Source organism: Pseudonocardia kujensis (assembly GCF_021283305.1).
Taxonomy (GTDB): domain Bacteria; phylum Actinomycetota; class Actinomycetes; order Mycobacteriales; family Pseudonocardiaceae; genus Pseudonocardia; species Pseudonocardia kujensis.
Genome location: NZ_JAJSOK010000061.1, coordinates 1 through 48,368, shown reverse-complemented (window position 1 = coordinate 48,368; position 48,368 = coordinate 1). Strand labels below are relative to the sequence as shown.

Below are 48,368 nucleotides of genomic sequence, written 5' to 3'. Positions count from 1 at the left end.
GAACACGGCCGCGGCCACGACCGAGCCGGTGGCCACGAGCGCACCGGCGGTGACCGCGGCGCGGCGGACGCCGGGGTGGCTGCGCCGGCCGACCTGGGCGGGGCGCGGCTGGATGGGCCGGTCGAGGGCGTGCGGGGCGCGACCCTCGCGGCGCAGGAGCGCGCCGACGGAGATGATCTGGCTCGGCCGCGGATCCTCCGGATCCGGCAGCGCGTGCCCGCCCGTCACCGGGCCGGCGGGGGATTCGTCGAGGTCCTCGACGTCGTCGAGGAGCACGGCTCCCACGGGCTCGGCCGGCTCGGCGGCGGCCGCGACCGGCGCCCCGGTGTCGTCGGCCCTGCCGACCAGGTCCTCCGGTGCGGGCCGCGGAGCGGGGATCCGGGGGAGCGGCCGGCGGTCGCCGTCGGACTCCGCGGGGCCCTGCGCGGCAGGCGCGGCCTCCGGGGTCCCGGCGGCCGTGCGCTGGGCGGGGACGCCGCGACGCAGCAGATCCGCCACCGTGACGGGATTGTCCGGCGGCAGCGGGTTGCCGACACGGTGCTCGAACGTGGCCACGACCGGCCGACCTCCTCAGGGAGCGTTGGGGAGCGACCCGGTCAGGTCTACCGGAGTCACGCACCGTTCACCAAGTGTCATTCGCCCGCTCATCGCGGGTGGTTCGTTCGGGTGAACTCCGCTCACCGGAAGAGGGCGACCGCTGACCGTGCGCCGATCGGGCGCTGATCGCGCCACCGGGCTGGTTCGCGCAGGTCGGAGGGGGTCCTGTCGCCCGCGCTCAGCCCTTCACGGGGCGTGACGGGCGCGCCGATGGTCGTGACGTAGCGTCACGTCACGACTCGGACACATTCCGTGCCCGGACCTCGGTCAGCGCGAGGTCGGGTACTTGGCGCGCTCCTGCTGGAGCCCGCGGTAGCCCACGACGCCGCCGCCGGCCGCGAGCAGCATGCCGATCACGTCGGCCGTGAGGCTCGGCCCGCTGGTGATGAGCAGGCCCAGCAGCGCGACACCGGTGGCCCCGGCCGCGACCGGGAGCCGGGTGCGGGTGTAGGCGGCGATCTCGGCGCCGGCCGCACCCTTCTTCTTGGCGGCGTTGTTCAGCATCGCCACGTAGCCGACGTGGCCGAGGGCGGCCAGCAGCCCGATGAGCGCGATCAGCGAGAAGACGATCCCCATGGACACCACAGTGCCACGGTCGCGCAGGTCCGTGCGGGGGATTCGCCGGGCGGCGGCCCGCCCCTCGGCAGGGCTTCGGCCGCTGCGCCCGCGACGGGGCCGCCGGGCCGGCTCAGCGGGCGCCGAGCCGCCCGCGCCCGAGGCGCAGCAGCAGCATCGCGAGCTCGCGACCCTCGGCGCCGAGCTCACGGAAGCGGGACAGCACCGTGATCTCCCGGCTGTAGACGATCCGGGGCCCGCCGGCCGCCATCCGCGCGGACCCGATCCGCTGCGAGACCTCGGTGCGCCGCTTGACCAGGCGCAGGATCTCGGCGTCGAGGTGGTCGATCTCCTTGCGGAGCTCGGTGATCTCGGCGTCGGTCGGGGTCGGGGCGGGGGCCCCGGCGTCGGTGTGGTCGTCGGTCACGGACATCGGTCTACTCCTCACGGCGGGCGTCCACCGACCCCGGACAGAACGAAGCCCCGGGTCCGTGGACTCCGGGGCGTCGGGTCTGCTGCGTCAGCGGGCCACGGGTGCCGGAATCCGGTACCCGTAGAAGAATCGTCCCGTCGACGAGGTGCGGTGCACGCCGACAGTCTGCCACACGGCCCGCGCCCCGTGCGCCGATTCCGGTTCCGTCGGGGGGCGGAGGTACCGTGTTCGACACGATGAGCGCTCTGTTCGAACTTCCCGCCCAGGCTCAGGTCGAGCCGAAGACGAAGCGTGGCGCGGCACTGCTGGAGGGGCTGAACCCCAAGCAGCGCGAGGCCGTCACGCACGCGGGGAGCCCCCTGCTGATCGTCGCGGGGGCCGGGTCGGGCAAGACCCGGGTGCTCACCCACCGGATCGGCTGGCTGCTCGCCGAACGGAGCGTGCACCCGGGCGAGATCATGGCGATCACCTTCACCAACAAGGCCGCGGCCGAGATGAAGGAGCGGGTCGACGGGCTGGTCGGCCGCCGGTCGCAGGCCATGTGGGTGTCGACCTTCCACTCCATGTGCGTGCGGATCCTGCGCCGCGAGGCCAAGCACCTGGGCGTCCGCAGCGCCTTCTCGGTGTACGACGCGGACGACACGCGTCGGCTGATCGGGATCGTCGCGCGGGACCAGGAGCTGGACCCGAAGAAGTTCGCCGCCCGGTCGCTGGCCGCGCAGATCTCGAACCTCAAGAACGAGCTGATCACGGCGGAGGACTTCGCCCAGCGCGCCGGCAACGAGCACGAGCGTCGGGTCGCGCAGGTCTACGCGACCTACCAGGAGCGGCTCCGCCAGGCCAACGCGTTCGACTTCGACGACCTGATCATGGAGACGGTCTCGCTACTGCAGCGGATGCCGGCCGTGGCCGAGTACTACCGGCGCCGCTTCCGGCACGTCCTGGTCGACGAGTACCAGGACACCAACCACGCGCAGTACGTCCTGGTCCGCGAGCTGGTCGAACCGGCGACGCAGGGCGCCGTACCGGCCGAGCTGTGCGTGGTCGGCGACTCGGACCAGTCGATCTACGCCTTCCGCGGCGCGAACATCCGCAACATCGTGGAGTTCGAGCAGGACTTCCCGAACGCGACCACCGTCCTGCTGGAACAGAACTACCGCTCCACGCAGACCATCCTGTCCGCCGCCAACTCCGTCATCGCGCGCAACCCGAACCGCCGCGACAAGAGGCTGTGGTCGGAGCAGGGCGACGGCGAGAAGATCGTCGGCTACGTCGCCGACAACGAGCACGACGAGGCGAGCTTCGTCGGGCAGGAGATCGACCGCCTGGTCGACTCCGGCGAGTTCCGCAACTCCGACATCGCCGTCTTCTACCGGACCAACGCGCAGTCCCGCGTGTTCGAGGACGTGTTCCTGCGGATCGGGCTGCCGTACAAGGTCGTCGGCGGCGTCCGCTTCTACGAGCGCAAGGAGATCCGGGACGCGCTGGCCTACCTGCGCGTGCTGTCCAACCCCGAGGACACGGTGAGCCTGCGGCGCATCCTCAACGTGCCCAAGCGGGGCATCGGGGACCGGGCCGAGGGCCTGGTCGCGGACTACGCCGAGCGGCACCGCATCTCCTTCAGCCAGGCGCTGCGGGTCGCGGCGGAGGAGCCGGAGAAGCTGCCCGAGCTCGCCACCCGTAGCCAGCGCAACATCGCCGGGTTCCAGCGGATGCTCGACGAGCTGCGCGAGGGTGTCGACCGGGGCGACGAGACGGCCGAGATCCTCGAGAACGTGTACGGCCGCACCGGCTACACCGAGGCCCTCGAGGCCAGCGAGGACCCGCAGGACGGCACCCGGCTGGAGAACCTCGCCGAGCTCGTCACGGTCGCCCGCGAGTTCGCCGGCGACGCGGCGGTCGCGGACCTGGACGACTCGGACGTCGAGGTCGGTGCCCCCGAGCCCGGGTCGCTCGCGGCGTTCCTGGAGCGGGTCGCCCTGGTGGCCGACGCCGACTCCATCCCGGACGACGACCAGGGCATGGTCACGCTGATGACCCTGCACACGGCGAAGGGCCTGGAGTTCCCGGTCGTGTTCCTCACCGGCTGGGAGGACGGGATCTTCCCGCACATGCGGACCCTGGGCGACCCGGACGAGATGGCCGAGGAGCGCCGGCTCGCCTACGTCGGCATCACCCGCGCCCGGCAGCGCCTGTTCCTGTCCCGGGCGATCGTGCGCTCCGCGTTCGGCCAGCCCAGCACCAACCCGGCCTCGCGGTTCCTCGACGAGGTGCCGGCCGAGCTCGTCGACTGGGCGCGGTCCGAGCCCGAGCGACCGTCGGCCCCGGTGGGTCGCTTCGGCTTCGGCCGCCGGTCCACCGCGACCGACCGCGGGGACTGGAAGGTCCCGCAGCGTGCGCTGAACGCCGAGCTGCACCTCGAGGTGGGGGACCGGGTCAACCACGACAAGTACGGGCTGGGCACCGTCGTCGCGTCCGACGGGGTGGGGCCGCGGGCCACCGTGACGATCGACTTCGGCAGCGCCGGCACGGTGCGGCTGATGCTGATCGGCGGCGTCCCCATGCAGAAGCTCTGACGATCTCGACCCGAGGCGTTGTGGACCCACGCCGCGCTCAGACCGGCCCGAAGATCGCGTTATGGAACCATAATGCGCTCAGACCGGCTTCAGGATCGCGTTATGGAACCATAATGCGCTCAGACCGGCTTCAGGATTGCACTATGGAGCCATAATGCGCTCAGACCGGCTTCAGGATTGCACTATGGAGCCATAATGCGCTCAGGCTGGCTTGAAGATCGCGTTATGGAACCATAACGCGCTCAGGCTGGCTTGAAGATCGCGTTATGGAACCATAATGCGTCCGCCGGGGTGGGCGGCTAGTCAGGGGAGTTCGCCCCGTCCCCCACGACCCGCAGCCCCATGGCCTGCAGGATCGGCAGCGGGTTCATCTTGTTCTTGGCCGCGTCCCAGATCTCGAAGTGCAGGTGCGGGCCGGTGGACTGGCCGCGGTTGCCGACCTCGGCGATCTCCTCGCCCGCCGTGACCGTCTGCCCGACCGTCACCAGCGAGCGGTTGATGTGTCCGTAGACGGTGCGGGTGCCGTCGGCGTGCCGCAGCACCACCCACATCCCGAAGCCGCTGGCCGGCCCGGACTCCTCCACGACGCCGTCGGTGAAGGCGAAGATCGGCGTACCGATCGGGGCGGCGAGGTCGATGCCGTAGTGCGTGACGCCCCAGCGCGCACCGAAGCCGGAGGTGAACCGACCGGTTGTCGGCAGGACGTAGGCCTCGCCGTGCTCCAGCACCGCCTGCGGCGCCCCGGCGGACAGCGCGGCGTTGATCTGCTTCGCGGTCGCCGCGATCTTCTTGCCGATGTCGACGGCCTTGGTGAGGCTCGCGACGTCGAGCTCGGACTTCTCGTCGAGCACCGGGAGCGCCTGCGGCGACGAGCCGGTCAGCTGGTCGGCGCCGATGGCCTGCGCGGAGGCGGTGGTCGGGGCGGTCGGGACCGGGGCCGCAGCGGCGACGTCGTCCGCGACCGGGAGCATCGCGTTGGCGGCGAGCCTCTCGTACGGGTCCGCGGCCACGGCGGGGCCGGCGAGCGCCGTGAGCAGCGTCTGCCCGGCCGCGACCAGCGCACCACCGGCACAGGCGGCGACGGTCGCGCGCACGCGCAGCGACACGGCGGGCGGTGCCGGAAGCCGGTGTCCCGCGCGCACCGCCGCGCGGGGGGTCGCGACGTGCTCGGGGACCGGTCGGGCGCCGCTGGGGGAGCGGTGGCGCAAGACCTGCCCTTCTCTTCGCGCCGTGCCTCCGGGACGCGCCGGCGTGGGTTCGGGGAAACCCTTCGGCGCCGTTCGGGGTCGGCGCCGCCGCCGTGATCGCTCCGTGACACGAACGGCTCGAACCTAGCGGGCCGGCCCCGCCGCGTCCAACCCGACCCCCGGGTGCGCGCACCGGTACGGCCGATCGGACGACGGCAGGTCAGGACGCGGGCGAAGAACGTTCACCCTGCGTGGCGGCGAGCCGTTCCCTGCGTCGCCGACGCTGGCGGAAAGGGTGGAGCGGTAGCTCTCCGTGATGGGCCAGGCCGGTCACGACGGCGTGCACGGTGCGCGGGTCGACGGGCAGGGCGAGGTGGCCGACGTCGTCGAGCTCCAGCTCCGTGACGTCGAGATCGGGGTGGCGCAGCCGGGCGTTGCGCTGCGGCACGACCATCTGGTCCATCCGGCTCCACACGACGAGGAACCGGGTCGTGCAGTCGGGGGCGGGCTCGGCGAGCTCGGCCATCACGTCCGACCCGGGCCGCAGCTGCCGGGCGAGCGGGGTGGGCAGCAGGTATGCGGTGTTGGAGCCGGTGTGCGGGCTGCCGAGGGTCACGAGCGAGTCGACGAACTCGGAGCCGCCCAGGCGCTGCACGTAGTACCGGGCGATCACCCCGCCCAGCGAGTGCCCCACGATGTGCACCTTCTCGGCACCCGTGACCTCCCGCAGGCGCTCGACGTGCTCGCCGACCGCGCGGGCGGCGCTGCGCAGGTCGTCCGTCAGCAGGCTGTAGTTGATCGCGAGCACGGCGCCGAAGCCGCGCTTGCGCAGCGCGCGCCGGAACACGGTGAACACCGACCGGTTGTCCATGATCCCGTGGATCAGCAGCACCGGGGTACCGGCGGCCTCCACGTCGCCACAGACGAAGCTGCGCTGGACCGGGTCGAGGTCGTCCGTGCGGTAGAGGTTGCGGGGTCGGATCGTCTCGCCGGCCAGCCCGACGGGGTAGAGCGCGAGGTGCGCGGCGAGCCAGGCGCTCTCCAGCGCCAGTCCGCGCAGTCCGGCGGGCGAGGTGAAGGTCCGCGCGGCGTAGCCGGCGGCCTCGCCGGCGTCGACCAGCGCCCGGCTCATGACGGAGCGTGCACCGTCGGCCGTCCTGGCCAGGCGGTGCAGTCCCGTCCGGACCGACGCCATGAGGTCACGATAAGTGGGATTCGGGGGATCCGCCGGGTAACACCGCGGAAATATCCGAACGGCCGCGTGACGGCCTGCCCCTCCGGCGAGGCGGCCGAACGGAGCAGCCGGGCGCGGCGGGCGGCGCAAGCTTCCCGGACATCGAGATCGCACCGTCGTCGAGCAGGGACGGGTGCTGGTCGGCCCGGGTGAGGTGGTCCTCGAACGCCGGGAGCCGGTCACCCGCCGTCACCGGCCGAGCGGGCAAGAAGCACCCGGGTGCCGCGTCCCCGCGCGGATGAGACGCACGCCGCGATGCGGGCGACTCGTTGGTCACACACGGACCCGCGGCCGGGGCCGGATCCGCCAGGCACGACGGGTGTGCGGAGGTTTACTCCGGGGGTCGGTGAGGCAGCTCACCTGGGCGGATGTCATGAACGGGCAGGGGCGTCGCTAGGGTCCAACGTCGGAGTAGGTCTCTACGTGCGGGCACCTCGCAGGGCGGGCACGGCCATCGCCGCGTCCTGGTCCTCGCGACGCTTGCCGGCACAGCGACGTGAATCGGGAGAGCCGAGTGGACCTGTACGAGTACCAGGCGAAGGACCTCTTCGCCGCCCACGGAGTCCCGGTGCTTCCGGGCAAGACGGTGGACACGGCCGAGGGCGCCGAGGCCGCCGCCGCCGAGCTGGGCACCGCGGTCGTGGTGAAGGCCCAGGTCAAGACGGGTGGCCGCGGCAAGGCCGGCGGCGTGAAGCTCGCCGAGAGCCCGGCCGAGGCCAAGGAGAAGGCCGGCGCCATCCTCGGGATGGACATCAAGGGCCACACCGTCCACCAGGTGCTGGTCACCACCGCGTCGGACATCAGCGAGGAGTACTACTTCTCGTTCCTGCTCGACCGGTCCAACCGCACCTTCCTGGCCATGTGCTCGGCCGAGGGCGGCATGGAGATCGAGCAGCTCGCCGTCGAGCGCCCGGAGGCGCTGGCGCGCATCCCGATCGACGCGATCGCGGGCGTGGACAAGGCCAAGGCGGACGAGATCGTCGCCGCCGGCAAGATCCCGGCCGAGGTGGCCGACCAGGCGTCCGACGTGATCGTGAAGCTCTGGGAGACCTTCGTCGCCGAGGACGCGACCCTGGTCGAGGTCAACCCGCTGGTGCGCGACCCGGAGAACAAGGTCATCGCCCTCGACGGCAAGGTGACCCTCGACGGGAACGCCGACTTCCGGCACCCGCAGCACGCGGAGCTGGTCGACGAGCGCACCGAGAACGCGCTCGAGGCGAAGGCCAAGGCCAAGAACCTCAACTACGTCAAGCTCGAGGGCGGCTCCGTCGGCATCATCGGCAACGGCGCGGGCCTCGTGATGAGCACCCTCGACGTCGTCGCCTACGCCGGCGAGAAGCACGGCGGCCAGAAGCCCGCCAACTTCCTCGACATCGGCGGCGGCGCGTCGGCGCAGGTCATGGCGAACGGCCTGGACGTCATCCTGAACGACCCGGACGTCAAGAGCGTCTTCGTCAACGTCTTCGGCGGCATCACGGCCTGCGACGCCGTGGCCAACGGCATCGTCGAGGCGCTGAAGATCCTCGGCGACGAGGCCAGCAAGCCGCTGGTCGTGCGGCTGGACGGCAACAACGTCGTCGAGGGTCGGAAGATCCTCGAGGACGCCAACCACCCCCTGGTCACGCAGGTGGCCACCATGGACGACGCGGCCGACAAGGCCGCCGAGCTGGCCGCGGGAGCCTGAGCACATGTCGATCTTCCTGAACGAGAACAGCAAGGTCATCGTCCAGGGCCTCACCGGCTCCGAGGGGACCAAGCACGCCACCAAGATGCTGGCGGCGGGCACGAACATCGTCGGCGGCGTGAACGCGCGCAAGGCCGGCACCGCCGTCTCCATCGGCGGCAAGGAGCTGACGGTGTTCGGCACCGTCGAGGAGGCCATGAAGGAGACCGGGGCGGACGTCTCGGTCATCTTCGTGCCGCCGAAGTTCGCCAAGGACGCCGTGATCGAGGCCATCGACGCCGCGATCCCGCTGGCCGTGGTCATCACCGAGGGCATCCCGGTGCACGACTCGGCCTACTTCTGGGCACATGCCGTCGCCAAGGGCAACAAGACGCGGATCATCGGCCCGAACTGCCCCGGCATCATCAGCCCCGGCAAGTCCAACGCCGGCATCATCCCGGCCGACATCGCCGGCCCGGGCAAGATCGGCCTCGTGTCGAAGTCCGGCACGCTGACCTACCAGATGATGTTCGAGCTCAAGGAGTTCGGCTTCTCGACGGCCATCGGCATCGGCGGCGACCCGATCATCGGGACCACGCACATCGACGCCCTCGAGGCGTTCGAGGCCGACCCCGACACCGCCGCGATCGTCATGATCGGCGAGATCGGCGGCGACGCCGAGGAGCGGGCCGCGGCCTACATCAAGGAGAACGTGACCAAGCCGGTCGTCGGCTACGTCGCGGGCTTCACCGCCCCGGAGGGCAAGACGATGGGCCACGCGGGCGCGATCGTGTCCGGCTCCGCCGGCACCGCGGCCGCCAAGAAGGAGGCCCTCGAGGCCGCCGGCGTCAAGGTCGGCAAGACGCCGTCCGAGACCGCCGCCCTGATGAAGGAGATCATGGCGTCCCTGTGACGTTCTGACCTCGCTCTTCGCCACGCGCGGGCCCCGGGAACCCTCCCGGGGCCCGCGCGTTGTCGTGACGGGGTACCGGACGGGTGACGGCGGTGGGCTAGCGTCGCCCCGTTCCACGAGAAGGGGCAAGGGAGTGGTCATGAGCCAGACCGGAGCGAGTCCGGAGCCGGTGACCGGAGAGGCACCGGCGCCGCAGGGTCCCGCGCGCACCCTCGTCATGGCGGGGGCCGGGCTGGCGATCGTCGTCTACCTGCTCGGGTTCTTCTCGCCGCTGAGCAGCCTGCTGTACGGGCCGACGCTGGTGCTGGCGGGCGGGCTGCTCGCCGCCGCCGCGCTGCTGCCCCGGGCGGCGGGCAAGGTGCTCGTGCCGGGGGCGGTGCTCGCGGTCGTCGGGTTCCTGTCGCTGGTGCAGGTCGCCGTGGCGGCGGCGCAGTTCGCGGTCGGCGGCATCGAGATCGTGGCGCTCGTGGTCGCGTTCCTGGCCGCCGCGGCGCTGGCCGGTGCGGTGCTGATGGAGGCGGGGCTGCTGAGCATGCCCGCGCGCAGGGCGCAGGTTCCGCAGGGCTACAACCAGCAGTACGGGGCCTACGGTCAGCAGTACGGCGGGTACCCGCCGCCCGGGCAAGGCGGGGGCTACGTCCAGCAGCCCGCGCCGGGCGGTCAGTACGGCTACGGCTGGTCGCCGCAGGGCCCGCAGGGTGCTCAGGGGCCGCAGGCTCCGCAGCCGCCGGGGCCGTACGGCCAGCCGCAGGGTTACGAGGGCGGGCCGTGGGGCCAGCCGCAGGGGCCACAGGGCCAGCCCGGCCCGCAGGGTCTCGGCGGTCAGCAGGTTCCGGCCGGTCAGCAGGCCGCCGGTCAGCAGGGCGGGGGTCAGGCCGCCGGTCAGCAGGGCGGGGGTCAGCAGGGCGGGGGTCAGCAGGGCGCGGTGGGCCTGCAGGGGTCTCAGGTGCCGCAGCCCGGCCAGGGCCAGCCGCCGCAGTCCGGGTGGCCGGGCCCGGCCGAGGCGGGCGCGACGTCGTCGACCCCGCCCGGCGGACAGCCCACCGAGATGGAGCAGACGCGTATCGAGTCCCCGCGTGGCGGCGAGGAGCAGGGCAGCGGCCGGCACGGCCGGCCCGAGGCCGACCGCACCACCCGTATCCCCACCGAGGGCGAGCGCCGCAGCGAAGGCTGATCTCCCGACCCTGCGCCCGCGAGTCGGTGATTCCGGTAGCGCGAGTCGGGAGTTTCGGTGGCGCGAGTCGGGAGTTCTAGTGGCGCGAGTCGGGAGTTCCGGTAGCGCGAGTCGGGGCGCCCCGGGCGGTGGCGTCCGTCGGGACCTGCGGGGCCCCGGCGTGGCGGCCTGACTCCCGGCGCCGGCGCTGCGACGCTGGCGGGGTGACCCGTTCGCTGCGTGCCCCGGACCATGCGGAGGAGGAGCCGGACGTCGCGTCCGACGCGGCCGGAACGTCCGGTTCGGAGGTTCCCGAGGGACTCGACCGGCTCCGCGTCGTCCTCGCCGCGGCGATGGGCACGGTACTGGTCACCTACGCCATGCTCGTGCCCGCGGCCCTGCTCGTGGTGCTCGCCGGCGGGGGCGCGGACAGCTCCGTCGACGGAGCGTTCGCCGCTGCGATCCCCCTGTGGCTGGCGGCCCACCTCATCCCGCTGGCGCTCGAGGGGCAGCCGCTGAGCCTGCTGCCGCTGCTCCCGACCGTGGCCGTGGTCGTGGTCGTCGCGTGGGGCGCACGATGGGCCGCCCGACGGCTGGGTGGCCGGATTCGGCAGGATGCCGGTGCGGTCGTCGCGGCGTCGGCCGGGGCGCACGCCGCGGTCGCGGTGCTCGGCAGCGCACTGCTGCCCACCTCGGCCGCGGTCGGGGCCGCCCCGTGGGCCGCGATGCTCGGCGCGGGGCTGATCGCCGTGGTCGGTGCCGGGATCGGTGTGCTGCGTGCCTGCGGGCTGCCCGCGGACTGGCGTGAGCGGCTGCAGGGCTGGCCCGCGGCCGGCCTGGCGGGCGCGGCGGTCGGCGGAGCCGCGCTCCTGTTCGCCGGGGCGCTCGCCGTGCTGGTGGGCCTGGTCGTCGGGGCGTCGCGGGTGCACGGTCTGTACGGGGCACTGGCCCCGACGGGCGGCGCCGCCCTCGGGATGACGCTGCTCGCCGTGGCCTACATGCCCAACGCCGCGATCGCCGGCGCGTCCTGGCTGCTCGGCCCGGGCCTCGACGTCGGTCTCGGCGCCTGGACCCCCTTCGGCGGCGCGCCCGGTCCGCTGCCGCCGTTCCCGCTGCTCGGCGCGCTGCCGACGGTGCCCTCGCCGGCCTGGGCGGTCGTCGTGGTGATCGTTCCGGTGGTCATCGGCCTGGGGGTCGGCGGGATCTGTCGGGCCGTGCTGGGACCGCACTGCACGGTGCCCGAGCGGATGCGGGCGGTCGGGGTCGCCACGGGGACCCTCGCCCTGGTCGCGGCGCTCGCCGCCACACTGGCCGGCGGACGGTTGGCCGCGGGGCGGTACGACCCGGTCGCGATGCCCGCCTGGCTCGCCCTGCTCGCGGTCGTGGTGTGGATCGGCGGGCCCGCGGCGGTCCTCGCGCTGGTGCAGCGGGGTGGCCCGGGGCCGGAGGAGGTGCGCGACGACGAGGAGCTCGGCTGGTACCGGGACGGGTACCCGGCCGAGTTCTCCGAGGACGAGGAGCCGGTCTCCGACGGTCCCGACCTCGAACGCGAGGGGGAGGAGCCCGAGGACCGCTCCGATGTGGTCGAGGATGCCGAAGAGGCCGAACGCTCCGACGACTCGCGTGGCGTCGAGGACGGCGTGGGTGAAGGCGACGGCGGTGGCTCGGAACCCGCGGACGCCGACGCCTCCGAAGCGAACGACGCCGACGCGGAGAGCGACGAGGAGCAGCCCCTCGATGCAGCGGCGGGACCCAACGCGGACTCGTCGGACGCGGCCGGCGAGGACTCTGCCGAGCAGACGGCCGCCCCGGATGGCGCGTCGCGCGGTCGTCAGGCACGCGGGCGGGACGGGCGATCCCGCAGCGGCCGTGGTCGTGCGGTCGAGCGGGCCCGTGCCCGGCGGCAGGAGCGCAGCAACGGCGGGCGCAGCCGTCCGATCCGCTTCCGTCCGGTCGCCGCGCCGACCCTCGGGGCCGTCGAGGACCTCCCGCCCGAGGCCGGGGGCGAGCCCGTCGACGACACCCGGGGCCATGCCGAGGATCGGGACGAGGTGCCCGCCGACGCCGATCGCGTCGAGCCTCCGCCCGTCGGGCGCTCCGGGTTCGCCGAGCGGTCCGCGCCTGCGGCGACGCCCGCGTCCGCCGAGCGGTCCGAGCAATCGGGGGGTGAAGCGCGATCCGAGCGGCCGGATCGAGGCGAGCGGCCCGACCGAGCCGGGCGACCAGAACGTTCGGACCCGCCGAGGCCGCGCAGGCAGCGCGCGGACCCGACACGGTCCGAGCCCGTTGCCTCCTCGACCGATCCGGTCGACACCGACGACCTCGAACCCGAGCCACGCCCCCGCACGGTGGGCGAGCTCGTGGCCCAGCGGGCCCGTCAGGCGGAGGAACGTGCGGCCCGTGACGCCGCAGAAGGCGGCCCCGACGCTCCATGATCCGCATCCGCGACCCTGAGCCTCGCTCCCCGAGGCTCCTCCCGCCCGGAACGCGATCGTGGGCCGCCGGGCGCGGGTGTCCCGCCTGGCCATTCATGGCGATCAGCGCCGCTCCCGGGTTCGACGTCGCCACGCCGGCACCTCGTCCTGTCCTCGGGTACCGTCGCGGACGACCTGCCCGCACGTGCCCCGTGCAGCGGAACGCTCGATCCGCGAACTTTCTCCTTCCCGGACATGGATCACCGCCTCCCGGCCGCCCACCCCGGATCGGGGCAGGTCCCCGCGCTGTGACCGTCGTCGCGGCCTAGGCTGGAGGGGTCCGTCAGAGCCGCCCGCCCGAGGAGATCCGTGCCCGCCCCGACGAGCGCACAGCACCCGTCGCGGGACGGCCTACCCGGGCGCACCCGGCTGGTGGTGCTCGCCTCGGGTTCCGGGACCCTGCTGCAGGCGCTGCTCGACGCCGCGCGCGACCCGGCCTACCCGGCGGAGGTCGTGGCCGTCGGGACCGACCGTCCGGGCGTCGCGGCGCTGGACCGGGCCGCCCGCTCGCACGTCCCCTCGTTCACGGTGCGTCCCGGAGAGCATGCGGATCGTCCGGCCTGGGACCGCGCGTTGCTGACCGCCGTGCTGGCGCACCGGCCGGATCTCGTCGTCAGCGCGGGCTTCATGCGCATCCTCGGCGCGCCCTTCCTCGACGGCATCGGCCGACCGATCGTCAACACCCACCCGGCGCTGCTGCCCGCGTTCCCGGGGGCACACGCGGTCCGCGACGCCCTCGCGCACGGCGTCACGGTCACCGGGACCACGGTCCACCTGGTCGACGCCGGTGTGGACACCGGGCCGATCCTGGCCCAGGAGGCCGTCCCCGTGCTGCCCGGCGACACCGAGGCCGAGCTGCACGAACGCATCAAGATCGCGGAGCGCCGGTTGCTGGTGGCCACCGTCGCGACGCTGTGTACCGGAAAGACGCTGTGCAACCGAGAGGCGAGTGTCCAGTGAGCGAACGCAGGCCGGTCAAGCGGGCCCTGATCAGCGTCTACGACAAGGCCGGGCTGCTCGACCTGGCCACCGGCCTGCACGCGGCGGGCGTCGAGATCGTCTCGACCGGGTCCACCGCGCAGCGGATCGCCGACGCCGGCGTTCCCGTCACGCCCGTCGAGGAGCTGACCGGGTTCCCGGAGTGCCTCGACGGCCGGGTCAAGACGCTGCACCCACGGGTGCACGCGGGCCTGCTCGCCGACACCCGCAAGCCGGAGCACCTCGAGCAGCTCGAGCAGCTGGGCATCGCGCCGTTCGATCTGCTCGTCTCGAACCTCTACCCGTTCACCGAGACCGTGGCCTCCGGGGCGACGCCGGACGAGTGCGTCGAGCAGATCGACATCGGTGGGCCCGCGATGGTCCGGGCGTCGGCGAAGAACCACGACAGTCTCGCGGTGATCACCGACCCGGCGAAGTACGCCTGGGCCCTCGAGCAGATCGCGGCGGGCGGGTTCGTGCTGGAGGACCGGCGCCGGCTCGCTGCCGAGGCCTTCCGCCACACCGCGGCCTACGACGTCGCCGTGGCCTCCTGGATGGGATCGGTGCTGGTCGGCGGCGAGTCGGCCTTCCCGGAGTGGGCGGGCGCGACGTGGACCCGCAAGGCCACGCTGCGCTACGGCGAGAACCCGCACCAGGCCGCCGCGATCTACACCACCGAGGCCGGCGGGTCGGGGCTGGCCCGCGCCGAGCAGCTGCACGGCAAGGAGATGTCCTACAACAACTACGTCGACGCCGACGCCGCGTGGCGCGCCGCGCACGACCACGGCGACCGGCCCGCCGTCGCGGTGATCAAGCACGCCAACCCGTGCGGGATCGCGGTGGGCGCCGACGTCGCCGAGGCGCACCGCAAGGCCCACGCCACCGACCCCGTCAGCGCGTACGGCGGCGTGATCGCCACCAACGGCGAGGTCACCGTGGAGATGGCGCAGCAGGTCAAGGAGATCTTCACCGAGGTCGTGGTGGCGCCCGGGTTCGCGCCCGAGGCGCTGGAGATCCTGAAGGCGAAGAAGAACATCCGGCTGCTGCGGATCGACGGCGAGGTCGCCCGGCACGGCGCGGAGATCCGACCGATCAGCGGCGGGCTGCTGATGCAGCAGCGCGACGCCGTCGACGCCGCGGGTGACGACCCCTCCTCCTGGAAGCTGGTCGCCGGCGAGGCCGCGGACGAGCAGACCCTCGCCGACCTGGCCTTCGCCTGGCGTGCCTGTCGCGCGGTGAAGTCCAACGCGATCCTCCTCGCGTCGGACGGTGCGGCCGTCGGTGTCGGGATGGGGCAGGTCAACCGGGTCGACTCCTGCCGGCTCGCGGTCACCCGGGCCGGGGAGCGGGCGCGCGGCGCGGTTGCGGCCTCCGACGCCTTCTTCCCGTTCCCCGACGGCCTCGAGGTGCTGATCGAGGGCGGGGTCAAGGCGGTCGTGCACCCCGGCGGCTCGATCCGGGACGACCAGGTGACGGCCGCGGCCGCGGAGGCGGGCGTGACCCTCTACCTCACCGGCACCCGGCACTTCGCGCACTGACCCGGCTCTTGGCCAGCATGATCTTTGCGAGCGTGACGCTGTTGTTGTGACGGCAGCGGTGCGGTCACGCTCGGAACGGTCTTGGGGGGACGGCCGGGGCGGGCCGGGCCGCTCGATGATCGTTCTGACTGTGACGCGGCGGTCATGGTGGCAGCGGTGCGGTCACGCTCGGGTTGATCTTGCCGGCGGGCGGGCGCCGTTCGGCGGCATGATCGTTCGAGTGTGACGCTGTTGTCGAGACGGGAGCCGTACGGTCACGCTCGGAGCGATCATGACTTCGGTGATCGTCCACCGGCACCCTGCTGTTGCCGGCTCCGCGCTGACGCGCCCCTCGGAACGATCACCGGTCGCTCTTCCCGCGGGTCCACCCGATCGCGGGTTGAGGGGGTCGGTGGGCTGAGTTAGAGTTCGAACAAAGGTTCGAACGTCGTCTTCCCCGCGGCGTGGCCCGTCGTGCGGGGGAGGTGTGTCGTGAGCTGCCGTCAGGCTGCCCGCGCCGTCCGTTTCTCGGCAAGTCGTGCACCGGTGTCGCGCGCGGCACCGGTGCCGTTGCGGTGGCCGCGGAGGCCTTGCCGGCGACCGGTCCACCCCGCCACGTCCGCTCCGCACCCCGCCCACCGTCCGGCCGGGCTCGACGGACGCGCCGCACACCCCTTTCGCCCCGGCACACCCGTTCCGACCGGCTCGCACACCCGAAGCGGCGCCGCACAGGCCGGCGGCGGGGTGTGCGACTGCCTCGGAGGGGGTGCGGAGGTCGTGCCTCCGCCCCCTCGCGGGCCCTTCCGGGTCCGGGCGGCGGTGCGGCGTGGGTGAGGCCGGGGCGCTCGACCCGGATCTCTGGCCGGTCGACTGGCCGGAGCACGGGCCCGGCGAGGACCCGGAGGGCGGCGTGATCGTGGGGAGCGGCCGCCCGCCCGCCGACGCCCGCGCCCGGAACCGCCGGGTCCACGGGGCGGGGCGCCCGGTCCGGCCCGGCCGTGTGCCGGCGTCGGGAACGGCCGGGGAGAGCGCCGCCGAGCGGCTGGCGACGGCCCGCGGGCTGCTACGCCGGATGGAGGACCGGTCGGCCGCGGCAGTCCGTCCCGCCCCGACCCCGAGCGACGACGGGAGGGTCCTGCCGGTCGCGGCCCCGCTCGTCCCGCTGCTGCCCGGGGGTGGGCTGCGGCGGGGTTCCACCGTGTCGGTCTCGACCGGCCCGGGATCGACGTCCCTGCTCTTCGGGCTGCTCGCCGAGGCCTCGGCCGAGGGCGCCTGGGCGGGCGTGGTCGGGGCGCCCGGGCTCGGCGCGGTCGCCGCCGCGGAGGCCGGGATCCGGCTCGAGCGGCTCGCGCTGGTGCCCCGGCCGGGTGCGGACCTCGTCGCCGTCACCGCCGCGCTGCTCGACGGGCTGGACCTCGTCGTGGTCGCGGGCGCCGAACGGGCGGGGGTGCGCGGGGGCGACCGGCAACGGCTGGCGGCGCGGGCCCGGCAACGGGGTGCGGTGCTGCTCGCCCTGGGCGCCTGGCCGGGCGCCGACCTCGCCCTCGACTGCACGCAGGTGGAGTGGCGGGGCGTCGCGCGCGGGGCGGGCCGGTTGCGCTCGCGGTGCGCGGTGGTGCGGTCGAGCGGCCGCGGCACGGGCGCGTCCGGGCGCGAGACGGAGCTCCTGCTCCCGGGGCCCGCCGGTGCGGTCGCGCCGCGCGAGGAGATCCGCCGCGCGGCCACGGTCGACGAACCGGCGGAGGTCCCCGTGTCCCGGGCGGCGGTCTCGTGAACACGCGGGAGAGGGTCGCCGACCATGATCACCGTCCTGGGCCGGAGGACGCCACCTGCGGCCGAAATGCGTCCCGAACGGCGATCACGGACCCAGGCCCCGGCCACCGTCCCGCCCGTGATCGCCGTCTCGGACCGTCGAGCGCCATCCGTGGCCGCGACCGGTCCCGGCCGGCGATCACCCGCCCGGCTCCTCGGACCCGCAGCTTCCGCACCCTCACCCGGAGGACCCCCATGGCAGAGCCCGACGAGCGGGTGCTGGCGCTGTGGTCGCCGGACTGGCCCGTGACCGCGGCGATGCAGGCCGCGCACGTCCCGGCCCACCGCCCCGCGGCGGTCTTCCTGGCCAACCGCGTGGTGGCCTGCTCGGCGGGCGCGCGGGCGGCCGGCGTGCGGCGCGGGCTACGCCGGCGGGACGCCCAGGCGCGGTGCCCCGAGCTCGCCGTCCTGGCCCCGGACGCGGACCGGGACGCGCGGCTGTTCGAGCCGGTGGTCGTCGCCGTCGAGGAGCTGGCCCCGGGAGTGGAGGTGGTCCGGCCCGGCCTGCTGGCGCTCCCGGCGCGAGGACCGGTGGGGTTCTTCGGCGGCGAGCGCGAGGCGGCCGAGCGGCTGATCGACCAGGTCGGCGCGCGCACCGGGGTGGAGTGCCAGACCGGGTTCGCCGACGGCCTGTTCGCCGCCGTGCTCGCCGCCCGCCGCGGGGTGGGGGTCGAGCCCGGGCGCAGCGCGGAGTTCCTCGCCCCGCTCGGGGTGGAGGAGCTCGACCGCGAGCCCGATGTCGACCGCTCCGAGCTGGTGGACCTGCTGCGTCGGCTGGGCCTGCGCAGCCTCGGCGCGTTCGGCGCCCTGGCCCAGGCCGACGTCGCCTCCCGGTTCGGTGCCGACGCCGTCCTCGCCCACCGGCTCGCCCGCGGCCTGGACCCGCGCCCGCCGGTGCGGCGCTGCCCGCCCGAGGAGCTCGCCGTCGCGATCGAGCTGGACCCGCCGGTCACGCGGGTCGACGCCGCCGCGTTCGCCGCCCGCACGCTGGCCGAGCGGCTGCACCGCAGCCTGGCCGGGCACGGCCTGTCCTGCACCCGGCTGGGCGTGTGGGCGCGCACGGAGGGCGGGGAGGAGCTGCTGCGGGTGTGGCGCTGCGCCGAGCCGCTGACCCCGTCCGGGACCGTCGACCGGGTGCGCTGGCAGCTCGACTCGTGGTTGACCCGGGGCGGCTCCGGCGCCGTCGTCGAGCTGCGGCTCACCCCGGAGGAGACGGTCACCGCCGGGGCGCTGCAGCTCGGCCTGTGGGGCGACGTCGGCGAGGCGGACGAGCGGGCCGGGCGCGCGCTGGTCCGGGTCCAGGCGCTGCTCGGCCCGGAGTCCGTGGTCACCGCGGTCCTCGCCGGCGGCCGGGACCCGGACGAGCGGGTCCGGTACGTCCCGTGGGGCGACGACCGCGAGCCCGGTTCCCGCGCCGCCGGTCCCCTCGAAGGTCCGCCCGCCGAGCCGCCGGTCGAGGGGTTCGGCCCGTACCCCGACGGCCCGTCGGCCGGGCTGCGGGTGGTCGGCGGGGAGCCGGTGGCCGTCCTCGACCCGGTCGGCGAGCCGGCCCCGCTCCCGCGCGAGACCCCGCGCGGCTTCGCGCCCGACGCCCCCGAGGCCGCGCTCCGGGGCACCGCCCCGACCACGACGCAGGGGCCGTTCGCCCGCAGACCGGGCCGTTCGCGCCCGATCCGCACCGGCCGGGCGGCGCGGGACCCCGTTCCCGCCTGGCCGGGCCGTCTCCCGGCGCCCTCGCCGGCGACCGTGCCGGAGGAACCCATCCCGGTCGAGCTGCAGACCGCCGAGGGCCGGCCCGTCGGCCTGCACGAGGGCGACCTGCTCGACGCCGAGCCGCACCGCCTCCTGCTCGCCGGGCACCCGCCGCGGGAGATCCGGGACTGGGCGGGGCCGTGGCCGGTGCGGCGGCGCTGGTGGTCGACCGACGGTGTCACGGGGGCACGGCTGCAGGTCGAGCTGGCCGACGGGGTCGCCCTGCTCCTGCTGCACCGGGAGGAGCGCTGGTGGGTCACCGGCATCTACGACTGACACGACCGACACGACCGACACGACCGACGCGACCGACGCGACCGACGCGACCGACCCGACCGACCCGACCGACCCGACCGGCCCCGCCAGCAGGACCGACCCGACCGGCGCCGCCCCGACCCGGGCCCGCGAGCCCGCTACGACTGCCGCTGGGGCACTCCGCTCAGGTCGAGCGCGAACCGCCCGACCGCACCCGCGAGGGCGTCGACGTTGCGGTCCAACGCCGTGCGGTCGACGTTGGCCGTGGTGTCGCAGGCCTGGTGGTAGCAGGCGTCGAACGGGCGGTCCGCCTGGCCGCCCCACTGCTGGGCCTGCCGGGCCGACTTGCGCTCCTCGGCCCCGGTGAACAGGCCGCCCGAGGGGATGCCCGCCGCGATGAACGGGCCGTAGTCGGAGCGGCCGTCGAAGTCGGTGCCCGCCCCTTGCACGCCCTCGGCGGAGAGCTGGTCGAGCAGCACCCGCTCCACGGTCGCGGAGCCCTCGGGGCCCGGACCCGCGCCCTGCTTGTCCGAGTCGTCGCCGTCGTAGACGAGGTAGCCGGCGTTGGGCGAGCCGACCATGTCCAGGTTCACGTACAGGGCGATCTTCTGCGCGTCCGTGGGCGAGAGCCCCTCGACGTACCGGGTGGAACCGACCAGCCCGGACTCCTCGGCGCCCCACCACGCGAACCGGACGGCGTTGGCCACCGGCGGCGTCGGGCCGAGCGCGGTGGCGAGCTCAAGCAGCGAGGCCGTGCCGGTGCCGTTGTCGTTGATCCCCGGCCCCTCCGGCACGGAGTCGAGGTGGGCCCCGGCCATCACGACCCGGTCCGGGTCCCCGGTCGTGGTCTGCGCGATCACGTTGCGGCTCACGGTGTCCTTGGTCGTGGTCGCCAACAGCAGGGTGACCGGGGTGCCGTCCTTCGTCGCCAGGTCGGCGCCCGCCGAGGCGGTCACGCCCGTCGTCGGCACGGTGTCGGGGGAGTCGCCGAGCGTGCCGTCGAGCCGGGCGTCCTCGGTGTTCACCACGACCAGCCCGGCCGCGCCCGCCTTCTTCGCGTTCTGGGACTTGGTGCCGAACGGGCAGGTACCCCGCTTCACCAGCGCGATCGCCCCGGCCGGCATGCCCGCGAAGTCCTCGGGCTCGCAGCCGGAGGTGGCGTCCTGGGCCACGACGTGCAGCGGCGCGGTCACCCCGCCCCCGGGTGTGGCCGGGGAGTAGCTCATGACGGTGGACTCCACGGTGCGGCCGCCGACGGTCAGCCGCTGGTCCTGCACCGAGAAGGCGCGCACGTCGAAGGTCGGGGTGTCCACGGTGAAGCCCGCGTCGCGCAGGGTCTGCGCCACGTAGTCCACGCTGGCGTCGTAGCCGGGGGTGCCGAGGGCGCGGTTGCCGCCGTTCGCGTCGGCGATCTGCTGCAGCCGTTCCAGGCGGGCGAAGGCGCCGTCACCGCTCACGGTGGTGGTCAGCCGGGCGGGGAGGCCCGGATCGGGTGCCACCGCCGTCGGGGAGGGCGGTGCGGGCGCGGTCGGCGCGGAGGAACACCCCGCGAGCGTGAGCGCCGCGACCCCTGCCACCGTTGCCGCCAGTCGTCGTCGCCGCATGGTTCCCCCTCCGCCACGGTCCGGTCGCTCAGTGTCCGGCATGGGCGGGGTTCGTGCCGATCACCCCGATCGGGTGGCTCCCGCGGATCCGCCCGGGTCCACGGCTGCCGCACGGGCGTAGCACAGCTGTTTCTCAGGTGGTCGGAGTGGACTGATCTCAGCATCACGGACGTCGTCGGAGCTGGTGACGGAGCCCCGACGACCGCCGGACGCGCGCGACCGGTCGCTGGGGAGCCCCCGGTGCCGCGCCGCCGGCAGGCCCGGATGACGCCGGTCGGGGGCTGGGGAGCGGCCCGGCCGGCGTCATCCGGTGGTCGGTCCTCAGGCGGGGGAGCCCGCGAGGCTCGCGAGGGTGCCCGCGGTGGCGTCGCCGAAGCGGTCGAGGGCGGTGCGGTCGACGTTGTCGAGGGTGTCGCAGGCCGTGTGGTAGCAGCCGTCGAACACCTGGCCCGCGCTGCCGCCCCACTTCGCCGCCTGCTCGGCGGTCTTGATCTGCTCGTCGCCGGCCAGCAGGCCCGCGCCGGGGATCCCGGCGTCGACGAAGGCCGCGTAGTCCGAGGTGCCATCGAACTTCATGGTGTCGGGCGCGGCACCCAGCGCGGTGAGCCGCGCCGCCAGGTCGCGGCTCGCCGGCTCGTCCCCCTGTACGAAGTAGCCCGCGTTCGGCGACGCCGTCATGTCGAGGTTGAGGTAGAGCGCGATCGTCCGGCGGTCGGCGGCGGAGAGCGAGTCGACATAGCCCTGCGAGCCCTCGAAGTCGCGTTCCTCGGCGCCCCAGAACGCGAAGCGGACGGCGCGGCCGACCGGCGGCGAGCCGCCCATCCTCGTCGCGATCTCCAGCAGGGTCGCCACGCCGGTGCCGTTGTCGTTGATGCCCGGCCCGTCGCGCACCGAGTCGAGGTGGGCCCCCGCGAGGAGGACCTGGCCGGGATCGCCGGTGCGGGTCTGCGCGACCACGTTCCGGTACTGCGTGTCCCGGAAGGTGAAGCTCGGGGTGGTGACGTCGAACCCGGCCGCCCGCAGCACCTCGGCGACGTGGTCCACGCTCGCGTCGTAGCCCGGACGCCCGGTGGCCCGGTTGCCGCCGTTCGCGTCGGCGATCCGCTGCAGCTCGCCGAGCCGGGCGAACGTCCCGTCCCCGCTGACCTGCGCCACCAGCTGGTCGGCGAAGGCGGACGGCACGGGGGTCAGCGACGTGGGCGCCGCGGCGGAGCAGGCCACCGCGAGGCCTGCCAGCAGGGCGGCGACGCCGGTACGCATGATCCCAGCGTGTGGCGGCCGGTGACGGTGGTCGACCATGATCCTCCGATCGAGGCTCCCTCGCCCGGATCATGGGTAATGATCGGCGCCTCCGCCAGTCGAAATTGGCGTTCACGCCGACGGCAAGGTCTAGCGTCGCCGGCGGAAGGGGGACGGGCGATGCGGATCGGCGAGCTGGCGGAACGGGCGGGGGTGAGCCCCCGGGCGTTGCGGCACTACGAGGAGCTCGGGCTGCTGCCCGCGCGGCGCCGGGCGAACGGCTACCGGACCTACGGCGAGGAGGACCTGCGGGCGGTCACCGAGATCCGCACGTTGGTCGGGCTGGGCCTGTCCCTGGAGGAGACGCGGCCCTTCGTCGAGTGCCTGCGCGCGGGCCACCCGAGCGGCGCGAGCTGCGCCGACTCGATCGCGGTGTACCGGCAGAAGCTCGCCGAGGTCGACGCGTCCCTCGCCCGACTCGGCGCGGTGCGCGTCGAGCTCGAGGCGCAGCTGCACGCCGCGCTGCGCGAGCGGGCACCGGTGCCCCGGTGCGAGCTGACCCTGGAGGAACCGTGATCGAGACCGTGACCGACGAGACCTTCGAGGCCCGGGTGCTGCGGGCGCGGGGGCCGGTGCTGGTCGACTTCACCGCGACGTGGTGCCCGCCCTGCCGGATGATCAAGCCGGTGCTGGCCGAGCTCGCGGCCGAGCTGGCGGGGCGGCTGGACATCGTCGCGCTCGACGTCGACGACTCGCCGAGGGTCGCCGCGGCCGCGGGCGTGAGAGGCATGCCGACGCTGAGCCTGTACGTCGACGGGCGGGTGGCCACCCAGGTCGTCGGGGCCCGGCCCAAGGCGGCGGTGCGGGCCGCGGTCGAGCCGTTCCTGCCTGTGGACAACTCCGTCGGCGCCGCCCGTTAGAACAGATGTTCGAGTACGCTCCGGGGCATGGGATGGAGCAACCCGGACGTCACCTGGCGGGAGCTGGAGGCCGCGCTGTCGGGGCGCGTCGGCTCGAGCCTGCGCGGCGGCCCGGAGGCCGACGGCGGCGACTCGCCGGCCTGGTCGCGCAAGCGTGAACCGTACGAGCCGCCGCGCGCGCACGCCGCGCCGGCGGGGCCGACCGTCCCTTACGCGGAGCTGCACTGCCACTCCAACTTCAGCTTCCTCGACGGGGCGAGCCATCCCGAGGAGCTGGTCGAACGGGCCCACGAGCTCGGCCTCGAGGCGATCGCCCTCACCGACCACGACGGGATGTACGGGGTGGTGCGCTTCGCCGAGGCCGCGCGCGAGCTGGGCGTGCGCACGGTCTTCGGCGCGGAGCTGAGCGTCGGGCTGACCGCCCCGCAGAACGGCGTACCAGACCCGGAGGGCAGCCACCTGCTGCTGCTCGCCCGCGGGCCGGAGGGCTACGGGGCGCTGTGCCGCACGATCAGTGCGGCGCAGCTGCGCGGGGCGGAGAAGGGCCGCCCGGTGTACGACCCGGTGGAGGTCGTCGAGGACACTCGCGGCCGCGTCGTCGCGCTCACCGGGTGCCGCAAGGGCACGGTGCAGCAGGCACTGCGGGCAGGCGGGCCCGCGGTGGCCGCGGAGGCGCTGCGGGGGCTGGTCGAGCGGTTCGGCCGGGAGAACGTGGCCGTCGAGCTCACCCACCAGGCCCTGCCCACCGACAGTGAGCGCAACGACCTGCTGGCCGCGCTGGCCGCCGAGGCCGGCGTCCCGACCGTGGCCACCACGGGGGCGCACTACGCCACCGCGGACCGGTTCCCGCTGGCGTCGGCGCTGGCGGCGGTGCGCGCCCGGCGCAGCCTCGACGAGGCGGACCCCTGGCTGCCCGCGGCCGGTGGGGCCCACCTGCGCGGCGGTGCGGCCATGGCGGCGCGGTTCGAGAAGCGGTACCCGGGCGCGGTGGGGCGGGCGGCGGCGCTGGGCCGGGAGCTGGCCTTCGAGCTGCAGCTGGTGGCACCCGACCTACCGCCCTTCGACGTCCCGCCGGGGGAGACGGAGGCGACCTGGCTGCGCGCGCTGACCTGGCAGGGCGTGGCGAAGCGGTACGGCAGCCGCGCGGAGAACCGGTTCGCCGCGGACATGGTGGCGCACGAGCTGGCGATCATCGAGGCCAAGAACTTCCCGGGTTACTTCCTGATCGTGGCCGACATCGTGGCGTTCTGCCGGCGCGCCGGGATCCTCTGCCAGGGCCGGGGCTCGGCCGCGAACTCGGCGGTCTGCTACGCGCTGGGCATCACCAACGTCGACGCGGTGCGCCACGGGCTGCTCTTCGAGCGCTTCCTCTCCCCGGACCGGGACGGCTACCCGGACATCGACCTCGACATCGAGTCCGGCCGCCGCGAGGAGGTGATCCAGTACGTCTACCAGCGGTACGCCCGCACGCACGCGGCCCAGGTGGCCAATGTGATCACCTACCGGCCCCGGTCGGCGGTGCGGGACATGGCGAAGGCGCTGGGCTTCTCGCCCGGCCAGCAGGACGCCTGGAGCAAGCGGATCGAGCGCTGGACCGGGCTGGACACCGAGACCGTCCCGGAGGACCTGCCCGTGCCGGTGCTGGCCCTGGCCGACCAGTTGCTGGGCTTCCCGCGGCACCTCGGGATCCACTCCGGCGGCATGGTGATCTGCGACCGGCCGGTCTCCGAGGTCGTGCCGGTGGAGTGGGCGCGGATGGAGGACCGAACCGTCGTCCAGTGGGACAAGGACGACTGCGCGGCCGCCGGGCTGGTCAAGTTCGACCTGCTCGGGCTGGGGATGCTCACCGCGCTGCACCTGATGATGGACCTGGTCCGCCGGCACGAGGGGCGGACGGTCGAGCTGCACGAGCTCGGGGAGAGCGACCCCGCTGTGTACGCGATGCTGCAGCGGGCCGACTCGGTGGGTGTGTTCCAGGTGGAGTCCCGGGCGCAGATGGCCACGTTGCCCCGGCTCAAGCCACGGGAGTTCTACGACCTGGTCGTCGAGGTCGCGTTGATCCGGCCCGGACCGATCCAGGGCGGGTCGGTGCACCCGTACATCCGGCGGCGCAACGGGCTCGAGGAATGGGAGTACGACCACCCGCTGCTGGCGGGGGCACTGGAGAAGACCCTCGGGGTGCCGCTGTTCCAGGAGCAGCTCATGCAGATCGCGGTCGACGTGGCGGGCTTCTCCGCCGCCGACGCGGACGAGCTGCGCCGCGCCATGGGGTCGAAGCGCTCCACGGAGAAGATGGAGCGGCTGCGGGAGCGGTTCTTCGCGGGGATGGCGGCGCGGGACATCCCGGGCGACATCGCCGAGACGATCTTCCGGAAGATGCTGGCCTTCTCCAACTTCGGCTTCCCGGAGAGCCACTCGATCAGTTTCGCGTCGCTGGTCTACTACAGCTCCTGGTTCAAGCTCTACCACCCGGCGGCCTTCTGCGCGGCGCTGCTGAACTCCCAGCCGATGGGCTTCTACTCGCCGCAGTCCCTGGTCGCCGACGTCCGTCGGCACGGGGTGCGGGTCCGCGGGCCGGACGTCAACGTGGGCGGCGCCGCCGCGATCCTCGAGCCGGACGAGGACAGCGCCGGCGGGTGGGCGATCCGCACCGGGCTGCGCGAGATCCGCACGGTCGGTACCGAGCTCGCCGAGGAGATCGAGGCCGAGCGGGAGCGCGGCGGCCCGTACCGGGACCTGGCCGACCTGGCCCGCCGGGTGCAGCTGACCGGGCCGCAGGCGGAGGCGCTGGCCACCGCGGGGGCGTTCGGCTGCTTCGGGATCGAGCGGCGGGCCGCGCTGTGGGCGGCCGGGGTGGTCGCGGCGGTGCGGCCGGAGCACCTGCCGGGTAGCGCCGTAGGGCTGGCGGCGCCCGCGCTGCCGGGGATGACGGAGGTGGAGGAGACCGTCGCGGACGTCTGGGCCACCGGCGTCTCCCCGGACAGTCATCCGCTGCAGCACCTGCGCGAGGAGCTCGACGGGCTGGGTGCGGTCCGGATCGACCGGCTGGACGGGGTGGCCCGGAGGGCGGGTGCGGGGGAGCGGGGGGCCCTGGGCGATCCGTTCGACCCCGACGACCAGGCGCCGCGGGTGCTGGTCGGCGGCCTGGTCACGCACCGGCAGCGACCCGCGACGGCCCGCGGGGTCACGTTCGTGAACCTCGAGGACGAGAGCGGGATGCTCAACGTGACCTGCTCGGAGGGGCTGTGGGCGCGCTACCGCACGGTCGCGTTGGGCAGTGCGGCGTTGCTGGTGCGCGGCCGGCTCGAGCGCAGCCCCGAGGGAGTGCTCAACCTCGTGGCGGACCGGTTGCAGCGGCTGCCGTTGAAGGTCGCGGTGAAGTCGCGGGACTTCCGGTGAGCCGTGCCCACCGGAAGCCCCGCGACGCAGGGTTCAGCGCACCAGCGGCGACCCCATGGACCGGGCGGGGCCGCCCAGTTCCTGGGTCATGCCGTCGACGAAGATGTAGACGGCATTGAGACAGAACAGTGCCGCGACGATCCCGGCGATGGTGAGCAGGCCGGTCGAGCCGTTCAGCGTGGCCGTGAGCACCAGCGCCACCGTGATCGTGACCAGCGCGAACAGGGCGGTGAAGGCCAGCGGCAGGCGCAGCGTGGCCAGGGTGAGCACCGCGAAGACCGCGAGCCAGGCGATGAGGAAGGTCGCCTGTGCGGCGGCCACGTTCTCCGCCGGGATCTTCAGCCAGTCGTTGACCAGCGAGAGCACGAGGTAGCCGTAGCTCAGCCAGAAGGTCGCGAACACCGCGAAGATCGCGCCGACCGCGCCCTGCCCGATCCGGATCGCCCAGATGCCGGCCACGAGGAGGCCGAGGCCGGAGACCAGGAGGGTCATCGGGACGAGGGTGCCCACCGCGGCCGCGGGCAGGTAGCCGAACAGGTACAGCGTCAGACCGATCCCGCCGACGAGGAAGGCGGGCAGCCCGAGGAGGGCGGGGTTGCCGGTGGGCGGGGCGGCGGGCGCCGCGGGGCCGGCGGCGCCCGCCGGGTCGAGGGCGGGTTCGGACAGTCCGTGCTCAGTGCTCATGTCACGCTCCAGACTGGTGGGGCATCCGGGCGCGGAGCGTCCCTGGCGCGGGCGAGGAGTGTGCTCCGTCACACATATTGACGTCCACATCGGTCCGGCGTGGATTCTCAATCTGACACAGCACGCCTCTGACCTGCGGAGGAGTGAGGGATCTGGCGATGTCGGACACGGCACGGACACGGCCGGGACACGGTCCGGACACGGCGGGGCCCGGCCGTCCCGAACGAGACGGCCGGGCCCACAGGGCGCGGCGTACGGCCGGCGCCTACTTGACCAGCGCGCCGCCCATCGGCATCGGCCGGCCACCCAGGTCCTGGGCGAAGCCGTCGAACAGGATGTAGGCGAAGATCGCGCAGAAGATCAGGGTGGTGATCCCCGCGATCGGGAACAGCCCGGTGTTGCCCGTGCTCACGCCCAGGAACGCGAGCACGAAGGTGACGTCCACGAACACGAACCCGGCGGTGAACGCCAGCGGCAGGCGCAACGTCGCCAGCGTGAGCAGGATGAACACCAGGGTGAAGGAGAGCAGGTAGGTCCGCTGGACGCTCGCCACGGCGGCGGCGTCGGTCACGCCCCACCAGCCCGCGGTGAGCCCGGTGAGCAGCAGTCCGAAGCTGAGCCAGAAGGCGGAGAACACGCCGAAGATCGCCGCCACGGTGTTGGCTGCGACCCGGGCCGCCCACACCGCAGAGATCAGCAGGAAGAGCCCGGCGGAGAGCGAGACGATCGGGACCATGCCGCCCGGCAGGGTGGCGGTGTCCAAGTACCCGAGGAACCACAGGCCCAGGGTGACCCCGGAAGGCAGGAAGGTGATCAGGCCCAGCAGGGCCGGGTTGGGCGCCGGGGCGGCGGTCGCCTGCGGCTCGGCAGCGGCATGCGCCCCCGCCTGCACGTCGCTTTCCACGCTCATGAAGGTGCTCCTCGTCGAGTGGGGGCCGGCAGGGGAGTCCGTCGACGCCGGCGGTGCGATTGTGCGCGGCGTCACAGCGTCGGCGGACCCTACGAACGGACGGATCACGACCTCGACTTTCGCGACGCAACGGCGGACGGGCAGGTCAGCTGACCGTCGGGCCGGGTCACGAAGGGGTGAGGCCGGTTGTGCACCGGCGGCGGCGACCCGTCGAGTGCGGCCTCTGCGAGGATGGCGGGCGTGAGCGGCGGCGAGCATCTGCGGGGTGACCTGTCGGGCGGCGACGAGCCGACCGCCCCGCTCCGCCGGCCCGCACCCGTCCCGCCGCGGCCCGGCCCCGCTCGGGTCGGTCCGCTGCCGCCGCACGGCAGCGCCTCGAGCCCCGGCACACGGCCCGGCCCGCCCCCGGGTCCCGGAGGCTCCCCGGCCCCGCCGCCCGCCGCCCACGGACGGCCCGGCCTTCGCAGCTGGCTCGAGGTCCACGGCGCACTGCTGCTGGTGCTGTTGATCGCGCTGGGCGGCATGGCCCAGGTGCTCACCGAGCACTGGCGTCAGGGCTCCGCGCTGCTCGGCGGGTCCCTGCTGGTCGCGGCGCTGCTGCGCGGCGTGCTCCCGCCCCCGCGCGCCGGGCTGCTGGCGATCCGCGGCCGGGTGGTCGACGTCGTCTGCTACACCGGCTTCGGCATCGCCGTGCTGCTGCTCGCCCTCACGATCACCCGGGGATCGTTGACCGTCGGCTAGGTTCCCGCCACGTCACCTCGGGAGACGGGGCGGAGCGAGCGGAGCGTCGAGACCCTCGTCGACGCGTTCCCCGACTGATGGCCGCCGACCCCGGCGGCCTTCGGCGCGAAGTTCCGCAGGCCCAGCCGACCGGCACCTCGGCTGGGGCGACCGACTTCGCCCAGTGCTCCGCCGCGCAGGTCCGGGAGGATCACGCGCGCTTCGCCGACGCCTTCCGCGACGGGCACATACCCGGCGTCACCAGCACCTGAATGCGCGAACGGCACCGTCGCGCGGGCGTGCCGCGCGACGGTGCCGTCCCGTGCGAGGACCTCAGAAGGAGGCGAGCGCCTCGTTCAGGGTCGTGCTGGGCTTCATGACCGAGTCGGTCTTGGCCTTGTCGACGTAGTAGTAGCCGCCCAGGTCGACCGGCTCGCCCTGCACGCCGTTGAGCTCGCCGACGATGGTCTCCTCGTCCGCGGCCAGCTTCTCGGCCAGCGGCGCGAAGATCGCGGCCAGGTCGGCGTCCTCGGTCTGCCGCGCCAGCTCCTGCGCCCAGTAGAGGGCGATGTAGAAGTGGCTGCCGCGGTTGTCGAGCTCGCCCACCTTGCGGGACGGCGACTTGCCGGTCTCCAGCAGCGTGCCGGTGGCCGCGTCGAGCGTCTTGCCGAGCACACGGGCCCGGGCGTTGTCCGTGGCGTCGGCCAGGAACTCGAGCGAGACGGCCAGGGCCAGGAACTCGCCGAGCGAGTCCCACCGCAGGTGGTTCTCCTTGACCAGCTGCTGCACGTGCTTCGGGGCCGACCCGCCGGCGCCGGTCTCGAACAGCCCGCCGCCGTTCATCAGCGGGACGATCGAGAGCATCTTCGCGCTGGTCCCCAGCTCGAGGATCGGGAACAGGTCGGTGAGGTAGTCGCGCAGCACGTTGCCGGTGACCGAGATCGTGTCCTCGCCGGCCTTGGCCCGCTTGAGGGTGTACCGGGTGGCCTCGGCGACCGGGAGGATCTCGATGGTCAGGCCCTCGGTGTCGAGCTCGGCGAGCTGCGACTTCACCTTCTTGATCAGCTCGGCGTCGTGGGCGCGCGTCTCGTCCAGCCAGAACACCGCCGGCCAGCCGGTGGCCCGGGCGCGCGAGACCGCCAGCTCGACCCAGTTGCGGATCGGCGCGTCCTTGGTCTGGCAGGCGCGCCAGATGTCGCCGGCCTCGACCTCGTGCTCGAGCAGGACCGTCCCGTCGGCGTCGACGACGCGGACGGTGCCGGCGGCCTGGATCTCGAAGGTCTTGTCGTGCGAGCCGTACTCCTCGGCCTTCTGCGCCATCAGGCCCACGTTCGGGGTGGTGCCCATGGTCGTCGGGTCGAAGGCGCCGTTCTCCCGGCAGAAGTCCACGGTCTCCGCGTAGAGCGGGGCGTAGGAGGAGTCCGGGATGACGAACTTGGTGTCCTGCTGGGCGTCGTCGGCGTTCCACATCTGGCCCGACGAGCGGATCGCGGCCGGCATCGAGGCGTCGATGATGACGTCGGACGGCACGTGCAGGTTGGTGATCCCGCGCGACGAGTCGACCATCGCCAACCGCGGCCCGGAGCCGTAGCCCGCGGTGATCGCGTCCTCGATCGCCTTCTTCTTGTCCGCGGGCAGCTTCTCCAGCGCGGTGAGGATCGCGGCGAGGCCGTCGTTGGGGTCCGCGCCGACCGAGGCGAGGTCCTCGCCGTACTGCGCGAAGACGTCCTTGAAGTACGCCCGCACCGCGTGCCCGAAGAGGATCGGGTCGGACACCTTCATCATCGTGGCCTTGAGGTGCACCGAGAACAGCACGCCCTTGTCGGCGGCGTCGGCGACCTGCTCGGCGAGGAAGGCGTTCAGCGCCGACACGCTCATCACCGCGGCGTCGACGACCTCGCCCTCGAGGACCTTCAGACCCTCCTTGAGGACGGTCTTCGTGCCGTCCGCGGCGGTGTGCTCGATCGACAGGGTGGTCCCGGCGGGAATCGTCACCGACTTCTCGGAGTGCCGGAAGTCGCCCGCGGACATGGTCGCGACGTGCGACTTCGAGTCCTGCGACCAGGCGCCCATCGAGTGCGGGTGCTTCTTGGCGAAGCCCTTGACCGACGCCGGGGCGCGCCGGTCGGAGTTGCCCTCGCGCAGCACGGGGTTGACCGCGGAGCCCTTGACGGCGTCGTAGGCGGCGCGGGCCGCCTTCTCCTCGTCCGTCTGCGGGTTCTCCGGGTAGTCCGGCACCGCGTAGCCGGCGGCCTGCAGCTCCTTGATCGCCGCCTTGAGCTGCGGGATCGACGCCGAGATGTTCGGCAGCTTGATGATGTTGGCCTCGGGCGTCTTCGCCAGCTCGCCGAGCTCGGCCAGCGCGTCGGGCACCCGCTGGGCGTCGGTCAGCCGGTCCGGGAACTGCGCGAGGATGCGGCCGGCCAGGGAGATGTCGCGGGTCTCGACGTCGATCCCGGCCTTACCGGCGTAGGCCTCGATGACCGGCAGGAAGGAGTGCGTCGCCAGGGCCGGCGCCTCGTCCGTATAGGTGTAGATGACCTTCATCGCTGCTTCGCGCCTCGCAAACGTGTCGCCTGGTGGGCTCCGTACCGCCCGACACGCTATCCCGTACGCGTGTCCTGGTGCGTGCCGAGGTCGGTGCCGGATGCCCGCGACGGTGCACGTCACACCCTCGCGAGGCGGGTCCGCTCCGCTACGGTGAGCCCCAGGGACGTCACGGGGAGGGATCATGGCGCTGGGGCCGAGGTTCAAGGTGCCCAAGCTGGAGGCGTCGTCGTTCAAGGGCTGGGCGTTCGTACTGGTCGCCGGCACGCTGCTCGCGGTGATCGCCCTCGTCTTCCGCGGCACGGGCACCACCGGCGAGACCGGGTGCGTGATGGAGGTGCAGGGCAGCGCCCCGCTCGACGTCTACCGCAGCGCCAGCACCCAGTTCGAGCCCGTCGACACCCTGCGCGCCGGCCAGCTGGTCGACGCCGAGCGCGGCGTCATCGAGAACGGCTTCCGCAAGCTCGTCGGCGACAACCGCTGGGCGGTCAACGAACGGCTGGCCGCGACCGCGGGGAGCACGTGCTGACACCCGTCACGCATGACCGGGCGCGCTGCGGGAAGCTCTAGGCGTGCCGACCGTCAGCTCCGTGAACGTCAACGGTGTGCGGGCCGCGTCGACCAAGGGGTTCCTCGACTGGCTCGCCGGGACCGAGGCCGACGTCGTGTGCCTGCAGGAGACGCGCGCGCTGCCCGTCGACCTCCCGGCCGGGTTCCTCGCCGCGACCGCCGGATGGCACCTCACGCTCGAGCCCGCCGCCGCCAAGGGGCGCAACGGCGTGGCCGTGCTGAGCCGGGAGGCCCCGGTCGCCGTGCGGACCGGCATCGGGGCGACCGAGTTCGACGGGGCCGGCCGCTACGTCGAGGTCGACCTGCCGGAGCTGACCGTCGCCTCGCTCTACCTGCCCAAGGGCAGCGCCGGCACGTCGAAGCAGGAGGAGAAGGACCGCTTCCTGGCCGCGTTCGCCGCGCACCTCGCCGAGCGGCGGGAGAAGGCGCTGGCCGACGGCCGGGAGATGGTCGTCGCGGGCGACTTCAACATCGCGCCCGCCGAGGCGGACATCCGCAACTGGAAGGGCAACCTCGCGCACTCCGGGTTCCTCCCGCACGAGCGGGAGTGGTTCGCCACGCTGTGCGCGAGCGGCTGGACGGACGTGGTGCGGGCGGTGCAGCCGGGCGTCGACGGTCCCTACACCTGGTGGTCCTACCGGGGTCGGGCCTTCGACAACGACGCAGGCTGGCGCATCGACCACGTCCTCGCCACGGCGGGGCTCGCCGCCCGCGCGGAGCACGCCGCCGTCGAGCGGGCCCCCAGCTACGACACGCGCTGGTCCGACCATGCGCCGGTGACCGTGAGGTTCGGGTCGCCGTGATCCCGAGCCGACTGATCGGGGGACGCTACCTCGTCCTCGACGGGCTGGGCGCAGGGCTGCTCGGCCCGGTCTGGCGTGCCGAGGACCGGCTGACGGGACGCTACCTCGCGGTCCAGGAGCTGCACGTCCCCGACATGAGCCCCGCGGAGCACGCGCAGTTCCGCGAGCGGCTGCTCCGCGAGGCCCGGCGGATCGGCGCGCTCGCCGACCCGGGGCTGCTCGCGGTGCACGACGTCCTGTCCGACTGCGGGATCGACCACGTGGTGACCGAGCTCGCCGTGGGCACACGGCTGTCGGACCACGTCGCCTCGGGTGGCCCGCTCGCCCCGCACGACGCGGTGGACCTGGCCCGGGTGCTCCTGCGCACGCTGCGGGCCGCACACCAGCGGCAGCTCGTGCACGGCGCCGTTCGTCCCGCGGCGGTCGTGCTGGGCGACGACGGGCGCGTCGCGCTCGCCGACGTCGGCCTCGCGCTGCCGGCCGAGGAGGCCGGGGTGCCGGTGTGCGACCAGCTCGGTCCGCACGACGTCGTCGCCCCGGAGCGGGCCGCGGGGCACCCCGCCTCGGCCGCGGCGGACATGTGGGGGCTCGGCGCGACCCTGGCCTTCGCGGGGGCGATCGAGGAGCCGCTGTCCTCGCTGGTCGGGGCGCTGCGTACGGAGGACCCGGCGGCCCGCCCCACCGCCGACGAGGCACTCGCGATGCTCGGCCGCAACGGCTCGTCGCCCGGCACCTCCGGCCGTCCGTGGTGGCGGATCTGGGACCGCCTCCGCCCCTGACCGGAGCTGCGCCTCCGCGAGTCGGGAGTTCCGGCAGCGCGAGTCGGGAGTTCCGACACCGCGAGTCGGGAGTTCCGGCAGCGCGAGTCGGGAGTTCCGGCAGCGCGAGTCGGGAGTTCCGACACCGCGAGTCGTGTTCTGGGCTTGCGCGAGTCGGGCTCCCTGCTTCCGCCGCGAGTCGGGACGGCTGGGGAGGGGGCTCAGACCACGTCGGCGGCGGTGCCGGCGGTGACCGTGACGAGCTCGGCGAAGGTCGAAGGGAAGACGGCGTGGGCGATGCCTCCCGCCGCCCAGACCTCCTCGTACTCCCCGAGCGCGCGATCCACGAGCGTGCGCAGCGGCGCCGGGTGTCCGACGGGCGCGATCCCGCCGATCGCCTGCCCCGTGGCAGCGGCGACGAAGTCCGGCTTGGCACGGCGCACCGCCGTCGCACCGACGAGGCCAGCGACCTTCGCCGTGTCGACGCGATGCGCACCGGACGTGAGGACGAGGAGCGGCTCGCCGTCTGCGTCGAACACCAGCGAGTTCGCGATCGCACCGACCTCGACGCCGAGCGCCTCCGCGGCCGCGGCCGCCGTGGTGACCGCGTCGGGCAGCACGCGCATGCGCTCGACGTGGTCCTCCGCTGCGCCGCCCTCGCGCAGCGCCGCGATCACCTTCTGAACCTTGGGATGGTCCTGCGCAGGCATGGCCGCATTCCAGCACGGCCCTCGCAGCGTCGGCACCCGGATTCGGAGCTCGCGACTCGCGGGGCCGGATCTCCCGACTCGCGGGAGCTCACAGCGCGACTCTCGGGAGCCCCCGATGCGACTCGCGGAAGCCCAGAGGGCGACTCGCCGAGGCTGAGAGCACGACTCGCGTTGCCGGAACTGCCGACTCGCGCTGCTGAAACTGCCGACTCGCGCTGCTGAAACTGCCGACTCGCGCTGTTGAAAGTGCCGACTCGCGCTGCTGGAACTGCCGACTCGCGGGGGTGTCAGGGGGCGGAGAGCTGCGCCCACACCCAACCTGTGGCGTCGCCCGGGTCCGAGGTGGTTCCGGCGCCGGCGGCCGGGGCCGCCCAGGAGTGGTCCCGGCCGGCCAGGACGTTCTGCGCCACGGTTCGCCCGCCCGCGCACGTCCAGCGCGTCACGATCGCCGGGGCGGTCACGGCCGTGGTCGGGGCCGTGCAGGAGGCCGCGGCGAGGAACGGGGCGAGCGTGGCGTCGAGCGAGGCCCGCCCCGGACGCCCGCCGATCGGCACCCGTGGGTCCGCCGTGCCGGCCACCGCCGCGACCCGCACCGGCCCGGGCGCCGGGCAGGGCACCGTCAGGGCACCGGCGACGGGGCCGATCCCGGCCAGGTCCCCCGGCCGTCCGCAGGCCCACGCGTAGCTGAGCATGGCGCCGTTGGAGAACCCGACGGCGTACACCCGCCGCGGGTCGGTGCCCTCCCGCGCGGTGAGCGCGGCGGCGAGGTCGTGCAGGTAGCCGACGTCGTCGATCCCGCGCGCGGCGGAGCTGCCGCAGCAGGTGCCCGCGTTCCACGTCCGGTCGAGCCCCTGCGGGTACGCGACGACGACGCCCTCCCGCTCGGCCAGCTCGTCCCACCCGGTCAGCGCGCGCATCCCGGTGGCGGTGCCGGCGGCGCCGTGCAGGACGAGGACGAGCGGCGCCCCCGGCCCGGCGGTCGCGGGATGGTGCACGAGCGCGGTGCGGTCGCCCTGCGCGGTGCCGAGGGTGAGCGTCCGCTCGGTGGCCGGGGCGTCGGCGCACGCCGCCACCAGCGCCACGAGCAGCACGAGGACGCCGGAACGGAGGCGCACGTGGGCGAGGATAGGGGTGCGCCCCGTTCCCGGCCCGTCCTGTGATGATCGCGCAGGTCGACCGGGACCGCGGGCCGGACATAGTGTGGGCGGATGGCCGAGATGCTCCCCGAGCCCGTGCCCGCCGGTGTGCCGGAGAACTTCGTCGTCCCCGCCGGCGCTCCCGAACCCGCCCCGTCGGACCCGGCGGTGCGCCGTGCGTTGGGCCGGGTGCGCGAGGGCGCCGTGCTCGACGTGCCCGAGGCGGCGGTGCTGCTGGCCGCGCGGGGCGACCACCTCGACGCGCTCCTGGACGCGGCGTCGGCCGTGCGGGACGCCGGCCTGGTCGACGCCGGGCGCCCCGGCGTGGTGACGTACTCGCGGAAGGTGTTCATCCCGCTGACCCGGCTGTGCCGGGACCGCTGCCACTACTGCACCTTCGTCACCGTGCCGCACCGCCTCCCGGCGGCGTACCTGGAGCTCGACGAGGTGCTGGAGATCGCACGGGCCGGTGCGGCGCAGGGCTGCAAGGAGGCCCTGTTCACGTTGGGCGACCGGCCCGAGGCCCGCTGGTCGGCGGCGCGCGAGTGGCTCCACGAGCGCGGCTACGACTCGACCCTGGACTACGTCCGCGCCTGCGCGATCGCGGTGCTGGAGGAGACCGGCCTGCTGCCGCACCTCAACCCGGGGGTGCTGTCGGAGGAAGAGCTCACGCGGCTCAAGCCGGTCGCCCCTTCCATGGGCATGATGCTCGAGACGACGGCCACCCGGCTCTGGTCGGAGAAGGGCGGCCCGCACTTCGGCAGCCCGGACAAGGAGCCGGCGGTCCGGCTGCGGGCGCTGACGGACGCCGGACGTGCGGGCGTGCCCTTCACGACCGGCATCCTGATCGGGATCGGCGAGAACCGGACCGAACGCGCCGAGTCGATCTTCGCGATCCGCTCGGCGGCGCAGGCGCACGGGCACGTGCAGGAAGTGATCGTGCAGAACTTCCGGGCCAAGCCGGACACGGCGATGGCAGGCGACCCGGACGCCGACCTCGAGGAGCTCGCGGCGACCATCGCGGTGACCCGACTGGTCCTGGGGCCGGCGATGCGCGTGCAGGCCCCGCCGAACCTGGTCGGCGAGGAGTTCGCCCTGATGTTGCGAGCCGGGATCGACGACTGGGGCGGCGTCTCGCCCGTCACGCCGGACCACGTCAACCCCGAGCGGCCGTGGCCGGTCATCGACGAGCTCGCGGCGCGCTCGGCCGAGTCGGGTTTCACCCTGCGGGAGCGGCTGACGGCCTACCCGAAGTACGTGCTGGCCGGCTCGCCCTGGATCGACACCCGGCTGCACGCGCACGTCGCGGCGCTCGCCGACCCGGAGACCGGGCTGGCCCAGGAGCAGGCCGTCGTCGAGGGGCGGCCGTGGGCGGAGCACGGCGAGGGCGTCGGGCGCGCCGCGACCGCGAGGCAGGTCGCTGCGCCCGCGCGGTGAGCACGGGCTGTTCGGGCGCGGAGGCCGGCGGCGACGGCGCGTAGCCTGGCGCCCATGGGTGTCCTCGGCGAGCTGTTCCCCGGTCCGAAGATCTCCGACGAGGCGGGCGAGTCCGGCAACGGGGAGGCCTTCCGGCTCGGCCCGATCGACCTCGAGAACGGCGTGGTCCACGTCGTCCGGGCCGGTGGCGCGGAGCAGGTGGGGACGGCGGTCGAGGGCGAGCCCGTGGACGCCCCCGCCGACGGGGACGCCGACTGAGAGCCTGCCGGCCCCACGCCGATCAGCAGGCCTCCGGCATCCCGCCGATCAGGAGGCCTCGGGCGGCCCCGATCAGGAGGCCTCGGGCATCGGCCCCGATCAGGAGGCCTCGGGCTCCGCGCGCGGGGCCTCCGTGGGCTCCGCCGCACGGCCGGTCTGCGGGGCGTCGCCGTGCTGCGAGTGCTCGGCGATCCGGACGGCGTTGCGGCCCGAGTCCTTCGCCCGGTAGAGCGCACGGTCGGCGATGGCCATGGCCTGCTCGACGGTCGTACTGGGTGCCGTGGGCACCACCGTGCCGCCCACCGAGATGCTGAGGTTGCGGATCGAGAGCGGCCCGTCGGGCGTCTCGACCGGCACGACCAGGGTCGTCACCCGGTGCCGGATCCGCTCCGCGACCGCGTGGAGCTCGGCGGTCGCCCGTCCGGCGGGCAGGCCGGGCAGCAGGACCACGAACTCCTCGCCACCGAAACGCCCCACGAGGTCGTCCCCCCGCACCTCGTCCCGCACCGCCTGAGCCACCTCGGCCAGCACGCGGTCGCCCGCGAGGTGGCCGTGGGTGTCGTTGACCCTCTTGAAGTGGTCCAGGTCGAGCACCAGCATGGCGAGGCTGCTGCGCTCGCGGCGGGCCCGCACCAGCGCCTCGCCGGCCCGGGCGTTCCACGCCGTGGCGGTGAGCAGGCCCGTCTTGCCGTCCGTGGTCGCGGCGTCGGCCAGCTCGCGGAACATGACCGCTCGCTGCAGGACCAGGATCGGCACGAACGCGAACAGCACGAACCACCAGGACACGGTGAGCGTGAGCGCGAGCATCGCGCCGAGGCAGAGCGTGGCGACCTCGACCGCGACGTCGTCGAGGTGGCCGAACAGGTCCGCGGGCTTGGCGTCGGGGTTGCTCGTGGCGACGGCGAGCGCGATGAGCAGCGAGTTGACCGCCGCGTAGACGAGCGTGGCACAGGCAAGTGCCGCGAGGCCCGTGACACCGGCCGACCAGGCCTCCGAGCCGCCGGTGCGCTCGACGACCTCGCGCGCGGCGATCGCCGCCAGCAGCACCGTGGACGTGGTGAACGTGTGCCGGAACAGTGGGAACCGCGCCGGTTTCCACACCCGGAACCACAGGTACGTGTAGATCACCGCGATGGTGACGGTGGCCAGCGCGGCCGGGAGGAGCAGGGCCGCGGCGAAGGTCCAGATCGTGGAGAGGTCGGTGTAGGACTTCTCGCCGACACGGCGGCGGGCGCGCTCGACGCCGGTGGCGACCTCGGTGTGCACGATGCCCGACGCAGCCAGCACGAGCGCGAGAACGGCCGAACCGACACTGGGCCGAAGGGCGCTCCAGGACAGGGCGACGAGCACCAGTGCCGACGTCTCCACCACGGCGAGCATCGCGATCACCCGAGTGGGCTGAGCCCACACGGCCCAACGGGTGATCCCGCACCTCCGTCGAGGTGACTGCGCCACGAGAGAGTCTCCTGTCCAGCCAAACTGGTGATGTCGGACCCGAGAGTAGTCAGACGATCACTCGATCCGGATGCCCCGAAACGGTACCGAATCGCGTGTCTCGACTACTTTGGGTGACACACGCTGTGGGCTCGTCGGGTCCGGGCCGGGCGGCGGCACGCCGCGACGGGGCGTACCCGCCTTTGCCGGCGGTCGTTTCCCGCAGTGTCGGAGCGCACCGGCCGCCGCGGTCCGGGACCGCCGGTCACCGGTTGATCGCCGGAGCGGCCGCGGTCGTTACCGCCGGTCGGTGCGCGGGGAGGAGGGCGCCGTGCACGACCGCGCGAGGCCGGACCCGAGGCGTCCCCGCCTGCCGACGTCCCGGTCGTGCCCCGCGGTGAACCGCTCCCGCCTCCGCTCCGTGACGCGGGCAGGGGTCCCCACGCGATCCGGCCTGGTGAGAGCCTCCGACGAGACGTCCCGGCCCGCAACTCGAGGAGGCGTGATGCGCAACCGCGCCTGGTGAGCAAGAGCACGCGAAACGTGAGCAACCCGATCCGACGACGAGCCGAGGGGAGGCCGGACATGCGCAACCGCGCCTGGTGAGACGGCCTCGTCCAGACCCGACGAGCGACGAGGAGGCCGGACGTGCGTAACCGCGCCTGGTGACACAGCCCGACGACCACAGCCCCGACCAGCGAGAAGGAGCCGGAAATGCGCAACCGCGCCTGGTGAGACGGCCCGACGACCACAGTCCGACCAGCGGGGAGGAGACCGGAAATGCGCAACCGCGCCTGGTGAGACGAGCTTCGACGACAGCGGCCCGACCAGCGGGGAGGAGACCGGAAATGCGCAACCGCGCATGGTGAGACGAGCTTCGACGACAGCGGCCCGACCAGCGGAAAGGAGCCCGGACGTGCGTAACCGCGCCTGGTGACACAGCCCGACGACCACAACCCCGACCAGCGAGAAGGAGCCGGAAATGCGCAACCGCGCCTGGTGAGACGGCCCGACGACCACAGCCCCGACCAGCGGGGAGGAGACCGGAAATGCGCAACCGCGCTTGGTGAGACGAGCTTCGACGACAGCGGCCCGACCAGCGGAAAGGAGCCCGGACGTGCGTAACCGCGCCTGGTGACCCAGCCCGACGACCACAGCCCCGACCAGCGGAAAGGAGCCCGGACGTGCGTAACCGCGCCTGGTGACCCAGCCCGACGACCACAACCCCGACCAGCGAGAAGGAGCCGGAAATGCGCAACCGCGCCTGGTGAGACGGCCCGACGACCACAGCCCCGACCGGCGAGAAGGAGCCGCAGATGCGCAACCGCGCCTGGTGACCACAGCCCGACGACCACAGCCCCGACCAGCGGAAAGGAGCCCGGACGTGCGCAACCGCGCCTGGTGACCACAACCCGACGACCGCAGCCCTGACCGGCGAGAAGGAGCCGCAGATGCGCAACCGCGCCTGGTGAGACCCGCGGACGAGCCCGCACCGCCCCACGGAAGGACCAGCCCCATGCGCAACCGCGCCTGGTGACCCGGCAGCCCCGAGACCCTTCACGGCCTGCTCCCGCAGCCCCCGTCGAGACCCCTGATCCCGCCGGCCCGCGCCGCCCGCTCCCACTTCCGGGAGGCGCTCCGAGGCCGGCTCCGCACACCCGTCCGCGTGGTTGGGGGTGCGCGGTCCGACGTTCCTGGAGCAGGCTGGGACGACCGGTCACCGCCGAAGGACGACCGTCCGCCGAGTGGTCCGGCAGGACTCTCCGGCTCCGGTCGCTCACGTTCAGTATCGATCTACGGGTCCGGTGCGCCGGGCAAGTGGACGCTGCCACGTCGGGGGGATCGTGCGTCGGAGAGCCACGCGGCCGAGCGTGTTCCGCACTGCCGAGTTCCGTGCCCTCTGGGCGGCGGAGCTCGTGTCGATCTGCGGCGACCAGCTCGCGCGTGTCGCGTTCTCGGTCCTCGTCTACGGCCGGACCGGTTCCGCGGCCTGGGCCGCGGCCGTCTACGCGCTGACCTTCCTGCCCGCCCTGCTCGGCGGCGTCCTGCTCGGCTGGGTGGCCGACCGGTTCCGCCGGCGCGAGATCATGGTGCTGGCCGACCTCGCCCGCGCGCTGCTCGTCGTCCCCTTGGCGATCCCCGGGATCCCGCTCGCGTTGCTCTGTCCGCTGCTGGTCCTGGTGGTGGTGCTGGCCTCGCCGCACACCGCGGCCCAGGGCGCCCTGCTGCCCGACGTGCTCGACTCCGAGGAGTTGCTCGAACGCGGCTTCGCCGTCCGGCAGATCACGAACCAGACCGCGCAGATCGCCGGGTTCGCCGTCGGCGGCGTGCTGCTGGTGCTGATCAGCCCGAGCGTCGCGATCCTGCTGAACTCCGGGACCTTCCTGCTCTCGGCGCTGTTCGTGCGGTTCGGGGTCCGCAGACGCGCCGCCCCCGCCGTGGTGTCCGACGGCGCCGGGCCCGCCGCCCTGTCCTGGCTCGCCGACATCCGCGACGGTGCGCGCACCGTCTTCTCCCACTCGCGCCTGCGCACGCTCGCCCTCGCCGTGTGGCTGGTGGGTGGCTACGTCGCGCCCGAGGCCCTGGCCGTCCCGCTGGCCGCCGAGCTCGGCGCCGGCCCCTGGGCCGTCGGCCTGCTGATGGCGGCCGACCCGGCGGGCAGCGTGCTGGGCGCGCTCGTGATCAGCCGCTGGGTGCCCGAACGTCTGCGTGAGCGGGCGATCCTGCCCTGCACCGGTCTGGCCGGGGGGCCGCTGGTGGCGTCGATGTTCGTGTCGAACGTGCCCGCGATCGTGGTCCTCTGGGCGGTCACGGGAGCGCTGTGCACCGCGGCGCTCGTGCCGGCCCAGGCCGTGTTCGTCCGCAGTACGCCGGACGAGGTGCGCGGGCGGGCCACCGGACTCGCGGCCTCGGGCCTGATCGCGGCGCAGGGGCTGGCGATCCTGGTCTGCGGGTTCCTCGCCGAGCGCTGGGGTGCGCCCCTGGCCGTGGGGGTCTGCGGCGCGGCGGGCGCGTTGCTGGCGGCCGCGCTGATGCTCACTCGCGGGGCGCGCAGCGAGCGGGCGCCGCACCGCGTCCGCGCAGCGCAGGTGGGGTGACGCCCTGGGGGTGGGGGCGGCCGGAGCCCGCACCCCACTCGGTCGTTCACCAAGAGCGGTTGCGCTTCACGGTGATCTCCCCTGGGCGTGTCGACGAGCGCCCTCGATTGTCGGCCTCGCCGGTTCCACCTGCGGGTGAAAAACGACGGCCGGATCGTCGCTCAGCGTGTGTCCGCGCAGCTCCGCGTTGCTCCGTGAGGGTCGGTTCCACCTGTCACCAGACCGGGCGGCGGGGCGACCGCGCCCCAGCGGCGGTGGGCCCCGCCGCACACGACCGACCGGGGCCGCCGGTGGATGAGGGCGACGGCCGGCCCGCCGCGTACCAGGGCGTCCACCGGGCGAGCGGGTACTCCTTCCGCCCCCGGCCGCGCTGCGCGGAGTGCCGGGAGGAACTGACCTTCGGCACGGTGCTGCCCGCCGACCTCGTGCCCGGTGGCGCGCGAAACGCGGTCGACGGGAGTTGAGAGACTGGCGCCATGACCGGGACCGACACGACCGCGCCACGTCCCCGGGTGCTCTCCGGGATCCAGCCGACCGCCGACTCCTTCCACCTCGGGAACTACCTCGGCGCCGTGCGGCAGTGGGTGGCCCTGCAGGACGACCACGACGCGTTCTACTTCATCCCGGACCTGCACGCGATCACCGTCGACCACGACCCGGCGACGCTGGCCGCGCGCACCCGCAACGCCGCCGCACAGCTGCTCGCCCTGGGCCTGGACCCGGAGCGCTGCACGATCTTCGTGCAGTCCCACCTGCCCCAGCACTCGCAGCTGACGTGGGTCCTCGACTGCTACACCGGGTTCGGCGAGGCCTCCCGGATGACGCAGTTCAAGGACAAGGCCGCGAAGCAGGGCACCGACCGGGCCACGGTGGGGCTGTTCAGCTACCCGGTGCTGATGGCCGCGGACATCCTGCTCTACCAGGCCGACCGCGTCCCGGTGGGTGAGGACCAGCGCCAGCACCTGGAGCTGACCCGAAACCTCGCGCAGCGCTTCAACCAGCGCTTCGGCGAGACGTTCACGGTGCCGGAGCCGTTCATCCCTGCCGGCGCGGCGAAGATCCAGGACCTGCAGGACCCGACGGTGAAGATGAGCAAGTCGGCGTCCACGCCCGGCGGGATCGTCGAGCTGCTCGACGACCCCAAGCGGATCGCCAAGAAGATCCGCTCGGCCGTCACGGACAACGAGCGGGAGATCCGCTACGACCCGGAGGCGAAGCCGGGCATCGCGAACCTGCTGACCATCTACTCGGCGTTGACCGACCGCAAGGTCGCCGAGATCGAGGCGGAGTACGCGGGCAAGGGCTACGGCGACCTCAAGAAGGACCTCGCGGAGGTCGTCGCGGATTTCGTTGCTCCGCTGCGGGAACGGGTACAGCAGTACCTGGGGGACCCTGCCGAGCTCGATCGGGTGCTCGCCCGGGGAGCCACCCGGGCGGGTGAGGTCGCCGGCGCGACGCTGGCGGCCGTTCACGAGAGGATCGGGTTCCTGCCGCCGACGAGCTGATGGGGTGAGGGCGTGGCCGTGCCGACGACGGACGAGAAGACCCGCGCGAGCGCGGCCGACGACGGGGCGAAGGGCACCGACGACGGCCCGTCCGCGATCGAGAAGGCCCGGGAGCGCATGCCCTGGCTCGACCACCTCATGCGGGCGGGCACGCGCTACACGGACCGGCACGGCGACCACTACGCCGCGGCGATCACCTACTTCAGCGTGCTGGCACTGGTGCCGATCCTGATGGTCGCCTTCGCGATCGCCGGGTTCGTGCTGAAGAGCCAGCCCCAGCTGCTGCAGCAGATCCAGGCGGGCATCACCGCGCAGGTGCCCGGCCAGCTCGGTGACACGATCAACCAGGTCATCGACCAGGCGATCAACTCCGCGGGCGCGGTCGGGATCATCGGACTTCTCATCGCGCTGTACTCCGGCATCGGCTGGATGACCAACCTGCGCGAGGCGCTGTCCGAGCAGTGGGCGCAGCCGCCGGAGACGCCCAACGTGGTCAAGAAGACCCTCGTGGACCTCCTCGCGCTGGTCGGCCTCGGGGTGGCGCTGGTGCTGTCCTTCGCGATCTCGGCGGTGGGCAGCGCGTTCGGCAGGCTCCTGCTCGACCTGGTGGGACTCGGCGGCCAGGCCTGGGCGCGGTTCCTGCTCGGGGTGTTCACCGTGCTGCTCGGCCTCGCCGCCAACTGGCTGGTCTTCCTCTGGGTGATCGCCCGGCTGCCCCGCGCCCCCGTCGCCGTGAAGAGCGCGATGCGCGCGGCCGTGATCGGCGCGGTCGGCTTCGAGGTCCTCAAGCAGGTCATGACGATCTACCTGTCGTCGGTCACCCGGTCACCCGCGGGCGTGGCGTTCGGTCCGATCATCGGTCTGCTGGTCTTCGCGTTCTTCACCTCGCGGTTCATCCTCTTCGTCACCGCCTGGGCGGCCACGGCGAAGGAGAACGAGCAGGAGGAGCCGGTCGAGGTGCCGGCGCCGGCGGTGATCCGGCCCGAGGTCGTCGTCCGGTCCGGCCCCAGCCCGGCCGCCGCGGCAGGCCTGCTCGGCGCGGGCGCGGTGACCGCGGTCGGCGGTTTCCTCGGGCTGCGCGCGCTCCGGCCCCGCCGCTGACCGTCAGCGGCGGTCGCCGCCGACCGGGGTGTCGCCGGGCACGACCTGGTCCGGAGGACGCTTCCGGTGGCGGCGCCGGGCCAGGAGGACTCCGGTGCCCGCGACCAGTATCAGCGCCACGGTGGCGGCCACGGCCCACACCGGGACCGGGACCGGGTGCGCGGCGGGGGCCGGGGCGACCGCCACGGGCGCCGGGGCGGGCGCGGGGGCCGGCTCGACGGGTCGGGAGTCGACGAGGGTGCCGACGCCGGCCGTCGCGGGCAGGGCGAAGCCGTAGTCGAGCAGCGCCCCGGCCTGCGCGACCATCCGCACCGGGTGCTGCTCGCCGCGGACCATCGCGACGACCAGCCGGCGCCCGTTGCGCTCGGCGGCGCCGACGAACGTGTGCCGCGCGGCGTCGGTGAAACCGGTCTTGCCGGCGAACGCGCCGGGATAGGTGCGCAGCAGCGGGTCGTCGTTGGAGATCTGGAAGCCCGGGCGGTCGGCGAAGCCCGGGAACGGCACGGTCGGGGTCGCCAGCGTCTCGCGCACCAGCGGGTCCCGCAGCGCCACGCGGAACAGGACGGCCAGGTCGTAGGCCGAGGTGGACATGCCCGGCCCGTCGAGGCCGGACGGCGTCGCGGGGCGGGTGTCGAGCGCGCCGAGCCGGTCGGCGCGGGCCTGCATCGCCTGCAGCGCTGCCGGGACCCCGCCCATCGTGCGGGCCAGGGCCATGGCGGTGTCGTTGCCCGAGTTGAGCAGCAGCCCGGCCAGCAGCTGCCGCACGCTGTAGTGACCGCCGGGGCCGATACCGGCCTTGCTGCCGTCGACCCGGACGTCCTCGGGGGTCACGACGACGTCGGCGTCCGGGTCGAGCTCTGCCCGCACGACCAGAGTGGTCAGGATCTTCAGGGTCGACGCCGGGCGCTGCCGCCCGTGCGGGTCGTGCGCGGCGAGGACGGTGCCGGAGTCGAGGTCCGCGACCACCCAGCCCGCGGCGCTGACGGCGGGAGGCGGGGCGGCGCCGTCGGGCAGGACGTCGCCGCACGCCCCGAGCCGCGGGCCGCCGACGGGCTGCTGCGGGACCGCGACCGGGGCCATCGGCACGGTCTCCTCCCGGGCCGGCGGGCCGGGAGGGGCCTCGTGACCGGGACAGACGCCCGCGGGTGCCGGTGCGGCGAGGGCGGGCGGCGGGGCGGCGGCCGATGCACCGGACGGCGGCGGGGCGGCTGCGGCGGCCACCGCGGTCGGCTCGACGAGGAGGAACGTCACGATGGCGGCGACCAGTGTGCCGACCGTCGCCCGACCCCACCTGCACACACCGTGACGATAAGGCGGCGTCGCCCGCCCGCCCATCCGCCGTTCGCGCGGCTCCGCCGTCCGTACGCGGGACGTGGTGCTCCCGCGCCACCGCCCGTTCGCGCGGAGGCGTCAGCGCTCCTCGAGCCGGGCCTTCATCCGCTCGAGGGTCCGCGCCATGCCGTCGACCATCATCCCCTCGCGGTCGCGGCCGAGCAGGCCCGTGCCGGCGAACAGCTTGGCCGGGACCGCGAGGGCCCCGGTGCGCTCGCGCCACTCGGTGAGCTGCGTGCCGCCCTCGACCGGCTCGATCCGGAAGCCCCAGGTCATCGCGCTCTCCAGCACGGAGAACGCGAACGCCTTGCCCGGCACGCTCTCGATCACGCGGCAGTGCGTGCGCCAGCGGATGCGGCCGTGGCGGTTGTAGCCCACGAACCGCGCCCCGGGCTCCGGGCCGGTCGCGCCGCGCCGCCACGCCCCGCCCGTGCACTCCGGGCTCCACTCGCCCATCCGCGTGATGTCGCTGACCAGCGCCCACACCTCGTCGGGGGTCGCGTCCACGACCACGCTCGTCTCGTCCACGATCCACATCCTGCCCGGCGTCGGGCAGGATCGATCGGGTGACCGGGCCGGACCAGCACGGAGATCGACACGGGGACCGACACCGATATCGACACGAGGATCCACACGGAGACCAGCACGCAGATCAGCACGGAGATCAACACGGGGACCAGCACCGAGCCCACGACTGGGAGCGGTTGCGCGCGGCCGCGGCGGAGGCGGCGACGGCGGCCTACGCGCCCTACTCCGGTCTGCACGTCGGCGCGGCCGCCCTGTGCGACGACGGCCGCCTCGTGTCCGGCTGCAACGTCGAGAACGCCTCCTACGGCCTCACCCTCTGCGCCGAGTGCACACTCGCCGGGCAGCTGCGGCTCACCGGCGGCGGGCGGTTCGTCGCGGTCGCGGTCCGCTCGGGCACGGGCGCGCTGCTCATGCCGTGCGGCCGCTGCCGCCAGCTGCTGCTCGAGCTGGGCGGGCCGGGCTGTGCGCTCGACACCCCGCGCGGGATCCGGACCCTCGCCGAGGTCCTGCCCGACGCCTTCACCCTGTCACCCCCGGCACCCGAGGAGCGCGCGTGACCCACTCCGCCGTCGACGTCATCGCCACCAAACGGGACGGCCACCGCCTCACCGACGCGCAGATCGACTGGGTCGTCGCCGGCTACACCCGCGGCGAGGTCGCCGACGAGCAGATGGCCGCCCTCGCCATGGCGATCCTGCTCAACGGCATGGACGACGCCGAGACCGCGCGCTGGACCCTCGCCATGATCGAGTCGGGCGAGCGGCTGGCCCTGCCGGACGTCGGCCGCCCGCTGGTCGACAAGCACTCCACGGGCGGTGTGGGGGACAAGCTCACCCTCCCGCTGGCGCCCCTGGTCGCGGCCTGCGGCGCGGCCGTCCCGCAGCTCTCCGGGCGCGGGCTCGGCCACACCGGCGGCACCCTGGACAAGCTGGAGGCGATCCCGGGCTGGCGGGCGGAGCTGTCGACGGACGAGATCGCAGCCCAGCTCACGGAGGTCGGCGCCGTCGTCTGCGCGACCACGCCCTCGCTCGCCCCGGCCGACCGCAAGCTCTACGCGCTGCGCGACGTCACCGGCACGGTCGCCTCCGTCCCGCTCATCGCCAGCTCGATCATGAGCAAGAAGATCGCCGAGGGGACCGGCGGGCTGGTCCTCGACGTCAAGGTCGGCAGCGGCGCCTTCATGCCGACCCGCGACGGCGCCGAGGAGCTCGCGCGGCGGATGGTGGCCATCGGGGCGGCCGAGGGGCTGCCGACCCGGGCCTTGCTCACCGACATGTCCGTACCGCTCGGGCGGACGGTCGGCAACGCCCTGGAGGTCGCGGAGGCGGTCGACGTCCTGCGCGGAGGCGGCCCGCCCGACGTCGTGGAGCTCACCCTCGCCCTCGCCCGCACCATGCTCGCGCTCGCCGGGATCGACCCGGAGACCGACGCGGACCCGGCGGAGGCCCTCGTGTCGGGCCGCGCGTACGCCGTCTGGGAGCAGATGATCGCCGCGCAGGGCGGCGACCCGGGCGCGCCGTTGCCGCGGGCGACGCACGTGGAGACCGTCGACGCACCCGCGTCGGGGGTACTGACCAGGCTCGACGCACTGGCCGTCGGCACCGCGGCCTGGCGGCTGGGCGCGGGCCGGGCACGCAAGGAGCACCCGGTCCAGGCCGCGGCGGGGGTGCGTCTGCTCGTGGGTCTCGGCGAGGAGGTGCGGGCGGGCGAGCCCCTGCTCGAGCTGCACACCGACACCCCCGCTGCCGTGGCGGGCGCCCGCGCCGCGCTCGACGACGGCCTCGCGATCGGGGACGAACCGGTCGACCGGGGCCCGCTGGTGCTCGACGAGGTCGGCGACTGAGGACGTTTGCGCAGCTCATCCCCGACTCTGCGGCGCGGCGCGCCCGGGCGGGCCCGGCAGGAGGGATCGACGTCCGTCGGGCACCATGGAAGGGATGCGCGAGTACCGGAGCCCCAGCACGCCGGCTGGTCCCCGGCCCGAGGACGTGCCCGGGCCGGCTCCGGCGCGCGTGGACGACGCCGAGCACCCCGGGGAGGAGCCGCGCGACGACCGCGCGCCGGCCCCCGGCCCGGCCGCCCCGAACGGTCACCGCACCGACGACCCGCCTAACGACCGGCCCGACGGCCAGGTGGACTGGTTCGACACCCGCCGCCTCGACAGCCCGGCACCCGGCCCGGAGCGGGCCGGCGCCCGCCGCGACACGGCGCACCCCGACAACCGCCGCGACACGGCGCACCCCGACAACCGCCACGACACGGCGCACCCCGACGCCCGCCCCGACGCCGCGCGTCCCGACACCGGACCGGGCGTCGCACCCCCCGGCCCGGGACGGGCCGTCCCCGGCCGGTCCGACGGCCCGTCGCGTTCGGGGCGGCCGAGTGCGAGCCGGTCCGGCCCGGCGCGGCCGGGCGGTCCGCCGCACTACCCGGCGCAGCCCGGCCCACCTCAGCCCGGCCCACCCCAGTCCGGCGCACTTCAGCCCGGCCCACCCCAGTCCGGCGCACTTCAGCCCGGCCCACCCCAGCCCGGCCCACCTCAGCCCGGCCCACCCCAGTCCGGCGCACTTCAGCCC

Annotated in this window: 37 protein-coding genes and 3 pseudogenes; 25 read left to right on the top strand and 15 right to left on the bottom strand. The window is 74.1% G+C overall.

All coding sequences use genetic code 11. The annotated features are described in order from the left end of the window. The 3 genes and pseudogenes from LWC35_RS30300 to LWC35_RS30290 form a co-directional block, all read right to left on the bottom strand. A pseudogene (locus LWC35_RS30300) lies at positions 1-555 on the bottom strand (hypothetical protein); the annotation flags it as partial. A gap of 309 nt (positions 556-864) precedes the next feature. Further along, a complete protein-coding gene (locus LWC35_RS30295) occupies positions 865-1,173 on the bottom strand; it encodes a hypothetical protein (protein ID WP_232873704.1) in 309 nt (102 codons plus the stop codon). A 112-nt stretch (positions 1,174-1,285) separates the two neighbouring features. Further along, positions 1,286-1,585, bottom strand: a complete 300-nt coding sequence (locus tag LWC35_RS30290) for a chorismate mutase (protein WP_232873703.1) — start codon at positions 1,583-1,585, stop codon at positions 1,286-1,288. Positions 1,586-1,821: 236 nt separating this feature from the next. Here LWC35_RS30290 and pcrA point away from each other — a divergent pair, with 236 nt between their 5' ends. Beyond that, the gene (pcrA, locus tag LWC35_RS30285; RefSeq protein ID WP_232873702.1) at positions 1,822-4,161 is read left to right on the top strand and encodes a DNA helicase PcrA; all 2,340 of its coding nucleotides are present in this window, start codon (positions 1,822-1,824) and stop codon (positions 4,159-4,161) included. Positions 4,162-4,460: 299 nt separating this feature from the next. Here pcrA and LWC35_RS30280 read toward each other — a convergent pair whose 3' ends face one another. Further along, the gene (locus LWC35_RS30280; protein WP_232873701.1) at positions 4,461-5,255 is read right to left on the bottom strand and encodes a M23 family metallopeptidase; all 795 of its coding nucleotides are present in this window, start codon (positions 5,253-5,255) and stop codon (positions 4,461-4,463) included. Between the two features lie 313 nt (positions 5,256-5,568). Next, complete coding sequence (locus LWC35_RS30275) at positions 5,569-6,543, bottom strand: esterase/lipase family protein (protein WP_232873700.1); 975 nt, start codon at positions 6,541-6,543, stop codon at positions 5,569-5,571. Positions 6,544-7,078: 535 nt separating this feature from the next. Between LWC35_RS30275 and sucC the strand changes: the two genes are divergently transcribed. The 8 genes from sucC (at position 7,079) to LWC35_RS30235 (ending at position 19,120) form a co-directional block, all read left to right on the top strand. Next, positions 7,079-8,266, top strand: coding sequence for an ADP-forming succinate--CoA ligase subunit beta (sucC, locus tag LWC35_RS30270; protein ID WP_308194702.1), 1,188 nt, complete (start codon positions 7,079-7,081; stop codon positions 8,264-8,266). A gap of 4 nt (positions 8,267-8,270) precedes the next feature. Beyond that, entirely contained in the window at positions 8,271-9,158 is an 888-nt protein-coding gene (gene sucD / locus LWC35_RS30265) for a succinate--CoA ligase subunit alpha (protein ID WP_232873698.1), read from the top strand. A 139-nt stretch (positions 9,159-9,297) separates the two neighbouring features. Next, positions 9,298-10,332, top strand: coding sequence for a DUF5336 domain-containing protein (locus LWC35_RS30260; RefSeq protein WP_232873697.1), 1,035 nt, complete (start codon positions 9,298-9,300; stop codon positions 10,330-10,332). Between the two features lie 203 nt (positions 10,333-10,535). Further along, the gene (locus LWC35_RS30255; protein ID WP_232873696.1) at positions 10,536-12,746 is read left to right on the top strand and encodes a cell division protein PerM; all 2,211 of its coding nucleotides are present in this window, start codon (positions 10,536-10,538) and stop codon (positions 12,744-12,746) included. Positions 12,747-13,094: 348 nt separating this feature from the next. After that, entirely contained in the window at positions 13,095-13,745 is a 651-nt protein-coding gene (gene purN, locus LWC35_RS30250) for a phosphoribosylglycinamide formyltransferase (RefSeq protein ID WP_232873695.1), read from the top strand. Next, complete coding sequence (gene purH, locus LWC35_RS30245; RefSeq protein ID WP_232873694.1) at positions 13,742-15,301, top strand: bifunctional phosphoribosylaminoimidazolecarboxamide formyltransferase/IMP cyclohydrolase; 1,560 nt, start codon at positions 13,742-13,744, stop codon at positions 15,299-15,301. Before purN ends, purH begins: the two co-directional genes overlap by 4 nt. 805 nt (positions 15,302-16,106) lie before the next feature. After that, positions 16,107-17,054: a DnaE2-dependent mutagenesis accessory factor ImuA' gene (gene imuA', locus LWC35_RS30240; protein WP_232873693.1), complete on the top strand. Its 948-nt coding sequence runs from the start codon at positions 16,107-16,109 to the stop codon at positions 17,052-17,054. A 233-nt stretch (positions 17,055-17,287) separates the two neighbouring features. Next, positions 17,288-19,120: a DNA polymerase Y family protein gene (locus LWC35_RS30235; RefSeq protein ID WP_232873692.1), complete on the top strand. Its 1,833-nt coding sequence runs from the start codon at positions 17,288-17,290 to the stop codon at positions 19,118-19,120. Positions 19,121-19,257: 137 nt separating this feature from the next. Here LWC35_RS30235 and LWC35_RS30230 read toward each other — a convergent pair whose 3' ends face one another. Both LWC35_RS30230 and LWC35_RS30225 read right to left on the bottom strand, forming a co-directional pair. Then, positions 19,258-20,598: a M28 family metallopeptidase gene (locus tag LWC35_RS30230; protein ID WP_232873691.1), complete on the bottom strand. Its 1,341-nt coding sequence runs from the start codon at positions 20,596-20,598 to the stop codon at positions 19,258-19,260. Positions 20,599-21,024: 426 nt separating this feature from the next. After that, the gene (locus LWC35_RS30225; RefSeq protein WP_232873690.1) at positions 21,025-21,963 is read right to left on the bottom strand and encodes a M28 family peptidase; all 939 of its coding nucleotides are present in this window, start codon (positions 21,961-21,963) and stop codon (positions 21,025-21,027) included. A 159-nt stretch (positions 21,964-22,122) separates the two neighbouring features. Between LWC35_RS30225 and LWC35_RS30220 the strand changes: the two genes are divergently transcribed. The 3 genes from LWC35_RS30220 to LWC35_RS30210 are packed head-to-tail and all read left to right on the top strand — an operon-like array spanning position 22,123 to position 26,261. Beyond that, the gene (locus tag LWC35_RS30220; RefSeq protein ID WP_232873689.1) at positions 22,123-22,518 is read left to right on the top strand and encodes a MerR family transcriptional regulator; all 396 of its coding nucleotides are present in this window, start codon (positions 22,123-22,125) and stop codon (positions 22,516-22,518) included. Further along, on the top strand, positions 22,515-22,862 hold the full coding sequence (locus tag LWC35_RS30215) for a thioredoxin family protein (RefSeq protein WP_372463129.1): 348 nt from the start codon (positions 22,515-22,517) through the stop codon (positions 22,860-22,862). Before LWC35_RS30220 ends, LWC35_RS30215 begins: the two co-directional genes overlap by 4 nt. 27 nt (positions 22,863-22,889) lie before the next feature. Beyond that, positions 22,890-26,261, top strand: a complete 3,372-nt coding sequence (locus tag LWC35_RS30210; RefSeq protein WP_232873688.1) for an error-prone DNA polymerase — start codon at positions 22,890-22,892, stop codon at positions 26,259-26,261. A 33-nt stretch (positions 26,262-26,294) separates the two neighbouring features. Here the strand turns inward: LWC35_RS30210 and LWC35_RS30205 are convergent, their stop codons facing one another. Both LWC35_RS30205 and LWC35_RS30200 read right to left on the bottom strand, forming a co-directional pair. Then, entirely contained in the window at positions 26,295-26,945 is a 651-nt protein-coding gene (locus tag LWC35_RS30205; RefSeq protein WP_232873687.1) for a GPR1/FUN34/YaaH family transporter, read from the bottom strand. 265 nt (positions 26,946-27,210) lie between these two features. Further along, the gene (locus LWC35_RS30200) at positions 27,211-27,855 is read right to left on the bottom strand and encodes an acetate uptake transporter family protein (RefSeq protein WP_232873686.1); all 645 of its coding nucleotides are present in this window, start codon (positions 27,853-27,855) and stop codon (positions 27,211-27,213) included. A gap of 240 nt (positions 27,856-28,095) precedes the next feature. Between LWC35_RS30200 and LWC35_RS30195 the strand changes: the two genes are divergently transcribed. Beyond that, on the top strand, positions 28,096-28,596 hold the full coding sequence (locus LWC35_RS30195; protein WP_232873685.1) for a DUF3017 domain-containing protein: 501 nt from the start codon (positions 28,096-28,098) through the stop codon (positions 28,594-28,596). Between the two features lie 77 nt (positions 28,597-28,673). Beyond that, complete coding sequence (locus LWC35_RS30190) at positions 28,674-28,847, top strand: hypothetical protein (protein ID WP_232873684.1); 174 nt, start codon at positions 28,674-28,676, stop codon at positions 28,845-28,847. A gap of 61 nt (positions 28,848-28,908) precedes the next feature. Here LWC35_RS30190 and LWC35_RS30185 read toward each other — a convergent pair whose 3' ends face one another. Beyond that, positions 28,909-31,122, bottom strand: coding sequence for an NADP-dependent isocitrate dehydrogenase (locus LWC35_RS30185; RefSeq protein ID WP_232873683.1), 2,214 nt, complete (start codon positions 31,120-31,122; stop codon positions 28,909-28,911). A 184-nt stretch (positions 31,123-31,306) separates the two neighbouring features. On the opposite strand from LWC35_RS30185, the gene LWC35_RS30180 reads away from it, so the two are divergent. From LWC35_RS30180 to LWC35_RS30170, 3 genes are all read left to right on the top strand, one after another. Continuing rightward, positions 31,307-31,651, top strand: a complete 345-nt coding sequence (locus LWC35_RS30180; RefSeq protein ID WP_232873682.1) for a hypothetical protein — start codon at positions 31,307-31,309, stop codon at positions 31,649-31,651. A gap of 61 nt (positions 31,652-31,712) precedes the next feature. Then, positions 31,713-32,495 (top strand): exodeoxyribonuclease III, encoded by a 783-nt coding sequence (locus tag LWC35_RS30175; protein WP_308194701.1) that lies wholly within the window; start codon positions 31,713-31,715, stop codon positions 32,493-32,495. After that, complete coding sequence (locus LWC35_RS30170) at positions 32,492-33,274, top strand: protein kinase domain-containing protein (RefSeq protein ID WP_232873680.1); 783 nt, start codon at positions 32,492-32,494, stop codon at positions 33,272-33,274. Before LWC35_RS30175 ends, LWC35_RS30170 begins: the two co-directional genes overlap by 4 nt. A 200-nt stretch (positions 33,275-33,474) precedes the next feature. On the opposite strand, the gene LWC35_RS30165 is transcribed toward LWC35_RS30170, so the two are convergent. Then, a complete protein-coding gene (locus tag LWC35_RS30165; RefSeq protein WP_232873679.1) occupies positions 33,475-33,963 on the bottom strand; it encodes a YbaK/EbsC family protein in 489 nt (162 codons plus the stop codon). Positions 33,964-34,250: 287 nt separating this feature from the next. Beyond that, positions 34,251-35,078, bottom strand: a complete 828-nt coding sequence (locus tag LWC35_RS30160) for a CE1 family esterase (RefSeq protein ID WP_232873678.1) — start codon at positions 35,076-35,078, stop codon at positions 34,251-34,253. Between the two features lie 102 nt (positions 35,079-35,180). Between LWC35_RS30160 and cofG the strand changes: the two are divergent. Next, positions 35,181-36,488: pseudogene (gene cofG, locus LWC35_RS30155) on the top strand (7,8-didemethyl-8-hydroxy-5-deazariboflavin synthase CofG); the annotation flags it as partial. A 102-nt stretch (positions 36,489-36,590) separates the two neighbouring features. After that, positions 36,591-36,794, top strand: a complete 204-nt coding sequence (locus LWC35_RS30150) for a hypothetical protein (RefSeq protein ID WP_232873677.1) — start codon at positions 36,591-36,593, stop codon at positions 36,792-36,794. A gap of 99 nt (positions 36,795-36,893) precedes the next feature. On the opposite strand, the gene LWC35_RS30145 is transcribed toward LWC35_RS30150, so the two are convergent. Then, on the bottom strand, positions 36,894-38,174 hold the full coding sequence (locus tag LWC35_RS30145; RefSeq protein WP_232873705.1) for a GGDEF domain-containing protein: 1,281 nt from the start codon (positions 38,172-38,174) through the stop codon (positions 36,894-36,896). Positions 38,175-40,099: 1,925 nt separating this feature from the next. Here LWC35_RS30145 and LWC35_RS30140 point away from each other — a divergent pair. From LWC35_RS30140 to yhjD, 4 genes are all read left to right on the top strand, one after another. Further along, positions 40,100-41,326, top strand: a complete 1,227-nt coding sequence (locus tag LWC35_RS30140) for an MFS transporter (RefSeq protein WP_232873676.1) — start codon at positions 40,100-40,102, stop codon at positions 41,324-41,326. Positions 41,327-41,616: 290 nt separating this feature from the next. After that, positions 41,617-41,790, top strand: coding sequence for a hypothetical protein (locus LWC35_RS30135; protein ID WP_232873675.1), 174 nt, complete (start codon positions 41,617-41,619; stop codon positions 41,788-41,790). A 12-nt stretch (positions 41,791-41,802) separates the two neighbouring features. Beyond that, positions 41,803-42,831: a tryptophan--tRNA ligase gene (trpS, locus tag LWC35_RS30130; RefSeq protein WP_232873674.1), complete on the top strand. Its 1,029-nt coding sequence runs from the start codon at positions 41,803-41,805 to the stop codon at positions 42,829-42,831. Positions 42,832-42,843: 12 nt separating this feature from the next. Then, positions 42,844-43,932 carry an inner membrane protein YhjD gene (gene yhjD, locus LWC35_RS30125; protein WP_232873673.1) on the top strand — a complete coding sequence of 363 codons (1,089 nt, stop codon included), beginning with the start codon at positions 42,844-42,846 and terminating at the stop codon, positions 43,930-43,932. 3 nt (positions 43,933-43,935) lie between these two features. Here the strand turns inward: yhjD and LWC35_RS30120 are convergent, their stop codons facing one another. Together LWC35_RS30120 and LWC35_RS30115 are read right to left on the bottom strand one after the other, a co-directional pair. Continuing rightward, positions 43,936-45,231 (bottom strand): D-alanyl-D-alanine carboxypeptidase family protein, encoded by a 1,296-nt coding sequence (locus tag LWC35_RS30120; RefSeq protein WP_232873672.1) that lies wholly within the window; start codon positions 45,229-45,231, stop codon positions 43,936-43,938. A 111-nt stretch (positions 45,232-45,342) separates the two neighbouring features. Next, on the bottom strand, positions 45,343-45,792 hold the full coding sequence (locus LWC35_RS30115) for an SRPBCC family protein (RefSeq protein WP_232873671.1): 450 nt from the start codon (positions 45,790-45,792) through the stop codon (positions 45,343-45,345). 164 nt (positions 45,793-45,956) lie between these two features. On the opposite strand from LWC35_RS30115, the pseudogene LWC35_RS30110 reads away from it, so the two are divergent. Both LWC35_RS30110 and LWC35_RS30105 read left to right on the top strand, forming a co-directional pair. Beyond that, positions 45,957-46,349 (top strand): annotated as a pseudogene (locus LWC35_RS30110) (cytidine deaminase); the annotation flags it as partial. Beyond that, positions 46,346-47,635, top strand: a complete 1,290-nt coding sequence (locus LWC35_RS30105; protein ID WP_232873669.1) for a thymidine phosphorylase — start codon at positions 46,346-46,348, stop codon at positions 47,633-47,635. The pseudogene LWC35_RS30110 and the gene LWC35_RS30105, both read left to right, overlap by 4 nt. Positions 47,636-48,368 lie beyond the last annotated feature (733 nt).

Coding starts and splice junctions, on each gene's coding strand:
- LWC35_RS30295 (WP_232873704.1), bottom strand. CDS start 1,173: ATGGGGATCGTCTTCTCGCTGATCGCGCTCATCGGGCTGCTGGCCGCC.
- LWC35_RS30290 (WP_232873703.1), bottom strand. CDS start 1,585: ATGTCCGTGACCGACGACCACACCGACGCCGGGGCCCCCGCCCCGACC.
- pcrA (WP_232873702.1), top strand. CDS start 1,822: ATGAGCGCTCTGTTCGAACTTCCCGCCCAGGCTCAGGTCGAGCCGAAG.
- LWC35_RS30275 (WP_232873700.1), bottom strand. CDS start 6,543: ATGGCGTCGGTCCGGACGGGACTGCACCGCCTGGCCAGGACGGCCGAC.
- sucD (WP_232873698.1), top strand. CDS start 8,271: ATGTCGATCTTCCTGAACGAGAACAGCAAGGTCATCGTCCAGGGCCTC.
- LWC35_RS30260 (WP_232873697.1), top strand. CDS start 9,298: ATGAGCCAGACCGGAGCGAGTCCGGAGCCGGTGACCGGAGAGGCACCG.
- LWC35_RS30235 (WP_232873692.1), top strand. CDS start 17,288: ATGGCAGAGCCCGACGAGCGGGTGCTGGCGCTGTGGTCGCCGGACTGG.
- LWC35_RS30225 (WP_232873690.1), bottom strand. CDS start 21,963: ATGCGTACCGGCGTCGCCGCCCTGCTGGCAGGCCTCGCGGTGGCCTGC.
- LWC35_RS30220 (WP_232873689.1), top strand. CDS start 22,123: ATGCGGATCGGCGAGCTGGCGGAACGGGCGGGGGTGAGCCCCCGGGCG.
- LWC35_RS30210 (WP_232873688.1), top strand. CDS start 22,890: ATGGGATGGAGCAACCCGGACGTCACCTGGCGGGAGCTGGAGGCCGCG.
- LWC35_RS30205 (WP_232873687.1), bottom strand. CDS start 26,945: ATGAGCACTGAGCACGGACTGTCCGAACCCGCCCTCGACCCGGCGGGC.
- LWC35_RS30200 (WP_232873686.1), bottom strand. CDS start 27,855: ATGAGCGTGGAAAGCGACGTGCAGGCGGGGGCGCATGCCGCTGCCGAG.
- LWC35_RS30190 (WP_232873684.1), top strand. CDS start 28,674: ATGGCCGCCGACCCCGGCGGCCTTCGGCGCGAAGTTCCGCAGGCCCAG.
- LWC35_RS30185 (WP_232873683.1), bottom strand. CDS start 31,122: ATGAAGGTCATCTACACCTATACGGACGAGGCGCCGGCCCTGGCGACG.
- LWC35_RS30180 (WP_232873682.1), top strand. CDS start 31,307: ATGGCGCTGGGGCCGAGGTTCAAGGTGCCCAAGCTGGAGGCGTCGTCG.
- LWC35_RS30165 (WP_232873679.1), bottom strand. CDS start 33,963: ATGCCTGCGCAGGACCATCCCAAGGTTCAGAAGGTGATCGCGGCGCTG.
- LWC35_RS30150 (WP_232873677.1), top strand. CDS start 36,591: ATGGGTGTCCTCGGCGAGCTGTTCCCCGGTCCGAAGATCTCCGACGAG.
- LWC35_RS30145 (WP_232873705.1), bottom strand. CDS start 38,174: ATGCTCGCCGTGGTGGAGACGTCGGCACTGGTGCTCGTCGCCCTGTCC.
- trpS (WP_232873674.1), top strand. CDS start 41,803: ATGACCGGGACCGACACGACCGCGCCACGTCCCCGGGTGCTCTCCGGG.